This is a genomic window from Mesorhizobium sp. M0870 (assembly GCF_040319775.1).
Classification (GTDB): Bacteria; Pseudomonadota; Alphaproteobacteria; order Rhizobiales; family Rhizobiaceae; genus Mesorhizobium.
In genome coordinates this window covers 1-54,929 of sequence record NZ_JAMYOI010000001.1, presented here as the reverse complement: position 1 = coordinate 54,929, position 54,929 = coordinate 1, and the positions used below count along the sequence as shown (strand labels likewise).

General features: G+C 61.8%; 58 protein-coding genes, 1 tRNA gene and 2 pseudogenes (1 of these 61 running past the window's edge). 39 read left to right on the top strand and 22 right to left on the bottom strand.

Annotated elements, in window-relative coordinates; translation table 11 throughout:
• A pseudogene (locus NKH97_RS00305) lies at positions 1–779 on the top strand (IS1182 family transposase); its annotated part reaches 275 nt to the left of the window's first position; the annotation flags it as partial.
• Positions 780–911: 132 nt separating this feature from the next.
• Here the strand turns inward: NKH97_RS00305 and NKH97_RS00300 are convergent.
• The 3 genes from NKH97_RS00300 to NKH97_RS00290 all read right to left on the bottom strand — a co-directional run bounded on the left by NKH97_RS00300 (position 912) and on the right by NKH97_RS00290 (position 2,735).
• Positions 912–2,099 (bottom strand): porin, encoded by a 1,188-nt coding sequence (locus tag NKH97_RS00300; RefSeq protein WP_127257438.1) that lies wholly within the window; start codon positions 2,097–2,099, stop codon positions 912–914.
• 14 nt (positions 2,100–2,113) lie between these two features.
• Positions 2,114–2,407, bottom strand: a complete 294-nt coding sequence (locus tag NKH97_RS33270) for a GIY-YIG nuclease family protein (RefSeq protein WP_502895159.1) — start codon at positions 2,405–2,407, stop codon at positions 2,114–2,116.
• 237 nt (positions 2,408–2,644) lie between these two features.
• A tRNA-Ser gene (locus NKH97_RS00290) sits at positions 2,645–2,735 on the bottom strand.
• Positions 2,736–3,183: 448 nt separating this feature from the next.
• Here NKH97_RS00290 and NKH97_RS00285 point away from each other — a divergent pair.
• Both NKH97_RS00285 and NKH97_RS00280 read left to right on the top strand, forming a co-directional pair.
• Complete coding sequence (locus NKH97_RS00285) at positions 3,184–4,287, top strand: porin (protein WP_128363099.1); 1,104 nt, start codon at positions 3,184–3,186, stop codon at positions 4,285–4,287.
• A gap of 238 nt (positions 4,288–4,525) precedes the next feature.
• Positions 4,526–5,620, top strand: a complete 1,095-nt coding sequence (locus NKH97_RS00280) for a tyrosine-type recombinase/integrase (protein ID WP_352441276.1) — start codon at positions 4,526–4,528, stop codon at positions 5,618–5,620.
• A gap of 59 nt (positions 5,621–5,679) precedes the next feature.
• Here the strand turns inward: NKH97_RS00280 and NKH97_RS00275 are convergent, their stop codons facing one another.
• Positions 5,680–6,579, bottom strand: coding sequence for an alpha/beta fold hydrolase (locus NKH97_RS00275; RefSeq protein WP_352441275.1), 900 nt, complete (start codon positions 6,577–6,579; stop codon positions 5,680–5,682).
• 276 nt (positions 6,580–6,855) lie between these two features.
• A complete protein-coding gene (locus NKH97_RS00270; protein WP_352795204.1) occupies positions 6,856–8,907 on the bottom strand; it encodes a lytic transglycosylase domain-containing protein in 2,052 nt (683 codons plus the stop codon).
• A gap of 245 nt (positions 8,908–9,152) precedes the next feature.
• Between NKH97_RS00270 and dapA the strand changes: the two genes are divergently transcribed.
• The 3 genes from dapA to NKH97_RS00255 are packed head-to-tail and all read left to right on the top strand — an operon-like array spanning position 9,153 to position 11,262.
• Entirely contained in the window at positions 9,153–10,034 is an 882-nt protein-coding gene (dapA, locus tag NKH97_RS00265; protein ID WP_352775982.1) for a 4-hydroxy-tetrahydrodipicolinate synthase, read from the top strand.
• A 25-nt stretch (positions 10,035–10,059) separates the two neighbouring features.
• The gene (gene smpB / locus NKH97_RS00260; protein WP_013532594.1) at positions 10,060–10,539 is read left to right on the top strand and encodes an SsrA-binding protein SmpB; all 480 of its coding nucleotides are present in this window, start codon (positions 10,060–10,062) and stop codon (positions 10,537–10,539) included.
• Between the two features lie 15 nt (positions 10,540–10,554).
• The gene (locus tag NKH97_RS00255) at positions 10,555–11,262 is read left to right on the top strand and encodes a glycoside hydrolase family 25 protein (protein WP_023812858.1); all 708 of its coding nucleotides are present in this window, start codon (positions 10,555–10,557) and stop codon (positions 11,260–11,262) included.
• Positions 11,263–11,317: 55 nt separating this feature from the next.
• On the opposite strand, the gene NKH97_RS00250 is transcribed toward NKH97_RS00255, so the two are convergent.
• Genes NKH97_RS00250 through NKH97_RS00235 form a run of 4 tightly spaced genes read right to left on the bottom strand, consistent with a single transcriptional unit; the run spans position 11,318 to position 13,233 of the window.
• Positions 11,318–11,623: an addiction module antidote protein gene (locus NKH97_RS00250; RefSeq protein ID WP_023812859.1), complete on the bottom strand. Its 306-nt coding sequence runs from the start codon at positions 11,621–11,623 to the stop codon at positions 11,318–11,320.
• The gene (locus tag NKH97_RS00245) at positions 11,614–11,925 is read right to left on the bottom strand and encodes a type II toxin-antitoxin system RelE/ParE family toxin (protein ID WP_023812860.1); all 312 of its coding nucleotides are present in this window, start codon (positions 11,923–11,925) and stop codon (positions 11,614–11,616) included. The genes NKH97_RS00250 and NKH97_RS00245 overlap by 10 nt, the downstream gene beginning before the upstream one ends.
• 58 nt (positions 11,926–11,983) lie before the next feature.
• Entirely contained in the window at positions 11,984–12,640 is a 657-nt protein-coding gene (locus tag NKH97_RS00240; RefSeq protein ID WP_128303033.1) for a uracil-DNA glycosylase, read from the bottom strand.
• 11 nt (positions 12,641–12,651) lie between these two features.
• Positions 12,652–13,233, bottom strand: a complete 582-nt coding sequence (locus NKH97_RS00235) for a LabA-like NYN domain-containing protein (protein ID WP_023812862.1) — start codon at positions 13,231–13,233, stop codon at positions 12,652–12,654.
• Between the two features lie 324 nt (positions 13,234–13,557).
• Here NKH97_RS00235 and rpoZ point away from each other — a divergent pair, with 324 nt between their 5' ends.
• From rpoZ to NKH97_RS00160, 15 genes and pseudogenes are all read left to right on the top strand, one after another.
• Complete coding sequence (rpoZ, locus tag NKH97_RS00230; RefSeq protein ID WP_023812863.1) at positions 13,558–13,959, top strand: DNA-directed RNA polymerase subunit omega; 402 nt, start codon at positions 13,558–13,560, stop codon at positions 13,957–13,959.
• A gap of 128 nt (positions 13,960–14,087) precedes the next feature.
• Positions 14,088–16,316 carry a RelA/SpoT family protein gene (locus NKH97_RS00225; RefSeq protein WP_023812864.1) on the top strand — a complete coding sequence of 743 codons (2,229 nt, stop codon included), beginning with the start codon at positions 14,088–14,090 and terminating at the stop codon, positions 16,314–16,316.
• A gap of 50 nt (positions 16,317–16,366) precedes the next feature.
• On the top strand, positions 16,367–16,945 hold the full coding sequence (gene pyrE, locus NKH97_RS00220) for an orotate phosphoribosyltransferase (protein ID WP_127289373.1): 579 nt from the start codon (positions 16,367–16,369) through the stop codon (positions 16,943–16,945).
• Between the two features lie 70 nt (positions 16,946–17,015).
• Positions 17,016–17,396 carry a VOC family protein gene (locus NKH97_RS00215; protein ID WP_352630857.1) on the top strand — a complete coding sequence of 127 codons (381 nt, stop codon included), beginning with the start codon at positions 17,016–17,018 and terminating at the stop codon, positions 17,394–17,396.
• A gap of 255 nt (positions 17,397–17,651) precedes the next feature.
• The gene (locus tag NKH97_RS00210; RefSeq protein ID WP_128303036.1) at positions 17,652–18,251 is read left to right on the top strand and encodes a DUF2062 domain-containing protein; all 600 of its coding nucleotides are present in this window, start codon (positions 17,652–17,654) and stop codon (positions 18,249–18,251) included.
• Positions 18,248–18,661 (top strand): holo-ACP synthase, encoded by a 414-nt coding sequence (acpS, locus tag NKH97_RS00205; protein ID WP_027038035.1) that lies wholly within the window; start codon positions 18,248–18,250, stop codon positions 18,659–18,661. Before NKH97_RS00210 ends, acpS begins: the two co-directional genes overlap by 4 nt.
• Positions 18,662–18,739: 78 nt before the next feature.
• Complete coding sequence (gene lepB, locus NKH97_RS00200) at positions 18,740–19,489, top strand: signal peptidase I (protein WP_013532585.1); 750 nt, start codon at positions 18,740–18,742, stop codon at positions 19,487–19,489.
• The gene (gene rnc / locus NKH97_RS00195) at positions 19,489–20,241 is read left to right on the top strand and encodes a ribonuclease III (RefSeq protein ID WP_352441267.1); all 753 of its coding nucleotides are present in this window, start codon (positions 19,489–19,491) and stop codon (positions 20,239–20,241) included. Before lepB ends, rnc begins: the two co-directional genes overlap by 1 nt.
• Positions 20,238–21,164, top strand: coding sequence for a GTPase Era (gene era / locus NKH97_RS00190; protein WP_128303038.1), 927 nt, complete (start codon positions 20,238–20,240; stop codon positions 21,162–21,164). The genes rnc and era overlap by 4 nt, the downstream gene beginning before the upstream one ends.
• Before the next feature lie 5 nt (positions 21,165–21,169).
• Positions 21,170–21,843, top strand: a pseudogene (locus tag NKH97_RS00185) (phosphotransferase).
• A 45-nt stretch (positions 21,844–21,888) separates the two neighbouring features.
• Positions 21,889–22,020: a hypothetical protein gene (locus NKH97_RS00180; protein ID WP_352609815.1), complete on the top strand. Its 132-nt coding sequence runs from the start codon at positions 21,889–21,891 to the stop codon at positions 22,018–22,020.
• A gap of 550 nt (positions 22,021–22,570) precedes the next feature.
• Entirely contained in the window at positions 22,571–23,728 is a 1,158-nt protein-coding gene (locus NKH97_RS00175; protein ID WP_352609813.1) for a porin, read from the top strand.
• 132 nt (positions 23,729–23,860) lie between these two features.
• On the top strand, positions 23,861–24,637 hold the full coding sequence (gene recO, locus NKH97_RS00170) for a DNA repair protein RecO (protein ID WP_352677450.1): 777 nt from the start codon (positions 23,861–23,863) through the stop codon (positions 24,635–24,637).
• On the top strand, positions 24,634–25,152 hold the full coding sequence (locus tag NKH97_RS00165) for a PaaI family thioesterase (protein ID WP_023812876.1): 519 nt from the start codon (positions 24,634–24,636) through the stop codon (positions 25,150–25,152). Before recO ends, NKH97_RS00165 begins: the two co-directional genes overlap by 4 nt.
• A gap of 112 nt (positions 25,153–25,264) precedes the next feature.
• Entirely contained in the window at positions 25,265–28,009 is a 2,745-nt protein-coding gene (locus tag NKH97_RS00160; protein WP_352795203.1) for a DUF2339 domain-containing protein, read from the top strand.
• A 50-nt stretch (positions 28,010–28,059) separates the two neighbouring features.
• On the opposite strand, the gene NKH97_RS00155 is transcribed toward NKH97_RS00160, so the two are convergent.
• Positions 28,060–28,455, bottom strand: coding sequence for a hypothetical protein (locus NKH97_RS00155; RefSeq protein ID WP_352795202.1), 396 nt, complete (start codon positions 28,453–28,455; stop codon positions 28,060–28,062).
• A complete protein-coding gene (locus NKH97_RS00150; protein ID WP_023812878.1) occupies positions 28,448–28,699 on the bottom strand; it encodes a type II toxin-antitoxin system Phd/YefM family antitoxin in 252 nt (83 codons plus the stop codon). Before NKH97_RS00150 ends, NKH97_RS00155 begins: the two co-directional genes overlap by 8 nt.
• A 219-nt stretch (positions 28,700–28,918) precedes the next feature.
• Here NKH97_RS00150 and NKH97_RS00145 point away from each other — a divergent pair, with 219 nt between their 5' ends.
• The 5 genes from NKH97_RS00145 (at position 28,919) to NKH97_RS00125 (ending at position 33,393) form a co-directional block, all read left to right on the top strand.
• Positions 28,919–29,437: an RNA polymerase sigma factor gene (locus tag NKH97_RS00145; protein WP_023812879.1), complete on the top strand. Its 519-nt coding sequence runs from the start codon at positions 28,919–28,921 to the stop codon at positions 29,435–29,437.
• Positions 29,434–30,225, top strand: a complete 792-nt coding sequence (locus NKH97_RS00140) for an anti-sigma factor family protein (protein WP_352443177.1) — start codon at positions 29,434–29,436, stop codon at positions 30,223–30,225. Before NKH97_RS00145 ends, NKH97_RS00140 begins: the two co-directional genes overlap by 4 nt.
• A gap of 310 nt (positions 30,226–30,535) precedes the next feature.
• A complete protein-coding gene (locus NKH97_RS00135; protein ID WP_352630842.1) occupies positions 30,536–31,639 on the top strand; it encodes a peptidase C39 family protein in 1,104 nt (367 codons plus the stop codon).
• A complete protein-coding gene (locus tag NKH97_RS00130) occupies positions 31,639–33,102 on the top strand; it encodes a RimK family ATP-grasp domain-containing protein (RefSeq protein ID WP_023812882.1) in 1,464 nt (487 codons plus the stop codon). Before NKH97_RS00135 ends, NKH97_RS00130 begins: the two co-directional genes overlap by 1 nt.
• 18 nt (positions 33,103–33,120) lie before the next feature.
• Positions 33,121–33,393 (top strand): DUF3303 domain-containing protein, encoded by a 273-nt coding sequence (locus NKH97_RS00125; protein ID WP_023812883.1) that lies wholly within the window; start codon positions 33,121–33,123, stop codon positions 33,391–33,393.
• A gap of 18 nt (positions 33,394–33,411) precedes the next feature.
• Here NKH97_RS00125 and NKH97_RS00120 read toward each other — a convergent pair whose 3' ends face one another.
• Positions 33,412–34,323 carry a LysR substrate-binding domain-containing protein gene (locus tag NKH97_RS00120; RefSeq protein ID WP_128303041.1) on the bottom strand — a complete coding sequence of 304 codons (912 nt, stop codon included), beginning with the start codon at positions 34,321–34,323 and terminating at the stop codon, positions 33,412–33,414.
• A 111-nt stretch (positions 34,324–34,434) separates the two neighbouring features.
• On the opposite strand from NKH97_RS00120, the gene NKH97_RS00115 reads away from it, so the two are divergent.
• Positions 34,435–35,325, top strand: coding sequence for a fatty acid desaturase family protein (locus NKH97_RS00115; protein WP_352795201.1), 891 nt, complete (start codon positions 34,435–34,437; stop codon positions 35,323–35,325).
• A gap of 12 nt (positions 35,326–35,337) precedes the next feature.
• On the opposite strand, the gene NKH97_RS00110 is transcribed toward NKH97_RS00115, so the two are convergent.
• The 3 genes from NKH97_RS00110 to ygfZ all read right to left on the bottom strand — a co-directional run bounded on the left by NKH97_RS00110 (position 35,338) and on the right by ygfZ (position 39,035).
• Complete coding sequence (locus tag NKH97_RS00110) at positions 35,338–37,479, bottom strand: putative bifunctional diguanylate cyclase/phosphodiesterase (RefSeq protein WP_352795200.1); 2,142 nt, start codon at positions 37,477–37,479, stop codon at positions 35,338–35,340.
• A 63-nt stretch (positions 37,480–37,542) separates the two neighbouring features.
• The gene (locus tag NKH97_RS00105) at positions 37,543–38,175 is read right to left on the bottom strand and encodes an HD domain-containing protein (protein ID WP_352443173.1); all 633 of its coding nucleotides are present in this window, start codon (positions 38,173–38,175) and stop codon (positions 37,543–37,545) included.
• Positions 38,175–39,035, bottom strand: coding sequence for a CAF17-like 4Fe-4S cluster assembly/insertion protein YgfZ (gene ygfZ, locus NKH97_RS00100; RefSeq protein WP_023812888.1), 861 nt, complete (start codon positions 39,033–39,035; stop codon positions 38,175–38,177). The genes NKH97_RS00105 and ygfZ overlap by 1 nt, the downstream gene beginning before the upstream one ends.
• Before the next feature lie 75 nt (positions 39,036–39,110).
• On the opposite strand from ygfZ, the gene NKH97_RS00095 reads away from it, so the two are divergent.
• Complete coding sequence (locus NKH97_RS00095) at positions 39,111–40,442, top strand: dihydroorotase (RefSeq protein WP_352795199.1); 1,332 nt, start codon at positions 39,111–39,113, stop codon at positions 40,440–40,442.
• A gap of 35 nt (positions 40,443–40,477) precedes the next feature.
• Here NKH97_RS00095 and NKH97_RS00090 read toward each other — a convergent pair whose 3' ends face one another.
• The 4 genes from NKH97_RS00090 to NKH97_RS00075 all read right to left on the bottom strand — a co-directional run bounded on the left by NKH97_RS00090 (position 40,478) and on the right by NKH97_RS00075 (position 42,845).
• The gene (locus NKH97_RS00090) at positions 40,478–41,266 is read right to left on the bottom strand and encodes a hypothetical protein (protein ID WP_023812890.1); all 789 of its coding nucleotides are present in this window, start codon (positions 41,264–41,266) and stop codon (positions 40,478–40,480) included.
• A 70-nt stretch (positions 41,267–41,336) separates the two neighbouring features.
• The gene (locus tag NKH97_RS00085; RefSeq protein ID WP_008874920.1) at positions 41,337–41,594 is read right to left on the bottom strand and encodes a hypothetical protein; all 258 of its coding nucleotides are present in this window, start codon (positions 41,592–41,594) and stop codon (positions 41,337–41,339) included.
• A gap of 355 nt (positions 41,595–41,949) precedes the next feature.
• A complete protein-coding gene (locus NKH97_RS00080) occupies positions 41,950–42,327 on the bottom strand; it encodes a TIGR02301 family protein (RefSeq protein ID WP_023812891.1) in 378 nt (125 codons plus the stop codon).
• 83 nt (positions 42,328–42,410) lie between these two features.
• On the bottom strand, positions 42,411–42,845 hold the full coding sequence (locus NKH97_RS00075; protein ID WP_023812892.1) for an NUDIX hydrolase: 435 nt from the start codon (positions 42,843–42,845) through the stop codon (positions 42,411–42,413).
• A gap of 126 nt (positions 42,846–42,971) precedes the next feature.
• Here NKH97_RS00075 and NKH97_RS00070 point away from each other — a divergent pair, with 126 nt between their 5' ends.
• Positions 42,972–43,733 carry an SOS response-associated peptidase gene (locus NKH97_RS00070; protein WP_023812893.1) on the top strand — a complete coding sequence of 254 codons (762 nt, stop codon included), beginning with the start codon at positions 42,972–42,974 and terminating at the stop codon, positions 43,731–43,733.
• Positions 43,734–43,804: 71 nt separating this feature from the next.
• On the opposite strand, the gene NKH97_RS00065 is transcribed toward NKH97_RS00070, so the two are convergent.
• Entirely contained in the window at positions 43,805–43,960 is a 156-nt protein-coding gene (locus NKH97_RS00065) for a hypothetical protein (protein WP_023812894.1), read from the bottom strand.
• Between the two features lie 393 nt (positions 43,961–44,353).
• Here NKH97_RS00065 and cysS point away from each other — a divergent pair, with 393 nt between their 5' ends.
• The 9 genes from cysS to NKH97_RS00020 all read left to right on the top strand — a co-directional run bounded on the left by cysS (position 44,354) and on the right by NKH97_RS00020 (position 52,374).
• A complete protein-coding gene (cysS, locus tag NKH97_RS00060) occupies positions 44,354–45,856 on the top strand; it encodes a cysteine--tRNA ligase (RefSeq protein ID WP_023812895.1) in 1,503 nt (500 codons plus the stop codon).
• 280 nt (positions 45,857–46,136) lie between these two features.
• A complete protein-coding gene (locus NKH97_RS00055; RefSeq protein ID WP_023812896.1) occupies positions 46,137–46,544 on the top strand; it encodes an endonuclease domain-containing protein in 408 nt (135 codons plus the stop codon).
• Positions 46,541–46,927: a VOC family protein gene (locus tag NKH97_RS00050; protein WP_352795198.1), complete on the top strand. Its 387-nt coding sequence runs from the start codon at positions 46,541–46,543 to the stop codon at positions 46,925–46,927. The genes NKH97_RS00055 and NKH97_RS00050 overlap by 4 nt, the downstream gene beginning before the upstream one ends.
• Positions 46,928–46,933: 6 nt before the next feature.
• Positions 46,934–47,425: a GFA family protein gene (locus tag NKH97_RS00045; protein ID WP_023812898.1), complete on the top strand. Its 492-nt coding sequence runs from the start codon at positions 46,934–46,936 to the stop codon at positions 47,423–47,425.
• Complete coding sequence (locus NKH97_RS00040; RefSeq protein WP_023812899.1) at positions 47,422–47,898, top strand: GFA family protein; 477 nt, start codon at positions 47,422–47,424, stop codon at positions 47,896–47,898. Before NKH97_RS00045 ends, NKH97_RS00040 begins: the two co-directional genes overlap by 4 nt.
• A complete protein-coding gene (gene pip, locus NKH97_RS00035; protein ID WP_023812900.1) occupies positions 47,895–48,854 on the top strand; it encodes a prolyl aminopeptidase in 960 nt (319 codons plus the stop codon). Before NKH97_RS00040 ends, pip begins: the two co-directional genes overlap by 4 nt.
• 197 nt (positions 48,855–49,051) lie before the next feature.
• Positions 49,052–50,668: a citramalate synthase gene (cimA, locus tag NKH97_RS00030; RefSeq protein WP_352609793.1), complete on the top strand. Its 1,617-nt coding sequence runs from the start codon at positions 49,052–49,054 to the stop codon at positions 50,666–50,668.
• 83 nt (positions 50,669–50,751) lie between these two features.
• Positions 50,752–51,678: an EamA family transporter RarD gene (rarD, locus tag NKH97_RS00025; protein ID WP_023812902.1), complete on the top strand. Its 927-nt coding sequence runs from the start codon at positions 50,752–50,754 to the stop codon at positions 51,676–51,678.
• A 9-nt stretch (positions 51,679–51,687) separates the two neighbouring features.
• Positions 51,688–52,374, top strand: a complete 687-nt coding sequence (locus NKH97_RS00020; RefSeq protein ID WP_023812903.1) for a glutathione S-transferase family protein — start codon at positions 51,688–51,690, stop codon at positions 52,372–52,374.
• Positions 52,375–52,390: 16 nt separating this feature from the next.
• Here the strand turns inward: NKH97_RS00020 and NKH97_RS00015 are convergent, their stop codons facing one another.
• The gene (locus NKH97_RS00015; RefSeq protein WP_352443247.1) at positions 52,391–53,389 is read right to left on the bottom strand and encodes a transporter; all 999 of its coding nucleotides are present in this window, start codon (positions 53,387–53,389) and stop codon (positions 52,391–52,393) included.
• 211 nt (positions 53,390–53,600) lie between these two features.
• Positions 53,601–53,858 (bottom strand): muconolactone Delta-isomerase family protein, encoded by a 258-nt coding sequence (locus tag NKH97_RS00010; RefSeq protein WP_352795197.1) that lies wholly within the window; start codon positions 53,856–53,858, stop codon positions 53,601–53,603.
• 108 nt (positions 53,859–53,966) lie between these two features.
• Here NKH97_RS00010 and NKH97_RS00005 point away from each other — a divergent pair, with 108 nt between their 5' ends.
• Positions 53,967–54,851 (top strand): LysR substrate-binding domain-containing protein, encoded by an 885-nt coding sequence (locus tag NKH97_RS00005; RefSeq protein ID WP_023812906.1) that lies wholly within the window; start codon positions 53,967–53,969, stop codon positions 54,849–54,851.
• Positions 54,852–54,929: the final 78 nt, after the last annotated feature.

Below are 54,929 nucleotides of genomic sequence, written 5' to 3'. Positions count from 1 at the left end.
TGCGGCTGAAGCTGACGGACAAGGTGTTCGACGCCTCGACGTTGTCACAGAACCGGCGGCGGCGTTACGACGACACCAGCGTGTCGCAGGCGATCTTCGACCGCATCGTCGAGCAGGCGATCCGGGCGGGCCTTGTCGATGGCACGGTGCTTTACACCGCCTCCACCCATCTGAAGGCCAACGCCAACAAGACCCGCTTCGATCTGGCGTTCGTGGCCAAGTCGCGGGCCCATTACTGGGAGGCGCTGGACGCGGCGATCGATGAAGAGCGCGCCGTCCATAGCCAGAAACGGCTGAAGGAGAAGCAACGCCAGCCGGTGGAGAAAGAGACCAAGGTCTCGCGCATCGATCCCGACAGCGGCTACATGGTGCGCGAGGGCAAGCCGAAAGGCTTTTTCTATCTCGATCACCGCACGGTGGATGCGGCGCATGCCATCATCACCGACACACACGCGACAGCGATCGTCCATGATTCGACCGTCTACCTGTCGAGGCTCGATCGGCAGGTGGAGGGCTTCGGCTTTGATGTCGGCGCCGTCGGGTTGGACGCCGGCTATGCCACGGCCGGCATCGCCAAAGGACTGGAGGATCGAGCCATGTGCGGTGTCACCGGCTATCGCCGACCGAGACCGCCCAAGCCCGGCATGATGGCACCGTCGGCCTTCACCCATGAGCCGGCGGCTGATGGCCCACAGGGCCAGGTGCTGGCCTACGCCACCACCGACCGCAATGGCTACCGCCGCTACAAGAGCGACCCCGCCATCTGCCGCGGCTGCCCATCTCCTGACACAAACAGTCCAAGACACTTCAATCACATAACAAAAAACCCCGCCGAAAATCGACGGGGTTTGTCAGCAGTCTGAAACCCGGCGGTTGCCCGCCGGGTTTTCGATTCGACAAGTCGCAACTTATTAGAACGAGCGCTGGAAGCGAAGGAGGCCGCCGACGCTGTTCTTCTTGTCGGCCGGAGTCCAGGCGACGTTGTCCGTGCTGCCCTCATCGAACTTGCCGGCATGAAGATAGTCAACTTCGGCCGTGACGGTGAAGCCGGGAACGATGTCATAGGCGACGTTCGCTGCAACGCCGACGTTCTTCCAGTCATCAGCAGACGCCTGAAGGTTGAATGAGGTCTTCTCGTTGAACTTGTAGGTGCCACCGCCCCACACTGCCCAGTTGCCGCCCCACTGCTTGTAGAAGCCGCGACCGCCCGCGGGCTGATCATAGGTCGGGTCGTTGAGGTTGTCGTCGGTGCCATAGCCACCCATGATGAACAACGACAACTCGTTGGAAACGTTCACATCCAAGCGAACTTTGCCGGCGACTTCTTCGTAGTTGCTGTCATACGCAACAACACCAGTGATCGCGCCCCAGCCCTGGGTCCACTTCACGCCGCCGACAACATGCGGAACATAGCTGTCGATCGTGCCAACGCCATACTTGCCGTTGCCAAGATCGTCGACGGATCCAGCGCCCGAGCCTTCTTCGAGCGAGAGCACGGCCGAGAAACCATTGCCTGCGTCGAAATAGTACTGGACGACGTTGGTGTCGAAGTCGCCGTAGGGAACCAGCGTATCCTGGATGACATTGCCGGCGTAGCCGATGAACGTATCGAAGGCCGATTCGTCTTTACCGACGCGCAGACCGCCAAGTTGGATCCAGGCGAAGTTCAGCGATACGTCCTTGTTGTGCGCATCGTTCGGGCCGAAGTCGGGATCACCGTTGCTGTTGCCGAAATTGAAGCGGGTCTCGGTGTAGGTCTTCAAGGTGCCGAGCTCGGTCTCCTGGCCGGTCCAGGTTTTGAGCGTGAAGCGGGTGTTCTTGTACCAGGCTCCCTGGTTCTTGCCGTCCTGCACGTCGTTGCTGCGAGCACCATCGAACGAGCCGACGTCGCCAGCACCGATGTCATAACGGACATAGCCGCCGATGCGCAGGCAGGTTTCGGTGCCGGGGATGTAGAAGTAGCCAGCGCCGTAGACGTCGCAAATCTTGACGTATTCAGCGGGTTCCGGCTCGGCGACGACGACGGCGTCGGCGGCGCGCGCACCGGAAACTGCGATCAGGGCCGCAGCGGAGCCGAGGAGAAGGCTCTTGATGTTCATTTTCTGACCTCCAGTCAGAATCGAATGAAATTACGGGAGCCGCCGTCCGCTTCATCGGAGTAACGAGCTGTTATCGCTATCTCTTTTTGGAAAACCGTAGCATTTTTCGGTAGGCCTGCGGTCGTCACCAAAGCGTTTACTGGCGAAAGCGTGCCTGACCCGGATTTGAGATAACGTTCGAATGAAGCTGCCTTGGCCTGATTCGAGAAGGCCATATAGGTGACGATCCGCCATGGCAGGAACTTGGACGTATGGCTGGATTTTCCCGAATTGTGCTCGGCAAGCCGTCGTTTTAGGTCCGACGTCATGCCGACATAACGCCACCTTCCGCAACCTCGCTCTCCAGAAGATAAACGTACCACATGAGCCGGCCCCTCCTTTGCCAATGCGAGAAGGTATCCGGCTTGGCCGAAGGGCAGCTGCCAACCCTGTTTTTGCAAGAAATTCAGGCGCTTGAGCCCTCCTTCGCTACGGCTTCGGAGGGCATCCTGTTTCGCGCGGGGAGGTCGGGACTTGTCCTGCGAAGCGCGCAGCGCGAAGCAGGATGGCGGAGAGGATGGGATTCGAACCCACGAGAAGCTTTTGACCTCTACTCCCTTAGCAGGGGAGCGCCTTCGACCACTCGGCCACCTCTCCGTTGGGCCGCTGGATAAAGAAAAGCGCCGGCACAATCAACAAGCCCGCATCATTATATGCAAAATAAGAAGGCGCCGAACCGCGACCTTCCATAGATGTGGCGGTTCTGCGGTTGTTTCTGGCCAGCGACTCGGGAACTCGCCATGATTCCGTCGGTCCATCGCCGGATTCGGCGACGAGCAAGGGGTTGCGGTGGCCTGATGGTTAACGAGAGCTTTCTGAGTGAGGCCAAATCGTGTCATTTGTGCAACAACGCCGGGGGATAGCAGCCAGGCAGCCCTTTCACCGGTACGATCGTGGTTGAACGCCGCCGTCTCATGAGTAATGTCGATTTTGAAGGAGCGGCGCGGTGCGCATCTTTTTCGGTAGTGGGGATGGGGCAGGGAACGCTGTCCTTCAGCAAAGAATACCCAGACCCGTTTTTTAACTTTTGACTGGAGGTCAGAAAATGAACATCAAGAGCCTTCTCCTCGGCTCCGCTGCGGCCCTGATCGCAGTTTCCGGTGCGCGCGCCGCCGACGCCGTCGTCGTCGCCGAGCCGGAACCCGCTGAATACGTCAAGATTTGCGACGTCTACGGCGCTGGCTACTTCTACATCCCCGGCACCGAAACCTGCCTGCGCATCGGCGGCTATGTCCGTTATGACATCGGCGCTGGTGACATTGGTTCGTTTAATGGTGCTCGTGCTATCGACCGGATGGATGGTGACGTCCAGGATACCTGGAGAAAAAATGCACGCTTCGCGCTGAAGACCTGGACCGGCCAGGAGACCGAACTCGGCACCTTGAAGACCTACACCGAGACCCGTATCAATTTCGGCAACACGAATTTTAGCGACGAAGCCTTCAATAAGGGCATTTCGCTTAATTTCGCCTGGATCCAGCTCGGTGGCCTGCGCGTCGGTAAGGACGAATCGGCGTTCGATACGTTTACCGGTTATGCTGGCAACGTCATCCAGGATACGCTCGTTCCTTATGGTGGCTTCGACACGAACGTGATTCAGTACTACTTCGACGCTGGGAACGGCTTCTCGGCTGTGGTCTCGCTCGAAGAAGGCTATGGCGACTACACGATCGACAGCTACGTCCCTCATGTCGTTGGCGGCGTGAAGTGGACGCAGGGTTGGGGTGGCATCAGCGGCGTCATTGCTTATGACAGCAATTACGAAGAAGTTTCTGGAAAGGTTCGTTTGGATGTGAACGCCACGAATGAACTTTCGCTGTTTATCATGGGTGGCTACGGCACTGATGATAATATCAACGACTTCGGCGGTGGTCGCTCCATGTACAAGCTGTGGAGCGGTAGCTGGGCCGTATGGGGCGGTGGCACCTACAAGTTCAACGAGAAGACCTCGTTCAATGCTCAGCTGTCTTATGACGATGGCAAGAACTTCGGCGCCGCGGCTAACATTGCCTACGATATCGTCCCGGGTCTGACGATCACGGCGGAAGTCGACTACCTCCATGTTGGTGATGACACCGTCTCCAACTGGACTGGCGCCGACAAAGAAAACAACATCGGCGGTATCCTCCGCTTCCAGCGCTCGTTCTAAGGGCTGGTTCCTTACAGGTGAAATCCAGCCCGGGCGCACAACGCCCGGGCTGTTTTTGTTTTCGCGACTGGATCAAGGCAAACGGAAGGATGGGGGTAACGGTAGCTGAATGAATCCGTGGGGTGATTTCGTGGGATCTGCTGATGGGCGGATGAAATCACAACTGCGTGATTAAAATCTCTTGAAAGGACGCTTCCAAGCGGGTAGGGCTGACCTATCCCACTCGGGGGTGTGGCAAATGATGACGAACGAAGCGATTCAAGAGGGTGAGTCCTCTGATCATTTTTCGATGTTTTCTTCTCAAAGTCCGAAGATTCGATATACCTACAACAAGATTAGAGAAGTAAAGTCGCATCGGGTCGGAGATCTTTTTTCAGCATATCGGGACATATTATGGGATGATGGGCGGCATAAGTATAATGTCAGCTCGTTCATCGGCGAAATAGACGAGATCCTCCTTGGGGAGCGTTTCAGCGCCTTTGACCAAAGTACCCTGGACAACCTTATCGGCACCTTGCGCCAGCGCGGCAACAGCAACGCAACCATCAATCGAAAGATGGCTGCCCTCAGCAAACTGCTGCGCAAGGCTCACAAGATGGGGGATATCCACAGCCTGCCCGAGTTCCGCCGCCAGAAGGAGCGGGCGGGTCGGATTCGCTTCCTCGAAAGGGACGAAGAGGCGCGGCTGTTCGCCGCCATCAAGAGCCGCAGCGAGGATGCCTACAGGCTTTCCGTCTTCCTGGTCGACACCGGATGCCGTCTCGGCGAGGCGCTTGGGCTGATCTGGAACGATATCCAGGAGCATCGCGTCAGTTTCTGGATCACCAAATCCGGCCGCAGCCGCACCATCCCGATGACCGAGCGGGTCAAGGAGGTCATCAAGCTGCCTCCCACTGAGGGTCGCCGGCCCAAAGGACCGTTCACCAAGCTCAGCCAGGCACAGTTTCGTGCCATCTGGAACGACGCGAAGGCCGAAGTCGGTCTCGGCGCCGACGATCAGGTGGTGCCGCACATACTGCGCCATACCTGCGCCTCGCGTCTTGTCCAGGGCGGCATCGACATCCGGCGCGTGCAGATGTGGCTCGGCCATCAGACGTTGTCGATGACCATGCGCTACGCGCATCTGGCCACCAACGATCTCGATGGCTGTGTCATCGTGCTGGAAACGCCTCGATCGACTCAGCCGGGCGGCAATCGCGCTGAAGGCTCCATGTTTTCTTCGCCCGTGACGACGCCTTCGTCGCCGACGGCAGGGCGAAAAAAGAGGGATGAGGCAGCCGCCGCCGCAAAAGAGTCGCCGAAAGCGGCTCGGAAAAATTCAAAAGCCAAGTAGGCTGAAGAATCCTGTCTATACTATTGTAGCTATCCCGTGACCTTGTTTGGTCATGGGATTTACTTCGAGATATTCCTGCGTTCGGCTTGGTCGAGAAAAGCGGCTATGTCGCCCGGCAGGCTGCCGGTCTCCAGGAATGGCGCATGGCCCTGGCCCTCGACAGTGATCGTCTCCATCATGGAATGTCGCTCTCTCATCTGGTTGAGCGTGTCCATGGACAGCAATCTCGAATTGGCACCACGTATGGCGAGCAACGGGATGGCGGCCAACGCCTCGAATTGAGGCCATAGATCAGGCAGCTTCTGCGTCAGATCGAGGCTCGCCACGGTATCCACCAACTTCGGATCGAAATCCGGCACCAGCCCACCATCCGTTTCGCGGTAGAGAGCCCAGACCATGCGATCCCAATCGGCGCCGGCAAGGGCGGGGAAGTCTTCGCCATGCACGCTGCGCTGGGCGGCCGCCGCCTGCGTGCGGGTTTTCGGTCCCGGGTCGCGCTCGAGATAAGACTGGATATGGGCAAGCCCGGCCGTCTCGATCACCGGTCCGATGTCGTTGAAAACAATGGCTTTCAGGACGGATGGCCGCATCATCCCGAGCACATGGATGATCAGCCCGCCGCGCGAGGTGCCGATGAAGGCCGCTTCTCCGATGTTCAGCGCCGTCAGCCCGGCCAGGAGGTCGCCGGCCTCCACGCCGACATTGTAATTTTTGACGTCGGGATCATAGGTTGACTGCCCGCGCCCACGGTAGTCGAAGGCGACGACCTTTCGCGGAGTTGCCGCATCCGTCGACAGATAGAGCGCCAGCTCGTGAAAATCCCTGGCATTGCGGGTCAGGCCAGGCAGGCAGACAACCGGCCAGGATCCGGTATTGGCCTCACCATAGATGCGCGCATGAAGGCGTAGCCCATCGGGTGCGCTGAAGAAGAAGTCGGAAAAGCCTTTGGTGCTCGACATCTGGATTCTCTCCCGCCATGCCTCAGCCGACTGCTACAGGCGAGCGCGGGGATGGTCAAATAGAGGGCGGGGCGCTGAAGCTGCCGATCTCCCCCCTTGCGGGGGAGATGGCCGGCAGGCCAGAGGGGGGTGTGAAGGATTGCCAACCTTGGCCCATTACTGGGAATGAGCCATTGAACTGATAGGCCGAGGGACAGCACCCCCCCCTCTGCCTTGCCAGGCATCTCCCCCGCAAGGGGGAGATCTCCAGCTTCGACGAAGTCGCCTCTTGAGCCGTCAACCCCGCCCGTTCACCAGATCCCCGACAATGTCGTATTTGCCCGAAATACGCATCTTGTAGACCTCGTAATTCTCCATCACGCGCTGAACGTAACTTCTGGTTTCCGTGTAGGGAATTCGCTCGATCCAGTCGACGACCGCGTCGATGTCCTTGCCGCGTGGGTCGCCATACCTGGCCACCCACTGGCTGGCCCGGTTGGGGCCGGCATTGTAGCCGGCGAAGGTCAGCACGTAGGAGCCGTTGAAGCGGTCGAGCTGTTCGCCGAGGAAGGCCGAACCAAGCGTCGCGTTATAGCCGGCATCAGTGGTCAGCCGTGTTTGTGAAAACTGCAGCCCGGCCTTCTTCGCCAGTTGCCTTGCGGTTCCCGGCATCAGCTGCAGCAGCCCGCGCGCGCCGGCGCTCGACACGGCGCCGATGTTGAATTCGCTTTCCTGGCGGGCGATCGCATAGGCCAGCGCCTTGCCCGAGCCGGAAATGTCGGCCGAATCGGGAATGACGCCGAGCGGATGCGACAATGCGCCGACATCGATGCCGCGCGCCCCGGCGATCTTGCCGATTTTCAGCGCCATGAAATGGTTCCCTTGCTTTTCGGCAAGGACAGCCAGCAGCGCCAGTTCTCCCGGACTGGTCAACTGCCCGGCAAGGTCGCGATAGAGCGTCTCGGCATAGCGGTCGTAGCCCGCCTCCTGCAGCCGCTTGATGGCGCTGACGGCCTCGCGGCCGGCAAAATTCTGCCGGTCGGCTGCACTTGGCGAGGGATAGACGATGTTCAGCGCCTGCCGCCCCACGCGTTCGGCGGCAAGCTGGCCGTAGAATGTCGTGCCATAGGCAGCGGCGCGCGCAAAATAGTCCTTGGCATTGCCCGGACCGCCGACTTCCGCGGCACGGCCGAGCCAGTAATAGGCGCGCGACAGCGTCATCGGCCCCTGGGCGAGGTCCGCGATGCGAGCGAAATGACTGGCCGCGGTTTTTGGGTCGTTCAGGCCGCGCAGCGCGTACCAGCCAGCATGGAATTCGGCGTCCGCCGCATTGGTGGCACTTTCGGCGGCGTGTGTGGCGACGATCTTGTACGCGGTCTTCATGTCGCCCTGGTCTACCAGTTCGCGCGACAGCACCCGGCGCTCGACCCACCAGGCATCCGGATCGACCAGAGCTTCGCGATCGGTCGGCGCCTGCATCACAATGGCCGCGGCGCCGGCAAAATCCTCCTGCTTGCGCAGATATTCGGCCTGCGCGAAGAAGTAGCCGGCCGAACGTTGCATTGCCGGCACGGCCTTCAGCAGCTTGGGCGCGTTCTTGTCGCCTTTGTCGGCCGCCGCCCATGCATCGGCGAGCTGCTGGGCACCGGCAAGGCCGGCGACACGCAGGGCGGAATTCGCACGGTCGGCATAGAACATGCGCTCCATGCGAAAGCGGTGGTCGGCGGCCGGGATCAGGCTACCGAATTCCTTGATCAGCGCCGCCTCGTCCTTGGCCTCCAGGATCGCGGTGCGCCAGAAGGGCGACAGCACCGAACGTGCCGCCTTGATATTGCCTGACGCCACATAGGCGCGGGCAAGAACCATCACGCCTTCGAATGTCTGCGGCTGGCCGCCGTCGAATGCCGCAATGACGGCATCGGGGGCAGGGTTCTCGCGATAGAGTGCGCGTTCGCTGTTTTTGCGCAGGGTGACGGTGCCCGGCCAATTGGGCAGCATCTTGGCCGCAGCAGTGATATCGCCGCTCGGAATCTTGTCGCCGCCATAAAGCGCGATCGCCCAGGCAAGGATATGCTGGTCGAGCGACTGAGCGGGAAGGCCATCGCGCACACCACGAGCGCGGGGACTATCGCCCGCCGCCAACGCATCCAGCCCGCTTTTCAAGGGGGCGACGTCGGGCAAGGGCGGCTGTGGGATCCTGCCCTGCAGGTCAGGCAGCGCAATTGCCGCGCCTGGCATCGGAATGGCTGAGGTGACCCGTACGTCCACGCTACCACTGATCGCCATGCCCGGCATCAGCGCGAGCGTGGCGCCAAGCAGCGCGAGAATGTGAGGCCGACCGCCCGGCATGATCCTTAAATCTTCCTTGTCCTGGCATTCCACAAGCAGGCGGAGATGCCTCGAAGCCTAAACTTAGGTCGTGAAGAGCTCGTAAACAAAGAGTTATCGAGGCCGTTCGAATTGCGCTTGCTGGCACCATGGCAATGCTTGCCGTGCAACCATGTCGAGACTATGGTGCGCCGCTTCGCTTTCGGCTAGAAGGCGCGCACAACAAAACACCGACACAAAATAGAAGTGCCAAGGAGTTGGACGATATGCTGAGAGGCTCGCTTACTGCGCTCGTGACACCGTTCGAAAAGAGCGGGCGTTTCGACGAGAAAGCCTTTCGCGCATTCGTCGAATGGCAACTCGGCGAGGGCACGACTGGACTGGTGCCGGTCGGCACCACCGGCGAGTCGCCGACGCTGTCGCATGACGAGCACCGCCAGGTCGTCAAGGTGTGTATCGAGGTGGCCAAGGGCCGCGTTCCGGTCGTCGCCGGCGCCGGCTCCAACAACACCGAGGAAGCGGTCGGCCTCGTGCAGTATGCCGAGAAGGCCGGTGCGGATGCTGCACTCGTTGTCACGCCCTATTACAACAGGCCGACACAACGCGGCCTGTACGAGCACTTCGCGGCGGTCGCCAGGGCGACCAAGCTGCCGATCATCATCTACAACATCCCGCCGCGCTCGGTGATCGACATGATGCCGGAGACGATGGGGCGGCTTGCGCACGACTTCAAGAACATTGTCGGCGTCAAGGATGCCACCGGCAAGGTCGAACGGGTCTCCGAGCAGCGCGCCACGTGCGGCATGGATTTTATCCAGCTTTCGGGCGAGGATGCTTCGGCGCTTGGATTCAACGCGCATGGCGGCGTCGGCTGCATCTCGGTGACCTCGAATGTCGCGCCGCGGCTGTGCGCGGAATTTCAGGAGGCGACGCTGTCCGGCGACAGCGCCAAGGCACTGGAATTGCAAGATCGTCTGCTGCCGCTGCACAAGGCGATCTTTATCGAACCTGGCGTTTCCGGGGCGAAATATGCGCTGTCGAAGCTGGGCAAGGTCGAAAATGTGCTGCGTTCGCCGCTAATGACGGTCGAACATTCGACCGCCGACAAGATCGATGCGGCGATGAAGCACGCCGGCTTGATTAATTAGGGATGAGGCGCCACCTCTCCGCATCATGAATCAAGTCAGAAAAGCCGATCCCAACAACAAGACCGTTTCGGAAAACCGCAAGGCGCGGTTTTCCTATGAGGTGCTCGACACGGTCGAGGCCGGTCTGGTGCTGACCGGCACCGAGGTCAAGTCGCTGCGCCAGGGCCAAGCCAACATCCAAGACAGCTATGCCTCGGTCGAAGGCGGCGAGATCTGGCTGATCAACTCTTATCTGCCGGAATATCTGCAGGCCAACCGCTTCAACCATGAGCCGCGCCGGCGCCGCAAGCTGCTGCTCAACAAGCGCGAGATGGCGAAACTGTCGCAGAGTGTCGACCGCGAAGGCATGACGCTGGTGCCGCTGAAAATCTATTTCAACGACCAGGGTCGCGCCAAGCTGTTGCTCGCCGTCGGCCGCGGCAAGAAACTGCACGACAAGCGCGAATCCGAGAAGCAGCGCGACTGGTCGCGCGAGAAGGGCCGGCTCTTAAAAGAGCGTGGGTAGGCTGGGGCCATTCGCTTGACGAACCGGATTGTTCTTTTCGGTCTAGCGAGCCTGGTCTCGGTGTGCCTCATCACGGCAGGCGGCTATCTCTACTTCCGCACATTCTCGCCGGATCGCGATAAATATCCGGTCAGGGGCATCGACGTCTCCCATCATCAGGGCCAGATTGATTGGCGGCGCGTAGCCGCCGACGATGTCGCCTTTGCCGTCATCAAGGCGACCGAAGGCGGCGATCATGTCGATGATGCTTTCGCACGGAATTTGGAAGAGGCCCGGGCCGCCGGTCTCGCCGTCGGCGCCTATCACTTTTTCACCTTTTGCCGGCCGGGTGCGGACCAGGCGAAGAATTTCATCTCGGTGGTGCCGCACGATCAGCCCCTGCTGCCACCCGTGGTCGATATCGAATTCGGCGGCAACTGCCCGCAGCGGCCGACGCCCGAACAATTGAACGCCGAACTGGCCGCGTTCCTCGCTCCAGTCGAGGCGGCGTTCGGCAAGCCGGCGGTGGTCTATCTGACCGACGACGCAGCGGAAGCGTATGCAGCGCGGATTGCTGCCCGTCCGCTCTGGCTCCGCTCATTGCTCCTGGAGCCGGATCGCGACGACTGGGTCTACTGGCAGTACCACAACAGGGGTCGCGTCGACGGCATCAACGGCGATGTCGACCTGAATGTGCTGCAGGGTGGGCCGGAGAAATTGGCCGAGCTGTTCGCTGCACCTTGATCAGACGAATTCCGCTGGCGAGATGGAGAACCAAATGTCGGCGCGCTGATTCGTGTTACGCAGCGTTCCGTCCTGCCTGCGCGCTCACGAAGGTCAGTTTCAGACCAAGCGCCTCGGCCACTTTCATGATCGTTGCGAATTCGGGATTCCCTTCGCCGCTCAGGGCCTTGTAGAGAGCCTGTCGCGTCATACCGGCTTTCTCGGCAAGTCTCGTCATGTTCTGCGCACGCGCAATGACGCCAAGCGCATGAGCAATCTCCGCTGCGGTGCCATCTTCGCACGTCGCTGCCAGATATGCTTCGATTGCCTCTGGAGTGTCGAGATATTCGGCCCCGTCAAAGGCTGTGACTTTCATTGCCATATTGCCTTGTCCTTCCATTCCTTGGCGAGTTTTTTTGCGGCTGCGATGTCTCTGCTTTGCGTTCCTTTGTCGCCACCGCAAAGGAGCAGCACGCACAAGTTGCCTGCTTGGAGGAAATAGATGCGATAGCCAGGACCATCGTCGATCCGCATTTCGCTTATGCCCTCGCCAACGGGCTTGACGTCTCCCGGATTGCCTACAGTCAGTCGGTCGATGCGCCGAACAATGCGGGCTTTTGCTTGCGCGTCGCGGAGGTCTTCGAGCCAGCGTTTGAATGTATCGGTTTCGAAAACCTGCATCATGGTAACTGTAAACCATGGTTGACTATTGTCAAGGGGAGAAGCTGATTGCTTATCGTGCCTACTTGCCCAAGAACGCCGCTATCTGGCTGAAAACGCTGACGAACATTGCCTCGGTCAGCACGCCGGTATTGGTGTTGTAGCGTGAGCAGTGATAGCTCGAAAACAGCGTGACGCCACCGGCCGGCAGCTGCCCGCCATGCTTGAACGGGTAGGCGGCGACGCGCCCACCCAGTGCCCGCACGGTCGACTGGTGCGCGATCGATCCCAGTGCCAGCACGGCGCGCAAATTGGGGAACCGCGCGATCGTCGGCACCAGGAATGTCCGACAGGTGGCAATCTCTGCGCCCACCGGCTTGTTCTCCGGCGGCACGCAGCGCACCGCGTTGGTGATCGCGGTGCCGACAAGCTCCAATCCGTCGTCGGGTCTGGCCTTGAATTCGCCGCGTGCAAAACCGTGCGAAATCAGCGTCGAGTAGAGCAGGTCGCCGGCATAGTCGCCGGTGAACGGGCGGCCCGTTCGGTTGGCACCGCGAAGGCCGGGCGCCAGCCCGACGATCAGCAGTTGGACCGTCGCGTCACCTTCGGGAGGCAAAAAAGTCGGCACCGGCGCATTGAACCAGGACGGCTCGCGCTGCCGCCATTCGGCGATGAAGTCATGCAGCCGCGGGCAGAGCGGGCAATCGCGGCCGGGTTCGGAGGCGGAAAGGGCGGTCAAGGCGACTGGCCTCAGTAATCGTCCTCGTCGACTTCGGCCGGCTCGGGCCGCCGCACCGACCGCTCGGAGGGATCACGGCCGACCTCGTTCTTCAATGTCATCAGGTCGATGAAATGGTCGGCCTGGCGGCGCAGGTCGTCGGAGATCATCGGCGGCTGCGAGGCCATGGTCGAGACGATCGACACCTTGCGGCCACGCCGCTGCAACGCCTCGACCAGCGTGCGGAAGTCGCCGTCGCCGGAAAAGATGACGTAGTGGTCGACGACATCGGCGAGCTGCAGCGCATCGACCGCAAGCTCGATGTCCATATTGCCCTTGATCTTGCGGCGACCGGTCGAGTCGGTGAACTCCTTGGCCGGCTTGGTGACCACCTTGAAGCCATTATAGTCGAGCCAGTCGATCAACGGACGGATCGAGGAGTATTCCTGATCCTCGACCAGCGCCGTGTAATAATAGGCGCGCAACAGATAGCCGCGCTTCTGAAAGCTCGACAGGAGCTTGCGATAGTCGATGTCGAAGCCGAGTGCACGCGACGTCGCGTAAAGATTGGCGCCGTCGATGAATAGGGCGATTTTTTCACGAGGGTCGAACATGGAAAATATTCCTTCTCGAAATAAACGGCCGTCTAAACGAAATGCGATAGCGTTCGGTCAGGCTCATAATAAACCGGCTGACCTCCATGCCATCCGAAATAGCGCCAGTTTCGCGGCAATCCAAGGGTGCGTGCTGTACTGCAAGCAATTGTGATCGGGACACCGAACACATAACCACAGACAGGTTTTGCCAAATCGGGTGTTTGAACCAAGGTTTGGGCGCCATGCAGCCCGGCCATTGCCATGATGCTTGTATTTTGGCGGCGTTCGGGTTATGGACCGCGCCTGTTTTCCATCAAATCCATCGCATGAAAGGGGCAATCCATGGCCCGCGTAACCGTTGAAGATTGCATCGACAAGGTCGACAACCGCTTCGAGCTGGTGCTCTTGGCCGGCCACCGCGCCCGCCAGATCAGCCAGGGCGCGCCGATCACCGTGCCGCGTGACAACGACAAGAACCCGGTCGTGGCGCTGCGCGAGATCGCCGATGAGACGCTTTCGCCCGACGACCTCAAGGAAGATCTGATCCATTCGCTGCAGAAGCATGTCGAGGTCGACGAGCCCGAAGCCGACGGCGAGGCGATTGCCGATCAGACCGGCGCCGCCGTTGCGGCCACCGACGCCGATGACACCGAGGAGAACGTCACCTTCGACCGGATGACCGAGGAAGACCTCCTGGCCGGCATCGAGGGCCTGGTGCCGCCGGAAAAGAGCGACGACTACTAAGCCAGCGCTCTGGACCTGCCTGGAATACGTTTCCGGCACTTCCGTCCAGTCAGTTTCGTGGCTATCTATGGGATGCGCCGTACGCTAGTGCGGCGCATCAATCATTTCAGCACCGCGAGATCCCGCCCATGATGCGTCAGTATGAGCTTGTCGAGCGCGTCCAGCGCTACAAGCCTGACGTCAACGAGGCGTTGCTCAACAAGGCCTATGTCTATGCCATGCAGAAGCATGGCCACCAGAAGCGCGCTTCCGGCGACCCGTATTTCTCGCACCCGCTCGAAGTCGCCGCCATCCTCACCGAGATGCATATGGACGAGGCGACGATCGCGGTCGCCCTGCTGCACGACACGATCGAGGACACGACCGCCACACGGGCCGAGATCGACGATCTGTTCGGCCCCGAAATGGGCAAGCTGGTCGAGGGCCTGACCAAGCTGAAGAAGCTCGATCTCGTCTCGAAGAAGGCCGAGCAGGCGGAAAACCTGAGAAAGCTTCTGCTGGCGATTTCGGAAGATGTCCGCGTGCTGCTGGTCAAGCTCGCCGACCGTTTGCACAATATGCGCACCCTCGACCACATGCCGGAGGCCAAGCGCCTGCGCATCGCCGAGGAGACGATGGATATCTATGCGCCGCTGGCCGGCCGCATGGGCATGCAAGGCATGCGCGAGGAGCTGGAGGAGATCGCCTTCCGCTTCATCAATCCGGAGGCCTATCGCGCCGTCACCGCACGGCTTGCCGAAATCTTCGAGCGCAACAAGGGCGTGCTGACGGACATCGAAAAAGCGCTGTCCACGCTGTTCGAGAAGCATGCGATCAACGCCGGCGTGAAGAGCCGGCAGAAGAAGCCGTGGTCGGTGTTCCGCAAGATGGAGGCCAAGGCACTGTCCTTCGAGCAGCTCTCGGATATTTTCGGCTTCCGCGTCGTCGTCGACACGGTCGAGGACTGTTACCGGGCGCTTGGCGCCATCCACACCGCGTGGTCGATGGTGCCGGGCCGCTTCAAGGACTACATCTCGACGCCGAAGCAGAACGATTATCGGTCGATCCACACCACCATCGTCGGCCCGTCGCGCCAGCGTGTCGAGCTGCAGATCCGCACCCGAGAGATGAACAAGATCGCCGAATACGGCGTCGCCGCGCATTCGATCTACAAGGACACAGGCGGCAAGACGAATGGCGCCGCCCACGCGATTTCAAAGGAAACCAACGCCTACGCCTGGCTGCGGCGCACCATCGAGCAGCTTGCCGAAGGCGACAATCCCGAGGATTTCCTCGAAAATACCAAGCTGGAACTGTTTCAGGACCAGGTGTTCTGCTTCACCCCGAAAGGCATGCTGATTGCGCTGCCGCGCGGCGCGACACCGATCGACTTCGCCTACGCGGTGCACACCGATGTCGGTGACACCTGCGTCGGTGCCAAGGTCAACGGCCGCATCATGCCGCTGATGACGGAACTGAAGAACGGCGATGAGGTCGAGATCATCCGCTCCAAGGCGCAGGTGCCGCCGGCGGCCTGGGAATCGGTCGTCGTCACCGGCAAGGCGCGCTCGGCCATCCGCCGTGCCACCAAGAACGCCATCCGCAAGCAATATTCGGGTCTCGGCATCCGCATCCTGGAGCGCGCCTTCGAGCGTGCCGGCAAGACCTTCACCAAGGAGAGCCTGAAGCAGGTGCTGCACAGGCTGGCGCGCAAGGACATCGAGGATGTGCTGGCCTCCGTCGGGCGCGGCGAGCTCGCCTCCACCGACGTCATGAAGGCGGTATTCCCCGACTACAAGGATGAGCGCGTCACCACGGCCGTCCCCAAGCCGCGCGAGGAGGGCTGGTCGAAAATCCGCAATGCCGCCGGCATGCTGTTCCAGATTCCGGGTCGTGCCGCGCGCAAGGACAAGGACCAGCCACGCGATGGCGCCGTGCCGATCCGCGGCGTGCGCGGCGATCTGCCGGTGCGCTTCGCGCCGGAAGGGGCGGTGCCTGGCGATCGCATCGTCGGCATCGTCCAGCCGGGCACCGGCATCACCATCTATCCGATCCAGTCGCCGGCGCTGCAGGCGTTCGACGATCAGCCCGAACGCTGGATCGACGTGCGCTGGGACATCGACGAGCGCACCAAGGAACGCTTTCCGGCGCGCGTATCGGTCACCGCCATCAACGCGCCGGGGTCACTCGCCGATATAGCGCAGGTGGTTGCCTCGAACGACGCCAACATCCATACACTGTCGATGGTGCGCACTGCTCCCGACTTCACCGAAATGCTGATCGATCTCGAAGTCTGGGATCTCAAGCACCTCAACCGGCTGCTGTCGCAGCTCAAGGACAATTCGAGCGTCAGCGACGCAAGACGCGTCAATGGCTAGACCATGCTCCGGTTTCGGACAAAGTCATGGTCAATCAAAAAGAGGCAGACATGAACACCGATGAAGTGCTGGGCATTTTCCGCGAGGCGGGTGCTGTTCTGGAAGGGCATTTCATTTTGACCTCGGGCCTGCGCAGTCCGGTCTTCCTGCAGAAGGCGCGCGTGTTCATGCATGCCGACAAGACCGAGCTTCTGTGCAAGGCGTTGGCCGAGAAGATACGCGCTGGCGTGCCAGGCAAGATCGACTATGTCGTAGGCCCGGCGATCGGAGGGCTGATCCCGGCCTATGAGACCTCGCGTCATCTGCGCGTGCCGGCGATCTGGGTCGAGCGGGAAGGCGGCAAGTTCCGCTTGCGCCGCTTCGAGATCGCCAGGGGCTCGCGTGTCGTCATCGTCGAGGACATCGTCACCACTGGCCTGTCGATCCGTGAGACCATCGAGTGCCTGCGCGATCTTGGCGCCGAGGTGGTGGCCGCGGCCTGCATCATTGATCGTTCGGCTGGCAAGACCGATGTCGGTGTGCCGCTCATCGCGCTTGCCGAGTATGAGGTCCCGGCCTATCCGGCCGACCGGCTGCCGCCGGAGCTTGCCGCCATCCCGGCGATCAAGCCCGGCAGCCGCAACATCTGACGGGGCATTTTTTTCGCCCAACAGTGTGCGGCGGTTTTGGGGAAAGCGACATGCGTGAGACAGATTGGAAATGATCGCCGGCATCGATCATTTCGTGCTGACGGTCGCTTCGCTGGAAGTGACCTGTGAGTTTTACCAGCGCGTGCTGGGTTTTGAGCGCATCGACGCGGCGGATCGGCCGACGGCGCTGGCTTTCGGTACCCATAAGATCAATGTGCATGAGGTCGGCCGCACCTTCGAGCCCAAGGCGAAGTCGCCGACATCAGGATCAGGTGATTTCTGCCTGATCACCGACCGGCCACTGGATGAGGTCCGTGCCCGGCTCGCGGCCAATGGTGTGGCGGTGGAACTCGGCCCGGTCGAACGTGTCGGGGCTAGAGGTCCTATGATGTCGGTCTATTTCCGTGACCCAGACGGCAATCTGGTCGAGGTCAGCGAATACCTGCGGTAGCCGCCGGCGGCGATGCGCCTTTCGGCGATGCGACTGCCGGTTCCCTAAATTCGCCGCGATTATCCAATGTTCGAAGCAAGACCTGCCGCCCCGAAGGGCGGCGACAAGCGCGGCGCATAGAAGGTGTTTGGTTGTTCTTGCGCCAGCGCGTCGTTATATAAGGTGGCGATTGCCATAGGGTGATAGTCAAGCGCAAGATGTGGCTGCCACGCCCGGCTGAAGGTGCCGTTGCGGGCGCTGTGGAACGGGAACAGAGTGCTTTTTCGACGCCGCAAGCCTGATGGCCTTTATGAGCGGGTGCGTACCTACCTTTGGCCGCGCCGCTCGTTTTCGCGCTCGCTTCAGTATTTTTCCAAGCGCATCCTGCGGCTGAAGGCCACACCGCATGCGGTTGCGGCCGGTGTTGCGGCCGGTGTCTTCGCTTCATTCTTTCCCGTCGGTTTCCATTTCATCATCGCTGCCCTCCTGTGCTGGGTGATCGCCGGCAATCTGGTGGCGGCCGCTCTCGGCGCGGTTTTTTTCGGCAACCCGCTGACCTTCCCGTTGCTATGGGGCGCGTCGTGGGAAACGGGCAAGCTCATCCTGCATGACCGCCTGCCGACGCATGGGCCGCCGGCACATCTGGGCGAGATGCTGCATAATCTCTCCTTCGCGCAATTGTGGAAACCGGTCCTCGAACCGATGCTGATCGGCGCGGTTCCGCTCGGGCTCGCCTTCGGGCTGCTGTTCTACGCCATCACGCGCTGGGGCATGAACGCTTTCCGCGAACAGCGGCGCAAGCGTCTGGCCGAGCGTGCAAGCCGGCATGCGCAATCGTCCCATCCCGGCGCAAGCATCGGTTCCACCGCGCGATGATCATCGGCATCGGCAGCGACCTGATCGACATCAGACGCATCGAAAAGTCGCTGGAGCGTCACGGCCAGCGCTTCATCCAGAGAATCTACACCGAGATCGAACAGGCGCGTTCGGACAATCGACGCGCCCGCGCGGCCTCCTATGCCAAGCGGTTCGCTGCCAAGGAGGCCTGCGCCAAGGCGCTGGGCACCGGTCTGGCGCAGGGCGTGTTCTGGCGCGACATGGGTGTCGTCAACCTGCCCAGTGGCGCGCCGACCATGGCGCTGACGGGAGGAGCGCAGGCCAGGCTGGACAAAATCCTGCCAAAGGGCCACCGGGCGGCGATCCACCTCACCATCACGGATGATTTCCCGCTCGCTCAAGCCTTTGTGATCATCGAGGCGCTGCCCGTCGAAGAAGCGCCACATTGATTGCCTCTGACGACCGGCATTGACGTTGCCCAGCGCGCGCCGAGACTCTATACCATCCAACGCACAATCGAGGACGACATGAGCGTGGCTGAAAAATCCGAGAAGAAATCCGGCGGGCTTGGCGAGACCGTCAGCGTCATCGTCCAGGCGCTTTTGCTCGCCCTGGTCATCCGCACGCTGCTGTTCCAGCCTTTTTCGATCCCGTCGGGATCGATGCGGCCGACGCTTTTGGAAGGCGACTATCTGTTCGTCACCAAATGGTCCTACGGCTATTCGCGCTACTCGCTGCCTTTCGGACCCGATATTTTTTCAGGCCGCATCTGGGGCTCCGAGCCGAAGCGCGGCGACGTAGCGGTTTTCAAGTTCCCGCCTGATCCGTCCGTCGACTACATCAAGCGCGTTGTCGGCCTGCCGGGTGACAAGATCCAGGTCAAGGACGGCCAGCTTTTCATCAACGGCGTCGGCGTGCCGCGCGTGAAAACAGGCCAGATCGACAATCCCGACATCACCGAGGAATCGCGCCCGATCGATGTGTATCGTGAGACCTTGCCCAACGGCGTCAGCTACGACACGCTCGACCTGAATTCGAACTCGATCGGCGACAACACCCGCGAATTCGACGTGCCGCCCGGCCACTATTTCATGATGGGCGACAACCGGGACAATTCCGCGGACAGCCGTTTCACCGTCGGCTACGTTCCCGCGGAAAATCTGGTTGGCCGCGCCAATCTTGTTTTCTTCTCGATCGCCGGCAAGGCGAGCCCTCTCGAAATCTGGAAATGGCCGTCGCTGATGCGCGCTTCGCGCCTGTTCCACTTCGTCAATTGATGGCTTTGAAGCGTCCGACAGGCGAAACTCTGGCCGGTTTGGTGAAGGCCAAGACCGGCCACGTCTTCAAGGATGTCCGTTTGCTCGAGACCGCCCTGACGCATTCCAGCGCCGTCAAGGCGGCCACCAACAACCAACGTCTTGAATTTCTTGGCGACCGCGTGCTCGGGCTCGTCGTCGCCGATATGCTTTTCGAGAAATTTCCTAATGCGCCGGAAGGTGAAATCGCCCCGCGCTTCAATGCGTTGGTCGATGCGCGGACATGCTCGGAAATCGGCATCGAAATGCAGCTCGAAGATCTGGTCCGGGCCGATGCTGCCTTGAAGATGCGGTCGCGTGGCTCAGGCGGAAACTACCTCGCGGATGCGGTCGAAGCCCTGATCGCGGCGGTTTACGTCGACGGTGGTATCGAGGCCGCGCGGCGGTTCGTCCTGCGCTACTGGGAACCGCGCTCTCATACGGTGATCGCAAAACCGCTCAATCCGAAATCCGATCTGCAGGAATGGATTGCCAAGACCAGCGATGCGCGCCCCGAATATGTGATCGAAAAACGCGAAGGCCCGGACCACCAGCCCGTCTTCACCGTGTCCTTGCAGGTCCGTGGCTTTGCGCCGATAAGCGGTACTGGCGGCTCCCGCAGGGTGGCCGAAGAAGCGGCGGCTTCGGCATTTCTTTTGCGCGAAGGCGTCTGGACCACCACATCGGCCCAAAAATCGGAGCGCGCGCGCTCAAGTGAAGGGAGTGCGGCATGACCGCCACCGAAGAACCGGCAACGGAAGCTGCCCCCACGCATTCCGGTTTCGTTGCCCTGATCGGCGCGCCCAATGCGGGCAAGTCGACGCTGGTCAACCAATTGGTCGGCGCCAAGGTGTCGATCGTCACCCACAAGGTGCAGACGACCCGCGCCATCGTGCGCGGCATCGCCACGCATGACAATGCGCAGATCGTTTTCGTCGACACGCCCGGCATCTTCAAGCCGAAGCGGAGGCTCGACACGGCGATGGTGACCACCGCCTGGGGCGGGGCCAAGGACGCCGATATCGTGCTGCTTTTGATCGACGCCGAGCGCGGCATCAGGGGCGACGCCGACGCCATCCTCGAACGGCTGAAGGATGTGCGCCAGCCGATGGTGCTGATCCTCAACAAGGTCGACCGCGTCAAGCACGAAGCGCTGCTGGCTCTGTCGGCGGCAGCGAACGAAAGGGTGCCGTTCAAGCGCACCTTCATGGTTTCGGCGCTGACTGGTTCCGGCTGCAAGGACGTGCTCGATTACCTGGCCGAGGCTCTGCCGGTCGGTCCCTGGTACTATCCGGAAGACCAGATCTCGGACCTGCCGATGCGCCAGCTCGCGGCCGAGATCACCCGCGAAAAACTTTATCTCAGGCTGCATCAGGAACTGCCCTATTCCTCGCATATCGAGACCGAGAAATGGGAAGAGAAGCCGGACGGCTCGGTGCGCATCGACCAGACCATCTATGTCGAGCGGGACAGCCAGAAGAAGATCGTTCTCGGCCACAAGGGCGAGACCATCCGCGCCATCGGCCAGGCGGCGCGGATGGAGATAGCAGGCATTCTCGAACAGAAGGTGCATCTGTTCCTGTTCGTCAAGGTGCGCGAGAACTGGGGCGACGACCCCGAGCGCTATCGCGAGATGGGGCTCGAGTTTCCGCGCTAGGCTCGATGGTCAGCAAGCCGAATATCGACATAGCACTTGTCAGCCGATTGATCGCCACGCAGTTTCCCAAGTGGAAGGATCTTGCGATCAGGCCGGTTGCATCAGGCGGCTGGGACAACAGGACCTTTCATCTCGGTGACGAGATGACCGTGCGGCTGCCGAGTGCCGGGGCCTATTCCCTGCAGGTGCCGGCGGACCGGCGCCGGGACAGCACAATTTCTTTCGCGGCGGAGCACTCAGCGTCTACGATGGCGAGGCCCGGCAAGCGATTGCCGCCCTCGACGGCAAGATCGATACGGACGCCGCCAGTGCGGTGTGGGAGGCAGCACTTGCCGCACAATGGCACGGTGCACCGGTCTGGTTCCACGGTGACGTCAGTTGGGGAAACCTGCTGGTCAGGCAAGGCCGGTTGAGCGCGGTGATCGACTTCGGAACCTCCGGCGTCGGCGATCCCGCCTGCGATCTGGCGATTGCGTGGACGCTGTTGGAAGGCAAAAGCCGGGAGGCGTTTCGTGCCGGCCTTCCGGCCGACGGGGCGATGTGGGCGCGCGGTCGTGGCTGGACGCTTTGGAAGGCGCTGATCACGGTTGCCGGGCAGATCGACGTCAACCCTGTCGAGGTTGAAAGATCCCGTCATGTGATCGATGAAGTGCTTGCCGATCACGCGCACGGGGCGTGAGGCGCCAAACGTTCAAGCCGCTCTCGCCCACCAGATCCTGATCCTGTGGCCGAACCATCCTCGCATGGCGCGACCAGGGACATTCTGACCGAAACGACGCTTTCCCGGACTTATGGAGTGCCGATCCGCCTGATCGAGGCGGGCGACCACGTCGCCTGCGTCGCCAAGGTCGACTGAGAGGCGTCGCGAAGGAATCGCCTTCAACGGTTGACTGCTGTCACAATCAGCGACGCGACAGCGCTCCAGGGGGTTTCGATCGCTTTGGAAGAGGCAGACAGGCTTGGAGGCGTCATCCCGCTTTTCGCCTCGGTATCAAAGTGGGTTTGGCGGATCGGCGGCATCTGACGATAAAGGGGGCGGCAAGATTCAGGCGATTTCGGCGTAAATCAGGTAGATATTCCGCATTATACGGTCATTTTGGAAATATAGCACGTCACAATTGTATTTAGCCGCGAAAGTATCGGTATATATATTTAATAAATGACATTGTGCCAGTTGTGCCACTCGTCGGATTCGCAAGTGTTATTTGTGCAACACAGTATTAATCTGTTCAAGGAATTGGCATTATTCGAGAAATCGTCATTGAAGACAGATGATCGATGGGTATGTTCGCCGCTGAAAAGGGCGAGCGATGCGAGCCTTTTTCGCTGTGGGGGTGAGGCGGGAAAACATTGCCGCCAGCCACAAATCCGAAGCCATTTATAACTATGACTGGAGAGGTCAGAAAATGAACATCAAGAGCCTCCTTCTCGGCTCAGCCGCGGCCCTCATCGCGGTCAGCGGCGCGCGCGCCGCCGACGCTGTCGTCGTTGCCGAGCCGGAACCTGCCGAATACGTCAAGATTTGCGACGTCTATGGCGCCGGCTACTTCTACATCCCGGGCACCGAGACCTGCCTGCGCATCGGCGGCTATCTCCGCTACGACATGGGCGTCGGCGATTCCGGCACGTTCGATGGTGTCAACAACGTTGCCGATCACATGGACGGCGATAGGCACGACACTTATTACAAGAACATGCGCTTCACGCTGAGGACTTATACCGGCCAGGAAACCGAGCTCGGCACGTTGAAGACCTTCACCGAGACCCGGTTCCAGTTCGGCAACTCCTCTGGCGACTATGACGGAAGCTCAAGCACTGGCTGGCAAGCCGGCAATAACAAGGCAGATGGAACCAGCAAGACTTCGCTGAATTTCGCCTGGATCCAGCTCGGTGGCCTGCGGGTCGGCAAGGATGAAACGGTATACGACCAGTTCATCGGCTATGCCGGCAATGTCATCCAGGACACGCTCATCCCGTATGGTGTCAAGGATACCAACCTCATCAGCTACTACTTCGACGCAGGCAGCGGCTTCACGGGCGTGGTCTCGCTCGAAGAAGGCACCGCCGTCAACACGATCGACAGCTACGTTCCGCATGTTGTCGGCGGTTTGAAGTACAAGGGCGACTGGGGTGCGATCACCGGCGTCGTGGCCTATGACAGCAACTATGAGGAAGTGTCCGGCAAGGTCCGTCTGGACGTCAACGTCAGCAAGGAACTGACGCTGTTCGTCATGGGCGGCTACGGCACCAACGACAACATCAACGACTTCGGCACAGGCCGTACCCAATACAAGCCATGGGGCGGAAACTGGGCGATCTGGGGCGGCGGCACCTACAAGTTCAACGACAAGACCTCGTTCAACGCCCAGGTCTCCTATGACGACTGGAAGAACCTCGGCGTCGCGGCCAACGTTGCCTACACCATCGTCCCCGGTTACACGATCACGGCCGAAGTCGATTACCTCAATGCAGGAAAATTCGACGACTTCGATTTCAACAACTGGACCAAGGCCGACAAGAAGAGCAGCGTCGGCGGCATCGTTCGCTTCCAGCGCAATTTCTAACAGATCGACTGACCTCACCAGCCCGCCCGCAGCACATCGCTGCGGGCGGTTTTTTATGCCATTGGCATGAGAGTTACCCAGGGCCAAGCCGATACCTTGATTTCGCCACCCGATCGGTGAAAAGCTCCTGAAATGGAATGGCGCGACGAGGGAATCATTCTCGGCACCCGCAAGCATGGCGAAACCAGCGCCATTCTCGAGGTGTTGACGCGAGCGCATGGCCGTCATCTCGGCCTTGTTCGCGGCGGCCGTTCGCGCAAGCAGCAGCCTGTTCTCCAGCCCGGCAACCGTGTCGACCTGTTGTGGCGAGCGCGCCTTGACGAGCACCTCGGCACGTTCCAGGCCGAAGCGATCGAGATGAACGCGGCCCGGCTGATGGACAGCGCCGTCGCCGTCTACGGCTTGCAGACCATGGCCGCGCATCTGCGCCTGCTGCCCGAGCGCGATGCGCACGAAGGTCTTTACGAAACGCTTGCCGTAATGATCGTCCATCTCGACGATGCCGAAATTGCCGGCGAACTGGTGGCGCGCTTCGAGCTTCTGGTGCTGGACGAACTCGGCTTCGGCCTCGATCTCAGTCAATGTGCCGCCACCGGCACGCGACAGGACCTGGCCTATGTCTCGCCGAAGTCGGGACGCGCGGTATCGCGCGAAGCCGGTTTGCCTTGGCGCGACAAGATGCTGGCTCTGCCGGCTTTCCTGCAGCGCGGCTCCGGCCTGCGCGCCGATGCGGCAGCGGTCGAGGACGCCTTCCGGCTCACCGGCTTCTTCTTCAACCGCCATGTCTATGAGCCGCGCGGCTTCGAGCCGCCAGACGCTCGTACCGGCTTCCTCGCCGCCTTGCGCAAACATCACGCGCGCGGCAAGGCCATAGCTGGCGAGGACGCAGCCAGAGAAATCATCACATGAGCGAGGTCGAACTTTATCCTGGCCGGGTCTCACCGCTCGGCCTCGGCACCATTCCGCACGCCGACATCCTGAAATACACCGGTTTGGAATTGCTGCAGCGCATCGTCGACGGCAAGTATCCGGCGCCGCCGATTTCCTTTCAGCTGAATTTCACTCTCACCGAAGTCTCGGAAGGGCGCGCTGTCTTTCGTGGCATGCCGAGCGAGCGCCATCTCAATCCGCTGGGCAGCGTACATGGCGGCTGGGCGGCGACGCTGCTCGATTCGGCACTGGCCTGTGCCGTGCAGACGCTGCTCGAAAAGGGCGAGGCCTATACGACGGCGGAGTTCAAGGTGAATTTGACGCGTCCCATCACGCCGAGGACCGGCGAGGTGGTGTGCGAGGGCAGGGTTGTTCACAAGGGCCGCACGTTGGCGGTGTCGGAAGCGACGTTGAAGGATGCCGGCGGCAAGCTGCTGGCTTTCGGCACCGAAACATGCTCGATCTTTCCGGCCGCCAATCTGGCGGCGCGTTGACTGGCGGCGCATTGAGTTTTCCGAGCTTGGATTTTCTGGCCGCTTGGCCGCCGCATTTGAATGTCAGTACGACGGATGTCAGTGAAAACTGGCCTGGTTTGGGGGAACCGCCATGTTTGAAAGCCTGATCGGCCTTGTCGCCATCATCGCTTTGTTCGTCATCATTTCGCGCCAGCAGAGCCGCATCGGCCTTGTCGAGCGCGAGCTTGGCGCGCTGCGCAGCCTGGTCCTTTCCGGTGCCGTGCCGCCTGCGGCCCAGTCGTCCGAACAGGTGGACGACAACGCGCCCGCCGACATGGCTCCGGACGCAGCGGCTGCGACCGATATCGTTCCGCCGGAGGTAAGCGCATCAGTCACCGCCCCGGCGCCAGCCACGGACACGGAAGACTCGACCGGCGAGATCGCCTCCGGGCCGTGGACCGCTCCAGAACCGGCACCGAAGGCGGTGGATCCCGCGGAGCTTCCCGGAGCGGCGAAAGCCGCCCGCCAATCCGATGTCGAAACCGCGCTCGGAACCCGCTGGGCGGTCTGGGTTGGCGGCATCGCACTGGCGCTGGGCGGCCTGTTCCTGATCCGCTACACCATTGAAGCCGGCATTTTCGGTCCCGGCGTGCGGCTGGCCATGGCCGGCGTGCTCGGCCTGGTGCTGGTCGCCGGCGGCGAGTTCATCCGCCGCACCGGCTTCAAGGTGCCGGTGCAAGGGGCCGCCGGCGCTTATATTCCAGCAATCCTGACTGCTGCCGGTGCCTTCATCCTGTTCGGCACCGTCTATGCCGCGCATGGCATTTACGGCTTCATAGGCCCGGCACTCGCTTTCACGCTGCTCGGCGTCATCGGCGTGGCGACGATCGCGGCAGCCCTCGTCCATGGCCAGGCGCTGGCCGGCATCGGTCTCGTCGGTGCCATGGTGACGCCGGTGCTGGTCGCCTCGCAGGCGCCCAATCCCTGGGCGCTGTTCGGCTATCTCGCGATCGTGCTCGCCGCCACCGGCGTCATCGCCCGCATGCGCGTCTGGACGTCGCTGATGGCGGCGGCCTTTTTCGGCACCGGTGTCTGGACCATCCTTTACATGACCGATGCGCGGGGGGCGAACCTCTCCGCCATCCTGTTCATCGACGCCGTCACGCTGGCTGTGCTGGCCCTTGTCTGGCTCGCTCGCCGTGGCGATGAAACCGGGCCGGCCAGGGTTTTCGACTGGCCGTCTATCGTGCCCGGCCTGTTCATCGCATTCTCGGCGCTGGGCCTGTCGGTCGACCCGGTCTTTGCAGCCGCCGGCGATGCCTTGCCGGGCGCGGTGGTGATCGCCGCAATGGTGGCTGTCGCGCTTTATCGTCCGCTGGCGCTGCCGCTCCTCTATGCCGCGGGACTGGTCATGGTGCTGATCTATCTCGGCATCATCCCGCCAACCTCGATCGCTTCCGATTTTTCGGGCGGTGCCCTGGGCGTCGACGGACTGCCGGTGGCCACGTCCAACGCGCTGACCTTGCGCATCGGCATCGTACTTGGCCTGGTTTTCATCGGCGCCGGCTTCTGGGCCGCACGCCGGTTCGCCGCCGGCACGCAGATCCGCGCGGCCTCATGGGCAGCGTGGGGCGTCATCGTCCCGCTGGTCGTCCTGCTGGCGCTCTGGTTCACTTTCGGCAATCTCGACCGTGACTTTGTCTACGCTGCCGCGGCGGCACTGCTGGTCGTCATTTTCGCCGCCGGTGGCGAGTGGATCGCGCGGGCCGAGGAGCCGCCGCTCAAGGGCGGTGTCGCGGTGTCGTTTGCCCTGGGCGGCGCGGCCATCGCCGGGCTCCTGCTCATGCATATGGCTTTCGATTCCGGCTGGACCACCATCCTGCTCGGTGCGGCGGCCATCGTGCCGGCGCTGGCCACGCGCCGGCGCGCCTATCCGGTGCTCGGCTGGATTTCGGTCGGCGCTGTGATCGCGGTGCTTGGCCGCGTCGCTTTCGACCCGACCATTGTCGGCGCCGGGTTCCTGTCGAGGACACCGGTCTTCAACTGGCTGTTGCCCGGCTACGGCGTACCGGCGCTGGCCTTCGGCTTCGCCGCCTGGCAGCTCGCCCGCACCACGAATGGCCGGCCGCGCCTTGCCATGGAGGCGGCTGCGGCGCTGTTTGCGCTGCTCACGCTCGCCATGCTGGTGCGCCACGCCATGCACGGCGGCGTCATCGACACGGGTGCCATGACGCTCGCCGAACAGTCGATCTACACGCTGATCGCCATTGGCGCCGGCGCCATCCTGGTCGCCATCGACATGCGCTCGCCAAGCTCGGTGCTGCGCTATGGTTCGATGGCCGCCGGTGTGGCCTCGGTCGCCTTCATCGTTGTCAGGCATTTGGTCTTGCTGAACCCATTGTTCACCGACGAATCGACCGGCCGCATCCCGGTGTTCAACCTGTTGTTCCTCGCCTATCTCTTGCCAGCGGTCGCCGTTGGCGCGCTGGCGCTCTACACCAGGGACAAGCGGCCGAAATGGTATGCGCAGATGTTGGCTGTGGTGGCTGCCGCGCTTGCCTTCGCCTATGCCACGCTCTCGGTGAGGCGTCTGTTCAAGGGCGAGTTCATCGGCTTGTGGAGCGGCCTCGGCCAGCTGGAAACCTACACCTACTCGGCGCTTTGGCTGGTCATCGGTGTGGCGCTGCTCACCGCCGGCGTCTGGCTGAAGTCGCAGGTGCTGCGAATTGCCTCGGCCGCGCTGATCGCGATCGCCGTGCTGAAAGTCTTCATCTTCGACATGTCGGAGTTGGAGGGAGTGCTCAGGGCGCTGTCCTTCATCGGCCTCGGCGCGGTGCTGATCGGCATCGGACTGTTTTATCAGCGGCTGCTGACGCGGGCGGCGAAGGAGGGATGACACGCTTGCTTCCGTGAACAGTTCTTACCGGTTCATGGACCGCCTATTCGCTATTTTCGGATGGTGCCACGCACGCGGCGTTGTACGACTGCCTCTTTGATGAGGCCCGCGATCTTGCGGACAAACGCCGGGCTGAAGGAACCTATTGGCTTCGTCGTGACCAGATCATAAGCTTCGTCGACTTGTACGCGGTTGTACTCGTCTAGAATCAGCCACGACGGAAAATCGAGCCCACCTCTGCGGCACTCGATTTCGCTCACGGCAACATGCGTGTGGGACTGGTCGGGCTTTTGCGAAGTGAGCGGAAACAAGAAGAGTGCGGCAGGCGTTGCCGGCGTTCTAACCACAATGCAGACGGGCCGCGCCTTGCGGCCGGACGCCTCGCCGACATCAGCCTGCCGCGCCCATAGATAGTAGTATCGAAGCAAATCGCCGGGCTTAAGCATCCGGCTTGTCGCCGGTTGTGATGGCCTCCAATCCGGACATGAGTTCATCGTGGATCTCGTCCGGCGCGTCCTCAAGCGTGTAGGCTACGGCATGAGGCGAACTGACGAGCTGCCGGTATTGGGTGGCTGACAGGATGATCAGCTTCTCCTTGCCACGTTTCGTGAGAGCGACAGGCTCGATCATTGCCGTTTCGAGAATTTCGCCGGACGCCCGGTTCATGTCTGAAAAGGTGAACTGCTTCATCGGGTGGTCCTCATATGTATTTCACCTATTGTGCATATTTTACGTATCTAAGCAATCGATTTGCCGCTGCCTTCCGGTCGGGAATAAATCGGCACCAGCCAGCGTTATCTCATTGCTTGGGTGACCGGAGCGGCGGACCGCTTCGCGCTGGCCGCTTGCGCCGCGCCCGGAAGGCGCGTTCAATCGGATCAACAAGGGCGACCTCGAAAACCAGCGGTCATGGACGAAAAGAAGGCAGCAATCCTTGGCGAAATACCGCGCCTGCGCCGATACGCACGCTCGCTTTTGCGCGACCGCGACGCAGCCGACGACCTTGTTCAGGATTGCCTCGAGCGGGCGCTTGTGCGGCTCGACAATTGGCAGACAGGAGAAAGCCCCAGGAGGTGGCTGTTTACGATCATGCATCATTTGTTCATCGATCAGATGCGCAAGGTGAACCGCCGCGGCGAGGCGGCGATGCTGCCGCTGGAGGCGGGCGAGGCCGTTGCCCAGCCGGCCGAGCAGATGGAGAGCATTGCCTCGCGCGAGATCATCGACGCATTGCAGGCGATCAGCCCCGACCGTCGCGCAGCCCTTGTCATGGTTGCCATCGAAGGTTTTTCCTATGCCGAAGCCGCCAACATTCTGGGCGTGCCTGCGGGCACGCTGATGTCGCGCATTGCGCGCGGGCGTGAGGAATTGCGCGGGTTGCTGGACGACACGGCGCGCCGCCGGGCGATAAGGATCGTCGAGAAATGATCCGCCGCGACTTTTCCGAACGTGACATCCACATGGCGCTCGATGGCGAGCTGCCCGGCGATGAGCGCTCGGCCTACGATGCCTGGCTCGACGCCAATCCCGAAATGAAGGCCAAGAGCGCCCGTTTCACCGCCGACCGAGCGGCGCTGCGTGCCGCCTTCGCCGACGTGCTGGACGAAGCCGTGCCTGCGCGGTTGCGCAAGGTCGTGCTTGGCGAGGTGCCGGTCAAGGCATCTGTGCCACGCTCACGCTGGTGGCTTGCCGCTGCTGCCGCCGTGCTTCTGGTCACTGGCGGACTTGGTGGCTACTTTGCCGGCATCGATGGCATCGGCCAGGAGGACCCGGCGGAAGATCGGCTGGCCGAGCAGGCAATCGCGGCCCATGTCATCTATGCCGCCGAAAAGCGGCATGCCGTCGAGGTGCCGGCCAGCGACAAGGACCATCTGCAGACCTGGCTGTCCAACCGGGTAGGGCTGAAGCTGGTGGCGCCGGACCTGACCGCCGACGGATTCCAGCTGGTGGGCGGCCGGCTGTTGCCGGCAGGCGAGAGCAAGGCCGCCATGCTGCTTTACGAGGACGGCAATGGGCAGCGTATCTCGCTGTTCGTCACCACGGAATCGACCGAGAATGCCAAGGGCACCTACGCCGCCGCGCAAGACGGACCCGAGGCCGTCTACTGGCTGGACAAGGGCTATGGCTGTGCCGTGGTCGGCTCCTTGCCGCGCGAGCGGTTGGCCGAGGTCGCGAGGAGCGCCTACACGCAACTTGTAAACGGGCTGGCAAGCTGAACGGCATCGCTTTTGCCGGTGCCGTCGATGCGCGAATGCTGATCCGGCCGAAGGACCTTTTGCGCCCGTCGGGCCGGCGTCGGATTTGTCACAATTCGGCCCTAATCGAGGTGCGATAGCGCTTGATGAATGCCGTCGCATCGCCCCGAAAATCGGAAACGGTTTTTGGAAACCCGAGGCGAAGATTCAAGGTGGTGGAGCGGACTTCGTGCGCCCAGGTGGACGCCGGTTTTCCCAACGCCCTGGTTGGCGTCAAGGACGTGTTCGAGTAGGGCCATTTCCACCACCAATCGAGGTTTTCTGAAGCCGCATGCCTGCCGAGATCCGCACGGCCCGCGCGTCTGACGTCGATGATCTCGCCGCCATTGAGAAAGCTGTTTTCTCAAGCGACCGTATTTCCCGCCGCTCCTTCCGCCTGTTCATCGAGCGTGAAACCGCCGAGACGCTGGTCGCCGAAGTCGACGGCCGCGTGGCCGGCTATGCGATCGTGCTGTTTCGCAAGGGCAGCGGCGTGGCGCGCCTCTACTCGATTGCGACCAGTCCGTTTTTCGGCGGACTGGGTGTCGGCCGCATGCTGCTCGGATCCGCCGAAGATGCCGCCTTCGAGCACGACCGCATGATGCTGCGCCTCGAAGTTCGCGAGGACAACAGCCGCGCGATCCGCATCTACGAACGGGCCGGTTATCGCAAGATCGGCCGTGAGCCCGGCTACTATGAGGATGGCGAAACGGCACTTCGCTACGAAAAGACCTTGCGTGGCGGCATTCCGATCGCCACCAAGGTTCCGTTCTACCCGCAGACCTGCGAATTCACCTGCGGCCCGTGCTGCCTGATGATGGCGATGGCCAATTTCGATCGCGGCTTCGTGCCGGATCCGGTCATGGAAATCCGCCTGTGGCGTGAAGCGACGACCGTCTTCATGATGTCGGGTCCCGGTGGTTGCGAACCGTTCGGCCTTGCTGTCTCGGGCTACGAAAGCGGGCTCGCGGTGGAGATCTACGTTTCCTTCTATGGCGCGCTGTTCCTGCAATCGGTGCGCAGTGAGGACAAGCGCAGGGTGATGGAACTGGCCCAGGTCGACTTTCGCCGACGCGCGGAACTTTACGGTATCCCGGTGAATTACCGTGCATTCACAATCGACGATATCCGCGCTGCGATCGCTGGGGGAAAGCTGGTGCTGGTGCTGATCAGCGGCTTCCTGATGTTCGGCAAGAAGGTGCCGCACTGGGTGCTGGCGATCGGCGATGACGGCGACCATATCCTGATCCACGACCCTTGGGTCGAGGATGAAAGGCAGGAGACCATTCTCGATGCAGCCAACATTCCCGTGCCTTACGGCATCTTCATGAACATGGCGCAGTTCGGTCGCGATGGACTGCGTGCCGCCATCACTCTGGGAAAGCGTGACAGATAATGACCTGGGTCATCCTTACCGGCAGGCAGAGCGATCTCGACCAGGTGGCGACACCGCACAAGATCATCACCAATCGCGACTATCTCGCGCATCCGTCACTGTTTCGCGGCCAGCGGCCGAAGGTCATCAACCTGTCGAACAATTACGCCTACCAGAGCCGCGGCTACTATGCGTCGCTGCTGGCAAGCTCGCGCGGCCACAAGGTGATCCCGACGGTCGAAACGATGATCGACCTTTCGGAGCGCAAGCTCTATGAACACGCGCTGCCGGAACTGGAGCTGGCGCTCAACAAATGCCGCAAGGACCTCGGCGACGTTTTTCCGCAAAAGGTCTGCATCTTCTTCGGCATCGGCCCGTCGAAAATCTGGGACCGCTTCGCCAAACTTCTGTTCGACTGGTTCCGCGCGCCGGCGCTCGAAGTCCACATCAAGGACAGCGCCGAATGGGCCTCGATCCGCAAGATCGGTTTCCATCCGCTGGCGCGGATGACCGAGGACGAGGAAAAAAGCTTCATCCAGTGCCTGGAGACCTACACCAACCGCGAATGGCGCGACACCAAGGGCCGCACGCCGGCGCGCTACACCTTCGCCACGCTGGTCGACCCGCATGAGGAATTGCCGCCCTCGGAGATATCGTCGCTGCGCTATTGGGCCAAGATCGCCGAGAAGATGGGCGTCGAAATCGAGCCGATCACCAAACGGGACCTCGCCAAGCTCGCCAATTACGACGCGCTGTTCATCCGCGAGACCACCTCGATCTCCAACCACACCTATCGTTTCGCCCGCCGCGCCCAGCAGGAAGGAATGCCGGTGATCGACGATCCGCTGTCGATGATCCGCTGCACCAACAAGGTCTATCTCAACGAGCTGATGGCCTACAACAAGGTGCCGGTGCCGCCGACGGTGATGATCGCCGGCACCTCGGATCTCGAACTGGCGGCGCAGACCCTGGGCTTTCCGCTGGTGCTGAAGATCCCGGATTCGTCGTTCTCGCGCGGCGTCAAGAAATGCGCCAATTTCGAGGAACTGAAGACGCTGGCCACCGAATGGCTGGAGGATTCCGACCTTCTGATCGCGCAGAAATTCATTCCGACCGAGTATGACTGGCGCGTCGGCGTGCTCGGCGGCCAGCCATTGTTTGCCGTGCACTATCTGATGGCCAAGAAGCACTGGCAGATCGTCAACCACAAGGCCAACGGCAAGCCCGACCAGGGCGGCATCAAGACCTTCACGCTAAAGGAAACGCCGGCGCATGTCGTCGAGACGGCAGTGAAGGCGGCGCGCTGCATCGGTGACGGGCTCTATGGAGTCGATCTCAAGGAGACCAAGGACGGCGTCTTCGTCATAGAGGTCAACGACAATCCCAACCTCGACCATGGCTGGGAGGATTCCGGCGAGAAGGACGAGGTCTGGGTGCGGCTGACGCAGTGGTTCCTGGAGCGGCTGGACCGGCCGGGGCGGTAATTTGATCGGGGGTAGAACATGCAGTTCATCGTCATCGAGGATTTCACCGGCTGCGATCGCAAGGAGATCTACCGTCGCTTTCGCGACCGGGGCCGCCTAAAGCCGGACGAGCTTCTCGTGCACCACAGCTGGATCGCGGCGGACATGAGCCGTTGCTTCCTGCTGGTGGAAGCCAATGACGTCACGCTGCTGCAGCGCTGGGTCATCGAATGGGCGGATCTGGTGGAATTCGAGATCGTTCCCGTGGCGACAAACAAGGACATGGCTGAGGCATTGAGCGGGCACCTCTGATCATCGCCGCACACTACGTCAACGCAGTGCCGGCGAGCCGACTGCGCGCCGACACTCGTCGATCAGCCACAGGCGAAACGCGGCCACGACATCGCGCCTGGCGCTGCGCTCCGGGATCGTCAGGCAATAGGGCTGGCGCAGCTCCAGTGCCTGGGCGAGGGGCCTGACAAGTCGGCCGTCTGCCAGCGCCGCGGCACAGTAGATCCCTTGCGCCAGCGCCACGCCCAATCCCGAAATGGCAAGGTCGAGAGCCGCGCGCGATGAGTTGGCCGAGAGGCCGCGCTGCGCTGCCCGGCCGGGCTCGATGCCGGCCGCCTCGAACCAGTTGTGCCAGGACGGAAAGGACGCACCAGTCGGTCCCCAGCCCGTGTGGATAAGCGGCAGGCTGGCCAGGCCCTCGGGTTTGATTGTGTCCGCCAGCCCGGGGGCACACACGGGATAGACTGCGTCCTGGACGATGTCCTCGGTCGGGTGCTCGCGATAATGCGGCCCATAGGAGAGCCTGATGTCGATCAGTTCACGGTCGAACGGCACCGGGTCGTCGTCGCCTCTGAGCGATATGTCGACGACGCCATGGCTTGAGGCAAAACCAGCGAGACGCTGCGAAAGCCAACCCATGGCCATGGATGGCGGCACCGACACCACAAGGCGTGGGCGGAACGTATCGCCGCCCAGCTGGCGCGCGACGCTGCCGATCTCCTGGAAGGCCATGGTCAGCCTGGGCAGCATCTCGACGCCTGCCTCGGTGAGGACGACGCGCCGGTTGACGCGGTGGAACAGCTTGCGGCCCATCTGCTCCTCGACCGTGCGGATGAGCTGACTGACGGCAGCGGCCGACACCGAAAGCTCTTCCGCCGCCGCGGCAAAGCTGCCTATACGGGCCGCAGCCTCGAAAGCTTGAAGCCCTTTGAGAGAAGGAGGTACGGCCATAATCACCGAATAGATAAGTTCAGCTTATCTAGATTGCAGAAATCGTCGTTTTTGGAAAGGTTGTTCATTGGCTACAGTGGGTTCATCAAACTCCAGTCTGGATCGAAGCACGTGGATCATCGTGACGTAATTTCATCGCTGACGCAGGAGGAGCGCAATCGGCTGACCGCCAAGTCTGATGTTGCGGGCCTCGTTCAGCTTGCTGCTCATTGGGGCGCGATCATGGTCGTCGGATCGCTGATCGCCGTCAAGGTGCCGTTCTGGCCACTGCTGATGCTGCCGCAAGGTATCCTCATCGTCTTCCTGTTCACGCTGCTGCACGAAACGGTCCATCGCACGGCCTTTGAGTCGCAATGGCTGAACGATGCCGTGGCGCGGGTGTGCAGCCTGGCGATCGCGCTGCCGGCGGACTGGTTTCGCTATTTCCATTTCGCCCACCATCGATACACGCAGGACCCGCAGAACGACCCGGAACTGGCCTTCCCCAAACCGGAGACATGGCGGCAATATCTCGTCCACATATCCGGCATCCCTTTGTGGTGGGGCCACCTCAAGACGCTTTATGCCAATGCGATGGACCGCGGCCGGGAAAGCTACGTTCCGCCAAAGGGCTATGACAAGGTGCGCATCGAGGCACGCGCCATAATTGCCTTTTACGCCGTGGTCCTTCTGCTGGCCGTCTATTTCCGGCTCTCGGTGCTTCTCTATGTCTGGATCTTGCCCGCTCTGTTGGGGCAGCCGTTTCTGCGCCTCTATCTCTTAGCCGAGCACGGCCGTTGTCCGTTCGTCGCCAACATGCTGGAGAACACCAGGACCACGCTGACCAACTGGCTGGTCCGCAGGCTGGCGTGGAACATGCCGTTCCATGCCGAGCATCATGCCTATCCAGGCGTGCCGTTTCATCAACTGCCGCGGTTTCATGCGCTGATCGAGCGGCATCTCAAGGTGGTCGAGCCCGGCTATGTCAGCTTCCACGGCAAATACATCGACACGCTGCGTTGACGATGGCCGGCCTCAGCCGGTCTGGCTGTGGAGCGCTCGGGATTTCAACAGACGCTGGATCTCGGCGGCCGTTGACGGCACGCCGATCAGATAGCCCTGCGCCTCTGTACAGCCATTGCCGCGCAGGATGTCGAGTTGCGCCTCGGTCTCGACCCCCTCGGCGGTGACAGTGATGCCAAGCTCGGCGCCCAGCCCGATGACGGTGCGAACGATCGCCGCGGCGTCACGATTGCCCAGGTCGTGGATGAACGAACGATCGATCTTGATCTTGTCGACGGGAAAACGCCTGAGATAGCCGAGCGAAGAATAGCCGATGCCGAAATCGTCCAGCGCGATACGGACGCCGAGTTCGCGCAACTGCCGCAGCGTCCTTAGCACCGCCTCGCTTTCGTCCATCAGCACGGTTTCGGTTATCTCCAGTTCCAACCGATCGGCTGGCACGCCGGAGAAAGCCAGCGCCGAGATGACGCTGCGGGCGAAGCTGCCGCTTTTAAGTTGCACGGCCGAGACATTGACCGCGACGCGCAGGCCGGCGGGCCAGTCGGCCGCCGCCGTGCAAGCTTTCCTCAGCGCCCATTCGCCAAGCGGCACGATCAATCCAGTGTCTTCGGCGACCGGAATGAGGCTGTCCGGCGCCACCGTGCCGCGTGTCGGCGAATGCCAGCGCATCAAGGCTTCCGCGCCGACGATCTCCCCGGATGCGATGTTCATGATGGGCTGGAAGTCGAGGTCGAATTCCTGGCGCGGCAGCGCGGTCTCGAGGTCGATCTCCAGCGCACGCCGTGCCTGTACCATAGCGTCCATTCCGGGTTCGAAGAACCGATACTGATTGCGCCCTTCGCTCTTCGCCCGGTAAAGCGCCGTATCGGCGTTCCTCAGCAGCGTGTCGGCATCTCCACCGTCGTCGGGGAAAACCGCTATGCCCAGGCTGATGCCGATATGCATCTCGCGGCTCTTGTCGCGGAACGGTTTTCCTATTGTCTCGATGATGCGCTTCGCGAGTTTTTCAGCATTGGCAATGCCCTTGAAATTGAACTGGATGATGACGAATTCGTCACCGCCGAAGCGGGCAACGACGTCGTTTTCATTATGAAGGCAGCGCTGCAGCCGCTCGGCCACGCTCTTCAGCAGCCAGTCGCCGGCCGGATGTCCCCAAGTGTCGTTGACCGCCTTGAAGCGATCGAGATCGAGCGAGAAGATCGCCAGCGGCGTGGCCGCCGTGTCCTCCAGCGCAAGGTCGAGCCGTTCGCGAAACATCGAGCGGTTGGGCAGTCCGGTCAGCATGTCGTGATGCGCAAGATGGGTCATGCGCTCTTCGGTACGGCAGCGCTCCGTAACATCGTCGAAGGTCGCCACCCAACCGCCGCCGCTCATCGGCTGGCGGGTGACCAGAACCGTCCTGCCGTCGGTAAGATGCCGATAGGCCGAATGCATTTTTCTCGCCACCAGGCAGGCTTCGGTCTTGGCGACTTCGCTGTCGACATCGATCTTCGTATAGATGCCGAGTTCCAGCAATCGTTCGAGCGCGTCGCGGTGCGTCGTTCCAAGCGGGAAGTCCGCCGCGGTGACGTTGTAGAGTTCTAGGAAACGCCCGTTGCGCACGATCATCTTGCCGTCGGCGTCATACATCAGCAGGCCTTGCGACATGTTGGCGAGCGCTGCGTCGAAGCGGCGGTGCTGCTCCTTGAGATCCTCTTGCGCGCGGCGCTGCTCAGTGATGTCCTCATAGATCGAGACCCAGCCGCCCAGAGTCAGAGGGCGGTGCGAGATGCTGACGATGCGGCCGTCCGACAGTGTTTCTTCGTAGGTCGAGGGCTTTGCCTGATCGATATAGGGCTTGCGGATGGCGTAGAGTTCGTCGGCGGTTTGCGAGGCGATGCCGATATCGGCGCTGTGGCGCAGAATGTCGAGGAACCGGATGCCGGGCCTTATCACGCTGGCTTCGAGGCAAAAGATGTTCAGGTAGTTGCCGTTGCAGATGATCATCCGCTCGTCGGCGTCGAACATGCACAGGCCGTGCGACATGTTCTCGACCGCAGCCGAAAAGCGTTGGTTCTGCTCGCGCAGTTCGTCTTCCATGTGGCGGGAGCGGTCCATGCCTTCGGCCTCCCGTTTCGGGTTGGTCGAACCATCCTTGGCATCAGCGACGGGCATGAGCGCGCCTGCGGACCGTGATCGAACGCGCTATTGTGGCCGCCGCCGGTTAATTTAGCGTTTTTAGTCGATTGCGGTCGCCGAAACCTGGTGTCGCGATGTCTCGATCGCGGAAAACCGCTTCAGGAACGCATTTTGCGCCCAGGTCACCGAGCGTGGCGTGAAATCGAAGCGGTCGGCATTGAAGCCGCGCGGACGGCCGAAGAACTCGGTCGCCTCCGCGGTCGAAAAGCCGGCGAGCAGCGTTGCCTCGAAATAGGCGGCGATCTGGTCGGCGCGCTTGATCTCCTTGCGCAGCGCAGCACCCGGTTCCGGCAGCGAGAAGCGCAGATGGATGGCGCGCTGCAGCCGCAACTCACAATCCTTGTAGCTGCCGCCCATTACCGATTTGAACGGTGAGATCATGTCGCCGATGACATATTCGGGGGCGTCGTGCAGGAGGGCCGCCAGCTGGGCGTCGGCCGAAGCCTCGGGTACCAGGTCGCGGAACAGCGCTTCGACCAGCAGCGAGTGCTGGGCGACCGAAAAGGCATGCTCACCGCTGGTCTGGCCGTTCCAGCGGGCAACGCGGGCGAGCCCATGCGCAATGTCTGAAATCTCGATGTCGAGCGGCGAGGGGTCGAGCAGGTCGAGCCGGCGGCCCGACAGCATGCGCTGCCAGGCGCGTGCCGGTGCGCCGACGCGGTCGGCCGCCATCAGACCCCCTCCGCGCTGGCGGCTTCCTGCGGGAAGGTGAATTTTGCCCAACCGGGAATGGCCAGCGTAACTGGAACGTCCGCCGCCATGATCGGCAGATCGGCGTCGAGCGCCGCCTTGATCCGGTCGATACGGACAATCGCCAGACCAGCCGTGCCGGCAGTCGAGCCAAGCGTGCCAACCGGCCTGCCTTCGACGGTCAGCTCAGAGCCGGGCGCGGGCAGGGGCCGGTCGGCTGACACAATCAGCACGCGCCGCCTGGCGGTGCCGCGATGCTGCATGCGCGAGACGACCTCCTGGCCGACATAGCAGCCCTTCTTGAAGCCGACGCCACCGGTTTCGTCCAGCAGCACGTCGTGGGGGAAGGCGTCTCCGAGTTGGTAGTCGCTGCCGCTTTCGGCAATGCCGCCGGCAATGCGGAAGGCTTGCCACGCGGCAAGATCGCTGCGCTCATCTGTTTCGCCATAGGAACGCGTGACGGCACCCTTCGGAAAGCGTGTGTCGGCGGCTGCCGTTGAATCAGATTGTGAGGGTGTTGATTCATGTCCCCATGCGACGGTGACAAATGCCTGATCGGATTTTGCAATCTCGACCTTGGCGCGCAGTTTGTAGAGCGTCAGCCGGCGTATGAAATCGTCCGCTATGTCGGCACGGCATTCGAGCCGGAATGCATTCTCGCCGGTGCGCGAGATCAGGAAATCGAACAGGATCTTGCCTTGCGGCGTCAGCAGCGCACCGGGCTTGGCTTCGCCGGGAGCCAGAATGTCGAGATCGGTGGTCACGATGTTTTGCAAAAAATGCTCGGCATCCGGACCTGATACGGAAATGAGGGCGCGGTCTTTGAGCTGGGCAAAGGGCATGGGCGGAAAAGCAACCTGATCTTGCAAAATGGTCGGCCTTTACGTAAGCCGCTGGCACTCCCCCCGCAAGAGAGCATGGCCATGATCTACGACCTCATCCTGACAGGCGGCACAGTGGTCAACCATGACGGCGAAGGGGCTCGCGACATCGGCGTGAAGGACGGGCGCATCGCTGCCATCGGCGGTCTCCGCCAGGCCTCGGCCGGCGAGACGATCGACTGCCGCGGCCTGCATATCCTGCCGGGTGTCATCGACAGCCAGGTGCACTTTCGCGAGCCGGGACTGGAGCACAAGGAAGATTTGGAAACGGGGTCGCGCGCGGCCGTGCTTGGCGGCGTCACCGCCGTGTTCGAGATGCCCAACACCAATCCTTTGACCACCAGCGAGGCAGCGCTTGCCGACAAGGTCCGGCGCGGCACGGATCGCATGCATTGCGATTTCGCCTTCTGGGTCGGCGGTACCCGCGAAAACGCCGGGGATGTCGGCGAGCTTGAGCGGCTGCCGGGCGCTGCCGGGATCAAGGTTTTCATGGGCTCGTCCACTGGCGACCTGCTGGTCGAGGATGACGAGGGCGTGGCGTCGATCCTGAGAAACACGCGCCGGCGCGCCGCCTTTCATTCGGAAGACGAATTCCGGCTGCGCGAGCGTCTTGGCGAGCGCATCGAGGGCGACCCGGCATCGCACCCTGTCTGGCGCGACGAGATCGCCGCCTTACGCTGTACCGAACGGCTTGTACGCATCGCGCGCAGCGTTCGCGCCCGCATTCATGTCCTGCACATCTCGACGGCCGAGGAGATTGTGTTTCTCGAACAACACAAGGATGTCGCGACCTGCGAGGCAACGCCGCATCATTTGACGCTAAGCGCCGACGACTACGCACGCCTTGGCACGCTGATCCAGATGAACCCGCCGGTGCGCGCCGCCCGCCATCGCGACGGCGTCTGGCACGGCATTGCCCAAGGCGTCGTCGACGTGCTCGGCTCCGACCATGCGCCGCACACGCTGGCCGAGAAGGCCAAGCCGTATCCGGCCTCACCGTCGGGAATGACCGGCGTGCAGACGCTGGTGCCGATCATGCTCGACCACGTCAATGCCGGCCGGCTGACCTTGCAGCGCTTTGTCGACCTGTCCAGTCATGGCCCGCAGCGGATCTTCGGCATGGCCAGGAAAGGCCGCATCGCCGCCGGCTATGACGCCGACTTCACCATCGTAGACATGATGCGGCGCGAGATGATCACCAATGCGCAGGCCGGCTCGAAAGCCGGCTGGACGCCTTATGATGGCAGGGAAGTGACGGGTTGGCCGGTCGGCACCGTCATTCGAGGCCGACGTGTCATGTGGGAGGGCCAAATCGTCACGCCAGGCCAAGGCAAAGCGGTGGAGTTTTCCGAGGCATTGCCCGTCTAGGCTCCCGGATCTCTGCAAGGGCAGAGGCAGAAAGCTCAATCCCCGGCGACGAAGAACGACCACTGTCCGGCAGGCGTGATGCCGACACGGTAGAAGATATAGGCGCCGAACTGCTTCATATCATTGAAATCGCCGGCGGTGACGATCTTGAAGAGCTCGACCCGCTGCTTGGCGTCCAGCTTGTCCAGCGGCAGGGCGAAGAAATACGGCCACACATAGAGTTCTTGTGGCGTGCCGGCATCGAGGTGGACGTAGCCGGCATTAAGCACCTCCTCCAGGATGGCCAGAATCTCCTGGCCGTCTGGGTCTCCGGAGAGGCCCTTGAGGAAGGCGATGGCGTCGCCGTCTATGTCGGTCAGCGATATCTGTGTCATGCTCTCGCCCGTGCCGATCAACGGTCGCAGCTTTTCGATATCGCCGCCCTTGCAGGCTTCGACGATCAGATCGTGCATGCGCCGCACCGGTTCCGGCAGCTTGCCGAGATCGTAGACGACCTCAGGCACCGGCGTTTCCGGATCGACGCGCGGTCTGGTCACGCCGCCATCCGCCGGGCTGTCCGGCTCGGCTTCGGCAGGAGCAGTCGGCTGGCTGGCCGGCGGCGGTGTTCCGACCGGGTTGGGCATTGGCACGGCGCTTCCGGGGGGCGACATGTCGTCGTCGGCCGGCGGCGTGACTGTCGGGGGGAGCTCTTCGCGCTTGATTTCGCTCAGCGCATACACGGGGCTGCTCGCGAGACACACAAGCAGGGGAATCGCGGCACAGCAAGCGGCGAAGGAGATGCGAAGGATCAAGCCACACGGCTTGCCTGACATCGAAAAACTCACTGCCCGTTTCTCCCTGCTTCCGGGCATGACGCCCGAGCGGCATGTTCCCGTCAAAGAACCGGACGTCGGTTCAGTGCCGCAGCCGTTCAGGTTCGAAGGCGCCAGCAATCACCTTTTCACGCATACGGTCGAGCAGGGCAAGGGCCGAGGTCTCGCCATTGGCACGCAACATCTCGCCGAAGGCTGTTTCGAGCGCTGCTTCGGCGATGATCTCGGGCTCTATCCCGGCGGAGAGACCTTCCGCCCAGGCCTCGCTGTGGCTTTCCACGGCGGTCAGGCGTTTTTCTTCCCTGACCAGCGCGTCGATGTCGTTGACACCATGTTCCATAAGCGAATGTCCACCCTTTCAAGCTGCGATCCATCGATGTGGATCAGGCCTGATCTGTTCATTTCACACGCAGGGGCGATTAAGTATTTGTAAATACGACATTTTTTTGATCGTCTTTTACAAAGCCCGATTGCCTTGTGCGAAGCTGCGTTCAGCTCGAGTCAAACTTAGCCGATTGGGGCGGCCTGCGGGGCGAAAACCTTCAGTTTGAGTTAATTCCGCTTTCGCGCGGTAAGGTTTCGTTAATACTGTTGCAGAAGTGCAACATGAGGATTGCACCAAGATATCGCCTGGCACAAGCCGATATATCCGCTGTGCCCAGCAATGATCCGGATAGTTGTTGATGAGCGAGTGCCTAGTTGCCGTAACGCGAGGCGATATCGCGAGATAGCGTCTCGCCTTCCTTCATGTAGCGGCTGATGGCTTCGGTCGCCGAGGGCGTGCACCTCGTATAGGTGCCGCCGAAAGAGCGGTAGCCGCGATTGAAGCTGGCGATGAAGCGGGCGCGCCGCTCGGCGTCCGGATTTTCCGAATCGAGCAGTTTTGTCATCTCGACACGCCACTGCTCGCCCTTCTCGCCGCACAGATTGCGCAGGAAATGCAGCGAGCCCAGAACCTCCGCCAGCCGCATCAACCCAGGCTCGAACGGCGACTCGGCGCTGAGCGCGGGCCGTATCGAAACGGTCGTGCTGACGGAAAGACACACGGCGAGGAGCATGGATGGACGGTTCATAAGCCTTCTCTACCCAACGGCGTGGCTCTGCCAAACAGGATAAGTCTTTGTGGCGAAACAATTTGTCGCCTGCAAGGCGGTTTTCAGGGCAGCAGTCCGGCGTTTCTGCCAGGGGCCAACAAGTCTTCTGCGACCGCGAATACCGAGCCTGCTAGCGGCAGCGCCGCCATCTCGATGAGCGTATAGAAGGCCGCCGTCTCTGCATCGTCGCTGGCCACCGCCTCGCCGCCGGCATAGACGGCTCCGAAGACTGTGAGGAGATAGTCAACCGGGTGGCTGTCGTCCCTGCCGTCGATGTGGATTTCCCGAAGCCGGCGATAATCGGTGGCCCGCAAGCCGGTCTCTTCCAACAGTTCGCGAGCGATGGCTTGCTCCAGCGTTTCGTCGGGCTCGACCTTGCCGCCTGGAAAGGCATAGAGCCCCTGCGAGGGTTGCCGCGCCCGCTTGACCAGAAGCACGGTGTCTGCGCGCACGACGGCGACCGAAACTGCCGGAAGTGTCTTGCGCGCTTTGTTCATGGGTTCCCGATCAGGCGTGAAGCTGGTCTGTTGTGGAACCGCCAGCATGCGGAAGCTTTAGCGGTTGCGCAACGGCGGTTCTATCGCCACTTTCAAGCTGAACCATTCGAAGGGCGCCAATCGACCATGTGCGGACGTTTTGCCTTGACCGCGACGCCGGACCAGACTGCCGCCTTGCTAGGTTTGGCTGAACTGGAGGATTTCCCGGCGCGCTACAACATCGCACCAACCCAACCGATCCTGATGGCGGTCGCCGGCCCCCCGCAGGCGCCGGGCTCCAATCTGCCGGACCGGCAGCCGATGCTGGTGCGCTGGGGGCTGATTCCGACCTGGGTCAAGGATACCAGGGAATTTCCGCTGCTGTTCAACGCGCGCTCTGAAGGCGCAGCTGAGAAGGCCTCGTTCAAAGCCGCCATGCGCCATCGCCGCGCGCTGGTGCCGGCGTCGGGTTTTTACGAGTGGCGGCAAACTGGTGGCAAGAAGGGGCAGCCCTACTGGATCAGGCCTAGGCATGGCGGGTTGCTCGCCTTTGCCGGCTTGATCGAGACCTATGCCGAGCCGGGCGGTTCGGAAATGGACACCGGCGCTATCTTGACCGTCAACGCCAATGCCGACATCGCCCATATTCACGACCGCATGCCGGTGGTGATCGATCCCAGGGATTTCGCCCGCTGGCTGGATTGCCGCACGCTCGAGCCGCGCGATGTCGCCGACCTGTTGCGGCCGGCACAGCCTGATTTCTTCGAGGCAATTCCCGTCTCCGACCTCGTCAACAAGGTCGTCAACACCGGACCGGAGATCCAGGAGCGGGGCGAGATCGGGCCGGAGCCCGAAAAAGTCAAGCGCCAGAAGCCCGGCGCGGACGACAGTCAGCTGACGTTGTTTTAGCTGAGCTGTTCTTCAGGGCCGCATGTCAGCGCCCTCATGCCTGGCACCTTTGGCGCCAGCCACACACTGCTTCAGGCAGCGCGGGGCGATACGATCTTCTGCGCCGGCTTCTTCTTCTTCGCGGTGTGGAGAAGTGCGGCGACGATCGCGGCCGGGCCTATGGCGCGATAGTGGTTGGCCAGCGCCGGTTGCTTGGCGCGATTGGATTCCTGCTTGCTTCGGAGCATGTCTCTCTTCCCAGGTAACATTTTCGTGTCTGCGTTTGATGGCCGATTCTGACCAAATCGTGACGCCTGCTGATCTAGCCGGCGAATGTTTCATGACTGTGCCGACATGTTTAATAAAATGTTTCAGTGGCTCATTACCTGTGATCCAGCGACGTTTTTGCCGAAACTAGCGACTTGACGGCAACACTCGCCAAGGCGATAAAGCCGCCCATGAAAACGTCTTTCGCCATTTGTGGCATTTGCATTATTGGCTAGCCTCGCGCTGGTCCGGACGTTTTCGCCTCATCTTTCCCCAGATTGGACAAACGCCCCGGCCAGCAGGCTGGAGCCTGATTTGCGTCTTGGCGCGGGCTGGCTCCATCCAGATGAAAGATCTGAAACGGGAAGGCACGAATGTCTGACGCATCGCAGGGCCTGCGCCTCTACAACACGCTGACGCGGACGAAAGAGGATTTCGTCCCGATCGATCCGCTGAACGTGCGCATGTATGTCTGCGGTCCGACCGTCTACGACTTTGCCCATATCGGCAATGCCAGACCGGTGATCGTCTTCGACGTGCTGTTCCGCCTGCTGCGCCAAGTCTATGGCGAGGCGCACGTCACCTATGTGCGCAACATCACCGACGTCGACGACAAGATCAACGCGCGCGCTCTGCGCGACTTCGGCGGCGAGATCGCTTCCGGAACACTTTCGCTCAACGAGGCGATCAGGCGGGTCACCGAAAAGACCGCCGACCAGTTCCACAGCGATGTGGCGGTTCTCGGCTGCCTGGAGCCGACGGTCGAGCCGCGCGCCACCGAATTCGTCGAGCCCCGCGCCGACGGCAAAGTCGACATGATCACCTTGATTCAAAGCCTGATCGAACGCGGCCATGCCTATGTTGCCGCGGGCGAAGTCCTGTTCGATACGGCGTCGATGCCGGACTACGGCCAGCTGTCGAAGCGCAATCTCGACGAGCAGCAGGCTGGTGCTCGCGTCGCCGTCGACGCGCACAAGAAAAATCCCGGCGATTTTGTCCTGTGGAAGTTGTCGTCGCCGGAGGAGCCCGGCTGGAATTCGCCATGGGGCAGGGGTCGGCCGGGCTGGCACATCGAATGCTCGGCAATGTCGGCCGCCTATCTTGGCGAGGTGTTCGACATCCATGGCGGCGGCCTCGACCTGATCTTCCCGCACCATGAGAACGAGATCGCCCAGTCGCGCTGCGCCCATGGCACGGACGTGATGGCCAACATCTGGATGCACAACGGCTTCCTGCAGGTCGAAGGCCAGAAAATGTCGAAAAGCGTCGGCAATTTCTATTCGATCAACGAACTGCTGGAGACCGAGACCTTTGGCGGCCGCAAATGGCCGGGCGAGGTGCTGCGGCTGGCGATGCTGATGACGCACTACCGCGAACCAATCGACTTTTCCGTGCGCAAGCTGGAAGAGGCCGAGAACACGCTGCGCAAATGGAAGCGAGTAGCTGATGGAGCGCGTTATGAAACGGGCCCCCCTAGCAGCTTTGTTAAGGCACTTTCGGACGACCTTTCGACACCTCAGGCCTTTTACATATTGGCGGAGCTCGTTTCAGACGCGAGCAAAGGTCTGGGGTCGGAGGGCTCAGAAACGCCCTTTGTTGAAATTGATGGCGATCCAATAGACGTCGAATTTAAGTTGAATGCCGCTGCTGAGGTAAAGGCAGCTTTGTTATTTCTTGGTTTTGACTTTGCGGAAGCAAAAGTTGCCGAACATGCCATTGTTGAGGCAATTGAAACCCGACTTGCCCTCATAGCGTCGAAGAACTGGGCCGAGGCCGACCGCATCCGCGACGAACTGCTGGCGCAAGGTGTACAGTTGAAGGACGGTAAGGATCTGGTCACTGGCGAGCGAGTGACGACGTGGGAGGTCAAGCGGTGAGGTTGGCGCGAAACACTTTTGAAAGGTTGGCGGAGACCCTGGTGACAGCCGATCTCCCCCCTTGCGGGGGAGATGTCCGGCAGGACAGAGGGGGGTGTGAAGGAACGCCATCGTTTCTGTTTGCCTACCCTCGTTTCGACCGTTTCCTGAGAAGGCAGCGGTCTCCAATTGATAAGCGGGCGGGACAGCACCCCCCTCTGCCCTGCCGGGCATCTCCCCCGCAAGGGGGGAGATCAGCCCTCGTCGCCGATTTCGCTAATCACCGGCGAAGGGGTGTTTGATGGGACACGATCTCGTTCCGCAACGACACCGCCGGAATGCAAAATCCATGCGTCGCGTCATGACCGATGCGGAGTTGAAACTTTGGAATGAGTTGCGTGCTCACCAGCTTATGGGGATGAGCTTTCGACGGCAGGTGCCGATCGGACCTTATATCGTTGACTTTGCTTGCTCGGCCTATCGTCTCATCGTCGAGGTAGACGGCAGCCAGCATGCGGATAGCGAAAATCTACAACAAGACGAGACACGCAGCGCATATTTTAAGAGCAGTGGCTGGACCATCCTGCGCTTCTGGAACGACGACGTCATTCGCGATATCGACAATGTCTGCCAGCACATCGTCATCGAGGCCGGCCTGGCCGCTGCCGAAGTGCTGGCGATCGAACCAGCTAGGGAGGCAATTTCATGATAGACCATCTTGGCATCACCGTTGCCGATTTCGATGCTTCGAAGGCTTTCTATGACAAGGCGATGGCGCCGCTTGGTGCAGCGCTCCTCTACATGGTGCCGCTGGAATACACCGGCGGCGCCAAGGTCGGCGGCTATGGCCGTGACCGGCCGGTGTTCTGGCTGAGTTCGGCCAAGGACAAGCCCAGGGATCACCAGCACGTCGCCTTCACCGCGCGCAGCCGCGCCGAGGTCGATGCCTTCCACGCAGCGGCACTTGCTGCCGGTGGCAAGGACAATGGCGGGCCGGGCCTGCGCCGGCATTATCACCCGAACTACTATGGCGCCTTCGTCTTCGATCCCGGCGGCAACAATGTCGAAGCCGTCTGCCATGCGCCGGAGTGAGCCGAGATGAGCCTCGACAACCGGCCGATCTACACCGGCGGCTGCCAGTGCGGCGCGGTGCGCTTTCGCGTTGAAGGCGCGCTCGGCGACGCTTCGGTCTGCCATTGCCGCATGTGCCAGAAGGCGTTCGGCTCGTTCTATGCGCCGCTGGTTTCGGTGCGTGGCGCCCGGCTCGACTGGACGCGCGGCGAGCCGAAATACTTCCGCTCCTCCAACCATGTCGATCGCGGTTTTTGCGCCGATTGCGGCACGCCGCTGACCTTCACCGCGCCGGACGGCGTTGGCCTCGCCATCGGCGCGTTCGACAATCCGGCGGAGATCGTGCCGCTGATCCAATGGGGTGTCGAGGCAAAGCTGCCTTATGTCGATACGATCCCGCAATTGCCGGGCGAGGAGACGATGGCCGACGTGTCGTCGGCCTCTTATCTGGCCGATCTCGTCTCCTACCAGCATCCGGACCACGACACCGAACAATGGCCGCCGAAGGAAAGACCATGACCGAGACAGTAAGAACTGGCGGCTGCCAATGCGGCGCCGTGCGTTTCCGCATTCATGGGGCGCTCGGCCGTCCCTCGATCTGCCATTGCCGGATGTGCCAGAAGCAGTTCGGCTCGTTCTTCGGTGCGCTGGTCACGGTGCCCAGGGATGGCGTCAAATGGACCCATGAAGAGCCAAGCTATTTCCAGTCGTCGGTCAACATCGATCGTGGTTTCTGCGCCCGCTGCGGGACGCCGCTGACCTACCGGCAGCCCGGTGGACTTGAGATCGCTATCGGTGCCTTCGACGACCGCTCAGATCTCGCCCCGCAGATCCAGGTCAACTACGCCGCGCGGCTGCCCTGGGTGGAGACGATCTTCGATCAGCCCGTCCACCAGGATCCCGACTACTATAACAGGCAGGAATCCATCATCTCCTTCCAGCACCCCGACCATGAAACAGCGGACTGGCCGACCAAAGGTTTGCAACTATGAGCAGTCAATTGCGTACCCTCTATCCCGAGATCGAGGCCTTCGAGTCCGGCATGCTCGATGTCGGCGACGGCCATCAGGTCTACTGGGAACGTTCCGGCACCAAAGGCGCCAAACCGGCGGTGTTTCTGCATGGCGGGCCGGGCGGCACCATCTCGCCAAAGCACCGGCGGCTGTTCGACCCGAAGCTCTACGATGTCATCCTGTTCGATCAACGCGGCTGCGGAAAATCGACGCCCAATGCCTCGCTCGAAGCCAACACGACCTGGCACCTGGTCGCCGACATCGAACGCCTGCGCGAAATGGCCGGCTTCGACAAATGGCTGGTGTTCGGCGGCTCCTGGGGGTCGACGCTGGCGCTCGCCTATGCCGAAACGCACCCCGAACGCGTCAGTGAGTTGGTGGTACGCGGCATCTACACGCTGACACGTGCGGAACTCGAATGGTACTATCAGTTCGGCGTCTCGGAAATGTTCCCGGACAAATGGGAGCGCTTTCTGGCGCCGGTCCCGGAGGCCGAGCGCGGCGACATGATGGCTGCCTACCGCAAGCGGCTGGTCGGCACGGATCGCAAGGCGCAGATCGAAGCCGCCCGCGCCTGGAGCCTGTGGGAGGGCGAAACGATCACGCTGTTGCCGGAACCGGAGACCAGTGGACCGTTTGGTGAGGACGACTATGCCATTGCCTTCGCCCGCATCGAAAACCACTATTTCGTCCATGCCGGCTGGCTTGAGGAAGGGCAGCTGCTGCGCGACGCGCACAAGCTGAGCGACATTCCCGGCACCATCGTCCATGGCCGCTACGACATGCCGTGCCCGGCGCGCTATGCCTGGGCGCTGCACAAGGCCTGGCCGAAGGCGGATTTCCATCTGATCGAGGGCGCCGGTCATGCTTATTCGGAGCCGGGGATTCTGGATCAACTGATCCGGGCGACGGATCGGTTTGCAGGGAAGATATAGTCGATGCACGGCGATCCTTCACACCCCCCTCTGTCCTACCGGACATCTCCCCCGCAAGGGGGGAGATTGGATGTCGCCTTCGCTTTCGCCAATCGCCGACGATGCAGGACCAGCGCTATCGTCAAAGCTGCCGATCTCCCCCCTTGCGGGGGAGATGGCCGGCAGGCCACAGGGGGGTGCTCAAGCACCTTGCTGTCATGAAAAAGGAAAGACTGTTCCTCTTCGACACCACCTTGCGCGATGGCCAGCAGACGCCGGGCATAGACTTTTCCGTCGAGGACAAGATCGCTATCGCGAAACTGCTCGACGCTTTCGGCCTCGATTATGTCGAAGGTGGCTATCCCGGCGCCAACCCGACCGACACAGCCTTCTTCCAGGAGAAACGTACGTCGCGCGCCAAATTCGTCGCCTTCGGCATGACCAAACGGGCTGGGGTGTCAGCTTCCAACGATCCCGGCCTTGCGTCACTCGTGCAATCCAAGTCGGATGCCATCTGCTTCGTCGCCAAGAGTTGGGACTACCATGTCCGTGTCGCGCTCGGCTGCACCAATGAGGAGAACCTCGACGCCATCAAGGCCTCCGTCGAGGCGGCGATCGCCGCCGGCAAGGAGGCGTTGGTCGATTGCGAGCATTTTTTCGACGGCTTCAAGGCCAATCCCGATTATGCGCTGGCCTGCGCCAGGACCGCCTGTGATGCCGGCGCGCGCTGGGTGGTGCTGTGCGACACCAATGGTGGCACGCAACCCTCGGAAGTCCGCGCCATCGTCGAGAAGGTTATTTCATCAGGTATTTCAGGCGATTATCTCGGCATCCATGCTCATGACGACACCGGCCAGGCAGTGGCGAATTCCCTCGCCGCTGTCGAGGCCGGCGTGCGCCAGATCCAGGGCACGCTCAACGGCATCGGCGAGCGCTGCGGCAACGCCAATTTGATCTCGATCGTACCAACGCTGGCGTTGAAACCGGCCTTCGCCGATCGTTTCGAGACGGGCATTTCGGCTGAGGCGCTGACCGGCATTTCGCGCCTGTCCCGCGCCTTCGACGAACTCCTGAACCGCGCCCCGGAAGCGCAAGCGCCCTATGTCGGGGCCTCTGCTTTCGCCACCAAGGCGGGCATCCATGCCTCCGCGCTGGCCAAGGAGCCGGCGACCTATGAGCATGTGCCCCCGGAAACGGTCGGCAACCGCCGCCGCGTCATGGTTTCGGACCAGGGCGGCAAGGCCAATTTCCTCGCCGAGTTGAAGCGGCGCGGCATCGACGTGCCGAAAGATGATCACCGGCTCGACGCGCTGATATCAGTGGTCAAGGAGCGCGAGGCCGAGGGCTACGCCTATGAGGGCGCCGATGCCAGCTTCGAGCTCCTGGCACGCAAGATGCTGCACGGCCTACCGGAGTTCTTCAACGTCACCTCGTTCCGCTGCATGGTCGAGCGCCGCTTCGACGCCAACGGCCAGCTGAAGACGGTCTCCGAAGCGATCGTCAAGGTGGTGGTCGACGGCGAGGAGAAGATGTCGGTGGCCGAGGGGCATGGCCCGGTCAACGCACTCGACATCGCGCTGCGCAAGGACCTTGGCAAGTTCCAGAGCGAGATCGCCGACATGGAACTGGCCGACTTCAAGGTGCGTATCCTCAATGGCGGCACCGAGGCGATCACCCGCGTTCTGATCGAATCGCATGACGGCACCGGCGCGCGCTGGTGGACGGTCGGCGTTTCCGAAAACATCATCGACGCCTCGTTCCAAGCGCTGATGGATTCCATCGTCTACAAGCTGATGAAGAACCGCGAGATGGCCGGACTGGTGGCCGCCGAATAGGGTTGAACCATCAGCGAAAGTCCATTGATCCATCAGAACTTTGCGATGGTCTTGCCAAGGTGGCTGGGCCATAGCGTTGGCCCATGGCCACTGAAACAATCACCCTGGATGCGGATTCCAAGGCCCGTCGCGGCTTCCTGCTGGCACTGGGGGCCTATCTGCTATGGGGGCTGCTGCCTTTTTACATGAAGGCGGTCGCTCATCTGCCGCTCGCCGAAGTCATTGCCCATCGCATCGTCTGGTCGGTGCCGATCGCCGCCGCCGTCCTGATCTGGGCCGGCCGCACGGCGGATTTCAAGGCGGCACTGCGTTCGCCGCGCACCATCGCCATGGCCGCGCTGACGGCTGCGCTGATTTCGGTCAACTGGGGCATCTATGTCTGGGCGATTGCCGTCGACCGCACTGTCGAGACCGCGCTCGGCTACTACATCAATCCACTGGTCAGCGTCGTTGTCGGCGCGCTGCTGCTTGCCGAGCGCCTCGACCGGCTGCAGATCGCGGCGGTGGTGCTGGCGGCCGTCGCGGTCGCGGTGCTGACCATCGAGGGCGGCAAGCTGCCCTGGGTGTCGCTGGCGTTGGCTTTTTCCTTCGCCGCCTACGGCTTCTTCCGCAAGACGCTGCCGATCGGACCGAGCCAGGGATTTTTGCTCGAAGTGCTTCTGCTGTCGGTGCCGGCACTTGGCTACATCGTTTATCTCATCGCGACCGGGCAGGACCACATCGTATCCAGCAGCGGTGCCGATAGGGCGCTGCTGATCGGCTGCGGTCCAGTCACGTCGATACCGCTGCTGCTGTTCGCCTTCGGCGCCAAGCTGCTGCGCCTGTCAACCATCGGCATCATGCAATATATCGCGCCGACCATGGTGTTCCTGATCGCCGTTCTGATCTTCGACGAGCCTTTCGGCACCACCCAGGCGATTGCGTTCGCGCTGATCTGGGCGGCCTTGGCGGTCTATTCCTGGTCGATGTTGACGACAGCGCGCCGCGCCGCGCCGCAGCCCGCACGGTAAGGAGTTTCGATGTACCTGCTGCATATCGCCAACAAGAACTATTCCTCATGGTCGCTGCGGCCCTGGGTGTTGATGCGCGCGCTGGATATCCCATTCGAGGAGCGGCTGACGCCATTCCCGACCGCATCGAGCTGGGAACTCTACCGGTCGTTTTCGCCCAGCGGCCGGGTGCCGTGCCTGATCGAGGACGGCTGGGCGGTCTGGGATTCGCTGGCCATCGTCGAATATCTGGCCGAACGCCACCATGGCGTGTGGCCCGTCGAAGCCAAGGCGCGCGCCTGGGCACGCTCGGCCGCCGCCGAGATGCATTCGAGCTTCACCGCATTGCGCGGGGCATGCCCGATGAGTTGCGGCGTGCGGGTAAAGCCGTTCCCGATGTCCGATGGGCTGAAGCAGGACCTTTTCCGCCTCGGTGACCTCTGGAATGATGGTCTTGCCCGTTTCGGCGGGCCGTTTCTGGCCGGCGCTCATTTCACCGCCGTCGACGCTTTCTTTGCTCCGGTGGCGTTCCGCGCCCAGTCCTATGGGCTCCCCTTCGAGGGTGCGGCTGCGGCTTATCCGGCGCAATTGCTTGCTCTACCGGCGATGCGCGAATGGTATGCGGCTGGCCTTGCCGAAATCTGGCGCGAGTCCGATCACGAAGCGGAAGTGGCCGCCGCCGGCACAGTCATCGAGGATCTTCGCGCCACGGCGTGATAGCCGCCGGCGGGTGCTACATCTGTCCGAGCCGCCTGACAAAGAGATAGGTCGCTCCCGCGATTACCATCGCTACCGCCGTCACCACCCAGAAGCCCATTGGCGTGTCGACCAGCGGCAGGCCGCCGACATTCATGCCGAACAGGCCGGAGATGATGGTCATCGGCAACAGCACCGCCGTCATCACCGACAGTACGTACAGCAGCCGGTTCGACTGCGTTGTCAGCTTGGCCATCAGCTCGTCTTGCAAAAGCCGGGCGCGGGCCTGCAACTGCTCGCCGTCATAGTGCAGCGTCTGCGCACGATGCGACAGCCGCGCCGCCATGTCGTTGATGGAATCCGGCAGGTCGTTGCGGTGCGAATGGTCGAGATGGCGAAACAGATTGGTCAGCGTCGCCATCTGCCGGTGGATCACCACCAGGTGCCGGCGCGCGTCGACCAGCGCCTGCCGCTCATTGTGCCATGCGTCGCAGACGATGCGATCCTCGATGCCATCGAGACTGTCGCCAAGTGCCGCAAGTTCGGCCACCATGCCGTCGAACGACTGGCCGACGACCGCCTCGATCAGCGCGGCCGGCGAGCGGAGTTTGCGCGATCCGTTCTCGATCGCCTTGCGGATGTTATCGACAGACTGCAGCGGCTGCTTGCGGGCGCCGACCAGCATGGTGTCGTTGAGGGCGAAGCGGAAATGGCCAAGTCCGCCCGTTTCCGCCGAATAGTCATGGCGCAGATCCGGCAGGTCGCCATAGAGCCAGTCGTCCTCGAGGTCGATGTGGCAGCCATGGCTGGCGGACAGGAAAGCTTCACGCACCGGTGCCGGCAAAGCCTGATCGGTGCCGATCTCATGGCGAGCGCGCATGTCGGAAAGCTGGTAGCTGCGCCATGTCCAGTGCGCGGCGGCGGCGTCCCTGGTTCGCACGCCCTCAGCGGTGAAGTGATAGATGAAGAACAATCCGTGCTCGTCGGGCAGGTAGGGCGACAGGTCGGTGCCTTCCGGGGCGACAGTGATATCCATGGGGGCGGTGCCAGATGCATGTTCCGAAGATGGCACCGCACGGCGGCTGCCTGGCCTTGATTTCTAGCACGAGCGAACCCGGTTCCGTGTGACGGTTTCTTGACAGCCGATCACGGTCTGTCGATCACCTACGTCAATCCGGTGGTGACGGCCTTCGCCACCCCCGGATTGTGTCCCTGTCAGTGCTTCGGGCCGAAGCCGGGGTAGGGCTTTAGGATACGATTGCGGCAATGTCCATCATGCCGGCCTTGACCAACGGCAAGGTGGCGAGGTGGGCGCGAACCTCTGCATCATCGGCTGCCTCGAACATCATGCCGCTGCCCGGGATGTCGCCTCGGTTCCACATCTGGCGTACCGCGCCTTCGGCATAGAGCGTGCGCCGCTGTTCGGCTTCGCCGGGTAGAAGCGGAGCGAAATCGGCATCGGCAAATTTTTCGGTGTTGCGGGTGAGAAGGGCAAAGAACTGCATGGCGGTCTCCTTTGGTTGGAATGGCCGAATTATCGCTCCCGCCGGTCAGACTGTCCAAGACTGGTTAGGCTAAAGTTGAGACCTGGGGGGACTGGAGCCCGGAGAAAAATGTTCGATCTGCGTCAGCTCCGCTATTTCGTCACCGTCGCCGAAACCGGCAATGTCGGGCGCGCCGCCGAAATGCTGCATATTTCTCAGTCGCCACTCAGCCGGCAGATCATCCAGCTCGAGGAGCAACTCGGCGTCGCTTTGTTCGAACGGGCAAAGCAGCGGGTCCACCTCAACGCCGAGGGCCGCGCCTTCCTCGTCGAAGCCCGCGCGCTGCTGTCCAATGCGCGACGTTTGGAGCAGTTCGGCCGCAACCTGGCCAGCGGCGCCGTCGGCCGGCTCGCCATCGGCTATGTCGAAGGCGCCGTTCATGCCGGGCTTGTCGCTGGGATGCTGCGCCAGTTCCGTCGCGACCGGCCGGATTTCCACCTGCAGCTGAGAAGCCTGCGTTCGGCGGCGCAGTTGGAAGGGCTACGGCAGCGGTCGCTGGATCTGGGCTTTGTCTACTCGCCGCCAGCCGATGATGACCCGGATGTCGCCGCGATAGCGCTGCGGCATGAGCCGCTGGTGCTGGCGATCCCCGAAGATGATCCGCTTGCTGAAGTGCCAGAGATTGGGCCCGACCACCTTGACGGTCGCACCTGGATCACCGTCGTGCGCCAGCCGGACGACACCAATCGCGGCCAGTTCCTTGCCGCCTGCGCCAAGGCCGGCTTTCTGCCCGACATCGCCTATGAGACGGCGGACCCGCTGACCTCGCTCGGCCTTGTCAGTGCCGGTCTCGGCCTTGCGACGGTGCAAGCCAGCCTGCGTGTCGCTGCGCCGCCGCGGATCGTATTTCGCGACCTGCCGTGGTTCGACCGCACGGTCTCCATCTATCTCGCCTGGCGGCGTCATGACCGACGGGCGGTGATTGCCGATTTGCGGCAGGCAGCTGAGGAATAGGGGAATAGGGGAATAGGGGAATAGGGGAATAGGGGAATAGGGGAATAGGGGAATAGGGGAATAGGGGAATAGGGGAAT

Excerpts from the sequence above, each read along its gene's own strand:
- NKH97_RS00300 (WP_127257438.1), bottom strand. The coding sequence starts at position 2,099 with ATGAACATCAAGAGCCTTCTCCTCGGCTCCGCTGCGGCCCTGATCGCA.
- NKH97_RS33270 (WP_502895159.1), bottom strand. The coding sequence starts at position 2,407 with ATGACGTCGGACCTAAAACGACGGCTTGCCGAGCACAATTCGGGAAAA.
- NKH97_RS00285 (WP_128363099.1), top strand. The coding sequence starts at position 3,184 with ATGAACATCAAGAGCCTTCTCCTCGGCTCCGCTGCGGCCCTGATCGCA.
- NKH97_RS00280 (WP_352441276.1), top strand. The coding sequence starts at position 4,526 with ATGATGACGAACGAAGCGATTCAAGAGGGTGAGTCCTCTGATCATTTT.
- NKH97_RS00275 (WP_352441275.1), bottom strand. The coding sequence starts at position 6,579 with ATGTCGAGCACCAAAGGCTTTTCCGACTTCTTCTTCAGCGCACCCGAT.
- NKH97_RS00270 (WP_352795204.1), bottom strand. The coding sequence starts at position 8,907 with ATGCCGGGCGGTCGGCCTCACATTCTCGCGCTGCTTGGCGCCACGCTC.
- dapA (WP_352775982.1), top strand. The coding sequence starts at position 9,153 with ATGCTGAGAGGCTCGCTTACTGCGCTCGTGACACCGTTCGAAAAGAGC.
- smpB (WP_013532594.1), top strand. The coding sequence starts at position 10,060 with ATGAATCAAGTCAGAAAAGCCGATCCCAACAACAAGACCGTTTCGGAA.
- NKH97_RS00250 (WP_023812859.1), bottom strand. The coding sequence starts at position 11,623 with ATGGCAATGAAAGTCACAGCCTTTGACGGGGCCGAATATCTCGACACT.
- NKH97_RS00245 (WP_023812860.1), bottom strand. The coding sequence starts at position 11,925 with ATGATGCAGGTTTTCGAAACCGATACATTCAAACGCTGGCTCGAAGAC.
- NKH97_RS00235 (WP_023812862.1), bottom strand. The coding sequence starts at position 13,233 with ATGTTCGACCCTCGTGAAAAAATCGCCCTATTCATCGACGGCGCCAAT.
- rpoZ (WP_023812863.1), top strand. The coding sequence starts at position 13,558 with ATGGCCCGCGTAACCGTTGAAGATTGCATCGACAAGGTCGACAACCGC.
- NKH97_RS00225 (WP_023812864.1), top strand. The coding sequence starts at position 14,088 with ATGATGCGTCAGTATGAGCTTGTCGAGCGCGTCCAGCGCTACAAGCCT.
- pyrE (WP_127289373.1), top strand. The coding sequence starts at position 16,367 with ATGAACACCGATGAAGTGCTGGGCATTTTCCGCGAGGCGGGTGCTGTT.
- NKH97_RS00215 (WP_352630857.1), top strand. The coding sequence starts at position 17,016 with ATGATCGCCGGCATCGATCATTTCGTGCTGACGGTCGCTTCGCTGGAA.
- acpS (WP_027038035.1), top strand. The coding sequence starts at position 18,248 with ATGATCATCGGCATCGGCAGCGACCTGATCGACATCAGACGCATCGAA.
- lepB (WP_013532585.1), top strand. The coding sequence starts at position 18,740 with ATGAGCGTGGCTGAAAAATCCGAGAAGAAATCCGGCGGGCTTGGCGAG.
- rnc (WP_352441267.1), top strand. The coding sequence starts at position 19,489 with ATGGCTTTGAAGCGTCCGACAGGCGAAACTCTGGCCGGTTTGGTGAAG.
- era (WP_128303038.1), top strand. The coding sequence starts at position 20,238 with ATGACCGCCACCGAAGAACCGGCAACGGAAGCTGCCCCCACGCATTCC.
- NKH97_RS00175 (WP_352609813.1), top strand. The coding sequence starts at position 22,571 with ATGAACATCAAGAGCCTCCTTCTCGGCTCAGCCGCGGCCCTCATCGCG.
- recO (WP_352677450.1), top strand. The coding sequence starts at position 23,861 with ATGGAATGGCGCGACGAGGGAATCATTCTCGGCACCCGCAAGCATGGC.
- NKH97_RS00165 (WP_023812876.1), top strand. The coding sequence starts at position 24,634 with ATGAGCGAGGTCGAACTTTATCCTGGCCGGGTCTCACCGCTCGGCCTC.
- NKH97_RS00160 (WP_352795203.1), top strand. The coding sequence starts at position 25,265 with ATGTTTGAAAGCCTGATCGGCCTTGTCGCCATCATCGCTTTGTTCGTC.
- NKH97_RS00155 (WP_352795202.1), bottom strand. The coding sequence starts at position 28,455 with ATGCTTAAGCCCGGCGATTTGCTTCGATACTACTATCTATGGGCGCGG.
- NKH97_RS00150 (WP_023812878.1), bottom strand. The coding sequence starts at position 28,699 with ATGAAGCAGTTCACCTTTTCAGACATGAACCGGGCGTCCGGCGAAATT.
- NKH97_RS00145 (WP_023812879.1), top strand. The coding sequence starts at position 28,919 with ATGGACGAAAAGAAGGCAGCAATCCTTGGCGAAATACCGCGCCTGCGC.
- NKH97_RS00140 (WP_352443177.1), top strand. The coding sequence starts at position 29,434 with ATGATCCGCCGCGACTTTTCCGAACGTGACATCCACATGGCGCTCGAT.
- NKH97_RS00135 (WP_352630842.1), top strand. The coding sequence starts at position 30,536 with ATGCCTGCCGAGATCCGCACGGCCCGCGCGTCTGACGTCGATGATCTC.
- NKH97_RS00130 (WP_023812882.1), top strand. The coding sequence starts at position 31,639 with ATGACCTGGGTCATCCTTACCGGCAGGCAGAGCGATCTCGACCAGGTG.
- NKH97_RS00125 (WP_023812883.1), top strand. The coding sequence starts at position 33,121 with ATGCAGTTCATCGTCATCGAGGATTTCACCGGCTGCGATCGCAAGGAG.
- NKH97_RS00120 (WP_128303041.1), bottom strand. The coding sequence starts at position 34,323 with ATGGCCGTACCTCCTTCTCTCAAAGGGCTTCAAGCTTTCGAGGCTGCG.
- NKH97_RS00110 (WP_352795200.1), bottom strand. The coding sequence starts at position 37,479 with ATGCCCGTCGCTGATGCCAAGGATGGTTCGACCAACCCGAAACGGGAG.
- NKH97_RS00105 (WP_352443173.1), bottom strand. The coding sequence starts at position 38,175 with ATGGCGGCCGACCGCGTCGGCGCACCGGCACGCGCCTGGCAGCGCATG.
- ygfZ (WP_023812888.1), bottom strand. The coding sequence starts at position 39,035 with ATGCCCTTTGCCCAGCTCAAAGACCGCGCCCTCATTTCCGTATCAGGT.
- NKH97_RS00095 (WP_352795199.1), top strand. The coding sequence starts at position 39,111 with ATGGCCATGATCTACGACCTCATCCTGACAGGCGGCACAGTGGTCAAC.
- NKH97_RS00085 (WP_008874920.1), bottom strand. The coding sequence starts at position 41,594 with ATGGAACATGGTGTCAACGACATCGACGCGCTGGTCAGGGAAGAAAAA.
- NKH97_RS00080 (WP_023812891.1), bottom strand. The coding sequence starts at position 42,327 with ATGAACCGTCCATCCATGCTCCTCGCCGTGTGTCTTTCCGTCAGCACG.
- NKH97_RS00075 (WP_023812892.1), bottom strand. The coding sequence starts at position 42,845 with ATGAACAAAGCGCGCAAGACACTTCCGGCAGTTTCGGTCGCCGTCGTG.
- NKH97_RS00070 (WP_023812893.1), top strand. The coding sequence starts at position 42,972 with ATGTGCGGACGTTTTGCCTTGACCGCGACGCCGGACCAGACTGCCGCC.
- NKH97_RS00065 (WP_023812894.1), bottom strand. The coding sequence starts at position 43,960 with ATGCTCCGAAGCAAGCAGGAATCCAATCGCGCCAAGCAACCGGCGCTG.
- cysS (WP_023812895.1), top strand. The coding sequence starts at position 44,354 with ATGTCTGACGCATCGCAGGGCCTGCGCCTCTACAACACGCTGACGCGG.
- NKH97_RS00055 (WP_023812896.1), top strand. The coding sequence starts at position 46,137 with ATGGGACACGATCTCGTTCCGCAACGACACCGCCGGAATGCAAAATCC.
- NKH97_RS00050 (WP_352795198.1), top strand. The coding sequence starts at position 46,541 with ATGATAGACCATCTTGGCATCACCGTTGCCGATTTCGATGCTTCGAAG.
- NKH97_RS00045 (WP_023812898.1), top strand. The coding sequence starts at position 46,934 with ATGAGCCTCGACAACCGGCCGATCTACACCGGCGGCTGCCAGTGCGGC.
- NKH97_RS00040 (WP_023812899.1), top strand. The coding sequence starts at position 47,422 with ATGACCGAGACAGTAAGAACTGGCGGCTGCCAATGCGGCGCCGTGCGT.
- pip (WP_023812900.1), top strand. The coding sequence starts at position 47,895 with ATGAGCAGTCAATTGCGTACCCTCTATCCCGAGATCGAGGCCTTCGAG.
- cimA (WP_352609793.1), top strand. The coding sequence starts at position 49,052 with ATGAAAAAGGAAAGACTGTTCCTCTTCGACACCACCTTGCGCGATGGC.
- rarD (WP_023812902.1), top strand. The coding sequence starts at position 50,752 with ATGGCCACTGAAACAATCACCCTGGATGCGGATTCCAAGGCCCGTCGC.
- NKH97_RS00020 (WP_023812903.1), top strand. The coding sequence starts at position 51,688 with ATGTACCTGCTGCATATCGCCAACAAGAACTATTCCTCATGGTCGCTG.
- NKH97_RS00015 (WP_352443247.1), bottom strand. The coding sequence starts at position 53,389 with ATGGATATCACTGTCGCCCCGGAAGGCACCGACCTGTCGCCCTACCTG.
- NKH97_RS00010 (WP_352795197.1), bottom strand. The coding sequence starts at position 53,858 with ATGCAGTTCTTTGCCCTTCTCACCCGCAACACCGAAAAATTTGCCGAT.
- NKH97_RS00005 (WP_023812906.1), top strand. The coding sequence starts at position 53,967 with ATGTTCGATCTGCGTCAGCTCCGCTATTTCGTCACCGTCGCCGAAACC.